The sequence below is a fragment of the Psychrobacter sp. D2 genome (genome assembly GCF_013608135.1).
In the GTDB taxonomy this organism is placed as follows: Bacteria; Pseudomonadota; Gammaproteobacteria; order Pseudomonadales; family Moraxellaceae; genus Psychrobacter; species Psychrobacter cryohalolentis.
Genome location: NZ_JACDXZ010000001.1, coordinates 576,717 through 627,596 on the forward strand (window position 1 = coordinate 576,717; position 50,880 = coordinate 627,596).

The 50,880-nt window shown below is 42.0% G+C and carries 43 protein-coding genes and 4 tRNA genes; 26 read left to right on the forward strand and 21 right to left on the reverse strand.

The genetic code is table 11. From position 1 onward, the window contains the following. Positions 1-41: 41 nt before the first annotated feature. The 7 genes from H0262_RS02465 to tsf all read left to right on the forward strand — a co-directional run bounded on the left by H0262_RS02465 (position 42) and on the right by tsf (position 6,790). Positions 42-914: a transporter substrate-binding domain-containing protein gene (locus H0262_RS02465; protein ID WP_011512753.1), complete on the forward strand. Its 873-nt coding sequence runs from the start codon at positions 42-44 to the stop codon at positions 912-914. Positions 915-926: 12 nt separating this feature from the next. Beyond that, the gene (locus H0262_RS02470; RefSeq protein WP_181209571.1) at positions 927-3,128 is read left to right on the forward strand and encodes an ATP-binding protein; all 2,202 of its coding nucleotides are present in this window, start codon (positions 927-929) and stop codon (positions 3,126-3,128) included. Positions 3,129-3,148: 20 nt separating this feature from the next. Then, positions 3,149-3,511 (forward strand): response regulator, encoded by a 363-nt coding sequence (locus H0262_RS02475; RefSeq protein ID WP_011512755.1) that lies wholly within the window; start codon positions 3,149-3,151, stop codon positions 3,509-3,511. 46 nt (positions 3,512-3,557) lie between these two features. Then, complete coding sequence (locus tag H0262_RS02480) at positions 3,558-4,007, forward strand: chemotaxis protein CheX (RefSeq protein ID WP_020442730.1); 450 nt, start codon at positions 3,558-3,560, stop codon at positions 4,005-4,007. 41 nt (positions 4,008-4,048) lie between these two features. After that, positions 4,049-4,498 (forward strand): chemotaxis protein CheX, encoded by a 450-nt coding sequence (locus H0262_RS02485; protein WP_020442731.1) that lies wholly within the window; start codon positions 4,049-4,051, stop codon positions 4,496-4,498. A gap of 356 nt (positions 4,499-4,854) precedes the next feature. After that, a complete protein-coding gene (gene rpsB, locus H0262_RS02490; RefSeq protein WP_011279657.1) occupies positions 4,855-5,649 on the forward strand; it encodes a 30S ribosomal protein S2 in 795 nt (264 codons plus the stop codon). A gap of 256 nt (positions 5,650-5,905) precedes the next feature. Beyond that, positions 5,906-6,790: a translation elongation factor Ts gene (gene tsf, locus H0262_RS02495; protein WP_011512758.1), complete on the forward strand. Its 885-nt coding sequence runs from the start codon at positions 5,906-5,908 to the stop codon at positions 6,788-6,790. 134 nt (positions 6,791-6,924) lie between these two features. Here tsf and H0262_RS02500 read toward each other — a convergent pair whose 3' ends face one another. The 4 genes from H0262_RS02500 to hflX form a co-directional block, all read right to left on the reverse strand. Next, positions 6,925-7,746: a lytic transglycosylase domain-containing protein gene (locus H0262_RS02500; protein ID WP_181209572.1), complete on the reverse strand. Its 822-nt coding sequence runs from the start codon at positions 7,744-7,746 to the stop codon at positions 6,925-6,927. Positions 7,747-8,338: 592 nt separating this feature from the next. Beyond that, on the reverse strand, positions 8,339-9,028 hold the full coding sequence (locus H0262_RS02505) for an LrgB family protein (protein ID WP_181209573.1): 690 nt from the start codon (positions 9,026-9,028) through the stop codon (positions 8,339-8,341). Between the two features lie 31 nt (positions 9,029-9,059). Then, positions 9,060-9,488 carry a CidA/LrgA family protein gene (locus tag H0262_RS02510; protein ID WP_181209574.1) on the reverse strand — a complete coding sequence of 143 codons (429 nt, stop codon included), beginning with the start codon at positions 9,486-9,488 and terminating at the stop codon, positions 9,060-9,062. 283 nt (positions 9,489-9,771) lie between these two features. Then, positions 9,772-11,241: a ribosome rescue GTPase HflX gene (gene hflX, locus H0262_RS02515; protein ID WP_181209575.1), complete on the reverse strand. Its 1,470-nt coding sequence runs from the start codon at positions 11,239-11,241 to the stop codon at positions 9,772-9,774. A gap of 413 nt (positions 11,242-11,654) precedes the next feature. Here hflX and H0262_RS02520 point away from each other — a divergent pair, with 413 nt between their 5' ends. Next, positions 11,655-12,455: a 1-acyl-sn-glycerol-3-phosphate acyltransferase gene (locus H0262_RS02520; RefSeq protein WP_020442736.1), complete on the forward strand. Its 801-nt coding sequence runs from the start codon at positions 11,655-11,657 to the stop codon at positions 12,453-12,455. Positions 12,456-12,610: 155 nt separating this feature from the next. Here the strand turns inward: H0262_RS02520 and H0262_RS02525 are convergent, their stop codons facing one another. Together H0262_RS02525 and H0262_RS02530 are read right to left on the reverse strand one after the other, a co-directional pair. Continuing rightward, entirely contained in the window at positions 12,611-13,651 is a 1,041-nt protein-coding gene (locus H0262_RS02525; RefSeq protein ID WP_181209576.1) for an aldo/keto reductase, read from the reverse strand. Between the two features lie 41 nt (positions 13,652-13,692). Further along, entirely contained in the window at positions 13,693-14,190 is a 498-nt protein-coding gene (locus H0262_RS02530; protein WP_181209577.1) for a peptidylprolyl isomerase, read from the reverse strand. Positions 14,191-14,334: 144 nt separating this feature from the next. Between H0262_RS02530 and H0262_RS02535 the strand changes: the two genes are divergently transcribed. Then, a complete protein-coding gene (locus H0262_RS02535; protein ID WP_181209578.1) occupies positions 14,335-15,009 on the forward strand; it encodes a DUF1294 domain-containing protein in 675 nt (224 codons plus the stop codon). Positions 15,010-15,105: 96 nt separating this feature from the next. Next, positions 15,106-15,702 (forward strand): hypothetical protein, encoded by a 597-nt coding sequence (locus H0262_RS02540; protein ID WP_220432358.1) that lies wholly within the window; start codon positions 15,106-15,108, stop codon positions 15,700-15,702. Between the two features lie 162 nt (positions 15,703-15,864). Here H0262_RS02540 and lspA read toward each other — a convergent pair whose 3' ends face one another. The 3 genes from lspA to H0262_RS02555 form a co-directional block, all read right to left on the reverse strand. After that, positions 15,865-16,503 (reverse strand): signal peptidase II, encoded by a 639-nt coding sequence (gene lspA, locus H0262_RS02545; protein ID WP_181209579.1) that lies wholly within the window; start codon positions 16,501-16,503, stop codon positions 15,865-15,867. Beyond that, positions 16,496-19,339, reverse strand: a complete 2,844-nt coding sequence (ileS, locus tag H0262_RS02550) for an isoleucine--tRNA ligase (RefSeq protein ID WP_181209580.1) — start codon at positions 19,337-19,339, stop codon at positions 16,496-16,498. Before ileS ends, lspA begins: the two co-directional genes overlap by 8 nt. Before the next feature lie 656 nt (positions 19,340-19,995). Beyond that, positions 19,996-20,712, reverse strand: coding sequence for a GntR family transcriptional regulator (locus H0262_RS02555; RefSeq protein WP_020442742.1), 717 nt, complete (start codon positions 20,710-20,712; stop codon positions 19,996-19,998). A gap of 153 nt (positions 20,713-20,865) precedes the next feature. Here H0262_RS02555 and H0262_RS02560 point away from each other — a divergent pair, with 153 nt between their 5' ends. Both H0262_RS02560 and H0262_RS02565 read left to right on the forward strand, forming a co-directional pair. Continuing rightward, on the forward strand, positions 20,866-21,564 hold the full coding sequence (locus H0262_RS02560) for an aspartate/glutamate racemase family protein (protein WP_181209581.1): 699 nt from the start codon (positions 20,866-20,868) through the stop codon (positions 21,562-21,564). Positions 21,565-21,628: 64 nt separating this feature from the next. After that, on the forward strand, positions 21,629-22,987 hold the full coding sequence (locus H0262_RS02565) for an NCS1 family transporter (protein ID WP_181209582.1): 1,359 nt from the start codon (positions 21,629-21,631) through the stop codon (positions 22,985-22,987). 96 nt (positions 22,988-23,083) lie between these two features. On the opposite strand, the gene H0262_RS02570 is transcribed toward H0262_RS02565, so the two are convergent. Then, on the reverse strand, positions 23,084-23,635 hold the full coding sequence (locus tag H0262_RS02570) for a protein disulfide oxidoreductase (RefSeq protein ID WP_149493180.1): 552 nt from the start codon (positions 23,633-23,635) through the stop codon (positions 23,084-23,086). Positions 23,636-23,747: 112 nt separating this feature from the next. Next, positions 23,748-25,385: a carbon-nitrogen hydrolase family protein gene (locus H0262_RS02575; protein ID WP_011512775.1), complete on the reverse strand. Its 1,638-nt coding sequence runs from the start codon at positions 25,383-25,385 to the stop codon at positions 23,748-23,750. Positions 25,386-25,918: 533 nt separating this feature from the next. Between H0262_RS02575 and H0262_RS02580 the strand changes: the two genes are divergently transcribed. After that, a complete protein-coding gene (locus H0262_RS02580) occupies positions 25,919-26,548 on the forward strand; it encodes a BLUF domain-containing protein (RefSeq protein WP_181209583.1) in 630 nt (209 codons plus the stop codon). Between the two features lie 318 nt (positions 26,549-26,866). On the opposite strand, the gene H0262_RS02585 is transcribed toward H0262_RS02580, so the two are convergent. Further along, positions 26,867-28,309 carry an FAD-binding oxidoreductase gene (locus tag H0262_RS02585; RefSeq protein WP_181209584.1) on the reverse strand — a complete coding sequence of 481 codons (1,443 nt, stop codon included), beginning with the start codon at positions 28,307-28,309 and terminating at the stop codon, positions 26,867-26,869. Between the two features lie 399 nt (positions 28,310-28,708). Between H0262_RS02585 and serA the strand changes: the two genes are divergently transcribed. Beyond that, positions 28,709-29,935, forward strand: coding sequence for a phosphoglycerate dehydrogenase (gene serA / locus H0262_RS02590; RefSeq protein WP_020442747.1), 1,227 nt, complete (start codon positions 28,709-28,711; stop codon positions 29,933-29,935). Positions 29,936-30,345: 410 nt separating this feature from the next. Beyond that, on the forward strand, positions 30,346-30,777 hold the full coding sequence (uraH, locus tag H0262_RS02595) for a hydroxyisourate hydrolase (protein ID WP_220432359.1): 432 nt from the start codon (positions 30,346-30,348) through the stop codon (positions 30,775-30,777). Positions 30,778-30,890: 113 nt separating this feature from the next. Here the strand turns inward: uraH and H0262_RS02600 are convergent, their stop codons facing one another. Beyond that, positions 30,891-31,949 (reverse strand): rhodanese-related sulfurtransferase, encoded by a 1,059-nt coding sequence (locus H0262_RS02600; protein ID WP_181209585.1) that lies wholly within the window; start codon positions 31,947-31,949, stop codon positions 30,891-30,893. 320 nt (positions 31,950-32,269) lie between these two features. Here H0262_RS02600 and H0262_RS02605 point away from each other — a divergent pair, with 320 nt between their 5' ends. Then, complete coding sequence (locus H0262_RS02605; RefSeq protein WP_220432360.1) at positions 32,270-32,497, forward strand: carboxymuconolactone decarboxylase family protein; 228 nt, start codon at positions 32,270-32,272, stop codon at positions 32,495-32,497. Positions 32,498-32,615: 118 nt separating this feature from the next. Here H0262_RS02605 and H0262_RS02610 read toward each other — a convergent pair whose 3' ends face one another. From H0262_RS02610 to H0262_RS02620, 3 genes are all read right to left on the reverse strand, one after another. Then, a complete protein-coding gene (locus H0262_RS02610; protein ID WP_011512780.1) occupies positions 32,616-33,197 on the reverse strand; it encodes a tetratricopeptide repeat protein in 582 nt (193 codons plus the stop codon). 402 nt (positions 33,198-33,599) lie between these two features. After that, on the reverse strand, positions 33,600-34,217 hold the full coding sequence (gene metW / locus H0262_RS02615; RefSeq protein ID WP_011512781.1) for a methionine biosynthesis protein MetW: 618 nt from the start codon (positions 34,215-34,217) through the stop codon (positions 33,600-33,602). Then, a complete protein-coding gene (locus tag H0262_RS02620) occupies positions 34,214-35,536 on the reverse strand; it encodes a homoserine O-acetyltransferase (protein WP_181209609.1) in 1,323 nt (440 codons plus the stop codon). Before H0262_RS02620 ends, metW begins: the two co-directional genes overlap by 4 nt. 512 nt (positions 35,537-36,048) lie before the next feature. Between H0262_RS02620 and hemH the strand changes: the two genes are divergently transcribed. Continuing rightward, a complete protein-coding gene (gene hemH, locus H0262_RS02625) occupies positions 36,049-37,068 on the forward strand; it encodes a ferrochelatase (protein WP_181209586.1) in 1,020 nt (339 codons plus the stop codon). A gap of 86 nt (positions 37,069-37,154) precedes the next feature. Here hemH and H0262_RS02630 read toward each other — a convergent pair whose 3' ends face one another. The 5 genes from H0262_RS02630 to H0262_RS02650 all read right to left on the reverse strand — a co-directional run bounded on the left by H0262_RS02630 (position 37,155) and on the right by H0262_RS02650 (position 42,981). Beyond that, on the reverse strand, positions 37,155-37,511 hold the full coding sequence (locus H0262_RS02630; RefSeq protein ID WP_020442752.1) for a hypothetical protein: 357 nt from the start codon (positions 37,509-37,511) through the stop codon (positions 37,155-37,157). A 219-nt stretch (positions 37,512-37,730) separates the two neighbouring features. Further along, a complete protein-coding gene (locus H0262_RS02635; protein WP_181209587.1) occupies positions 37,731-38,519 on the reverse strand; it encodes an SDR family NAD(P)-dependent oxidoreductase in 789 nt (262 codons plus the stop codon). 118 nt (positions 38,520-38,637) lie between these two features. Beyond that, entirely contained in the window at positions 38,638-39,168 is a 531-nt protein-coding gene (locus H0262_RS02640) for a hypothetical protein (RefSeq protein ID WP_181209588.1), read from the reverse strand. 192 nt (positions 39,169-39,360) lie between these two features. Continuing rightward, a complete protein-coding gene (polA, locus tag H0262_RS02645) occupies positions 39,361-42,327 on the reverse strand; it encodes a DNA polymerase I (protein ID WP_181209589.1) in 2,967 nt (988 codons plus the stop codon). A gap of 240 nt (positions 42,328-42,567) precedes the next feature. Beyond that, a complete protein-coding gene (locus H0262_RS02650) occupies positions 42,568-42,981 on the reverse strand; it encodes an Ohr family peroxiredoxin (protein WP_011512788.1) in 414 nt (137 codons plus the stop codon). 285 nt (positions 42,982-43,266) lie between these two features. Here H0262_RS02650 and H0262_RS02655 point away from each other — a divergent pair, with 285 nt between their 5' ends. From H0262_RS02655 to tuf, 9 genes are all read left to right on the forward strand, one after another. Continuing rightward, complete coding sequence (locus H0262_RS02655; RefSeq protein ID WP_181209590.1) at positions 43,267-44,184, forward strand: hypothetical protein; 918 nt, start codon at positions 43,267-43,269, stop codon at positions 44,182-44,184. A 157-nt stretch (positions 44,185-44,341) separates the two neighbouring features. Then, positions 44,342-45,937, forward strand: a complete 1,596-nt coding sequence (locus H0262_RS02660) for a peptide chain release factor 3 (protein ID WP_181209591.1) — start codon at positions 44,342-44,344, stop codon at positions 45,935-45,937. A 189-nt stretch (positions 45,938-46,126) separates the two neighbouring features. After that, positions 46,127-46,981 carry an RsiV family protein gene (locus H0262_RS02665; protein ID WP_181209592.1) on the forward strand — a complete coding sequence of 285 codons (855 nt, stop codon included), beginning with the start codon at positions 46,127-46,129 and terminating at the stop codon, positions 46,979-46,981. Between the two features lie 83 nt (positions 46,982-47,064). Further along, complete coding sequence (locus tag H0262_RS02670; RefSeq protein WP_181209593.1) at positions 47,065-48,198, forward strand: FHA domain-containing protein; 1,134 nt, start codon at positions 47,065-47,067, stop codon at positions 48,196-48,198. A 491-nt stretch (positions 48,199-48,689) separates the two neighbouring features. After that, positions 48,690-48,765 (forward strand) — tRNA-Thr (locus H0262_RS02675). 67 nt (positions 48,766-48,832) lie between these two features. Next, a tRNA-Tyr gene (locus H0262_RS02680) sits at positions 48,833-48,916 on the forward strand. A gap of 85 nt (positions 48,917-49,001) precedes the next feature. Next, positions 49,002-49,075: transfer RNA gene (locus H0262_RS02685), tRNA-Gly, on the forward strand. 117 nt (positions 49,076-49,192) lie between these two features. After that, positions 49,193-49,267, forward strand: a tRNA-Thr gene (locus tag H0262_RS02690). Positions 49,268-49,750: 483 nt separating this feature from the next. Beyond that, the coding region (gene tuf / locus H0262_RS02695; protein ID WP_181209594.1) for an elongation factor Tu at positions 49,751-50,880 on the forward strand (1,130 nt) is incomplete at its 3' end.

The window sequence follows — 50,880 nt, forward strand, 5'->3', positions numbered from 1 at the left end:
AATTGATTATTTTGAATAAAATTGAGGCTTAAGGATAAGAGATGAAACTATTATATCGAGCATTACCGATTATATTGAGTGTAGGCTTATTTGGGTGTGGAAATTCTTCTACCCAAGACAACGCTAATGCAGCTGGCGCAACAGTAACGGAACATAAAGACAATTTTGTCAGTAAACTTCCTGCTACAGCACCGACATTAAAGGTGGCAATGACTGGTGATTTACCGCCTTTCTCATTTCAAGATGATTATGGCAACATGCAAGGCACTGATGTCGATTCGATTAGAGCCATTGGGGAAGAGCAAGGCTTTAAAGTCGAATTCTACAAAGAGTCATGGCAGGATATGTTCGATAGTGTGGAATCGGGAAAGCGTGATTTAGCTATTTCTGGTATTTCTTATAAAGATGATCGTGCAATTAGATATGGTCTATCAACGCCTTACTTTTTCAATCCAGCTACTATTATGTATTTGGAAGGAAAGTTTGATATCAAAGATTTAAATGATATCAAAGGTCTAAAAACAGGTACTTTAGAGGGTTCTAAAGAAGAAGACACTCTAAAAGAGATGGGCAGCTCAGTTGAGCTGGTTTCAAGATCTACTGCATTTTTGGCTTATCAGGACTTAGTTCAAGGTAATACTGATGTGTTCTTATATGATATGCCAGTTTTGCAATACATTATAAAAGGTTATCCAGAACATAAAGTTAAGATTGTCCCTTATGAAGCAGCGGATGCGCCTTCAGCACAGCAAGTCGTGTTGATGGCAAAAGAAAATACCAAGCTGATCAAGAGTGTAAATGAAGGCATTACCAAGCTAAAAGCAAAAGGCACATTTAAAGAGATTGAAGAGAAATGGCTGGGTGCGACTGAGCCTGCGACCAAAAGTACTTCAAATAATCAGCAATCGAGCTAAGGGACTATAAAGATGGCAACCACACACAATGTCGATAATAAGCGCTATCGCAGTCTGATTATTTCGATTGCACTATTTTTATCTTTGATTGGCGCCTTGCTAGCGTTTACTTTTTATACCTCAAGCTTGCTTGAAAGAAATACAGTTTTGATTGATAAAACCAACCAAGTTGCTAATAGCGCCCAAGCGGTAATTAAAGACTTATTTGACTTGGATAGCAGTTACGGTGAAGACACCAACTCGCCGCATATACAACGAGTATTAGAACGTTTGGAGCAAAATACAGCGCTTATTACTAGCTCTATCACTGCCATTGAACAGGGTGGTGAAATTACCGATGTCGATGGTAAAAGCTATGACTTACCGAAGATTAATAATAACTCTCAAACCAAAGTCGCTGCGGCGAATGAGCAGTGGTTACTTTTAGAGCCTAAGATTCAGACTTACCTTAAAGACGCTGACAACATCATGGTCGATTCATCTGATGAATTGATTCAAGCGGTTGAACAGGCAAAAACATCGAGTCTACTAATTAACGATTCGTTAGACCAGCTCACCGATGAAGTGTTTATCAATGCTGAACGCCAAGCAAGTACTATCCGACTCATTCAGGTATTGGGTGTTGCAGCTATTTTTGCTTACTTCCTAATCTTCGTATTTTTCTTTGTACGTCGTCTGCGTGATACAGATGCTGAAGCGTTGGCCGCTCGTCGTGAAACGCAAGAAATTATGGAAACGGTTAATACCGGCCTGTTCTTGTTGGATAAGGATTTGAATATTGGTCAGCAGCATTCTCGCGCGCTTAACGGCATTATTGGTGAGGATAGGTTGGCAGGAGAAAACTTTGCCGATGTACTGCGTGGCCGTATCTCAGACAAAGATTTGAGAACCACCCGTCAGTTTATCGAGCAGTTATACAACCCACGTGTCAAAGAAAAGCTGGTTGATTCTTTGAATCCTTTGCATAAAGTCATGCTACACAATGCGTCTGGAGAAGAGAGTACCACCAGTCGCTTCTTAGACTTTAAGTTTTCACGCGTCTATGAAGATAAAGACATTGCCCGTATTTTGGTCAACGTCAATGACGTCTCAGATGCAGTATATTTAGAGCAGCGCCTAGAAAAAGAACGCTCGCAAAATGATATGCAGATTGAGATGTTGACGACCATCTTAAACGTGAATCCAAAAATTATTAATGAGTTTATTAGTAATACCAAAGCTCACATCGATAAGATGAACAATATCTTGAAAAATCCTGGTAGCTCGCAATTTGAGCTTGAGGGTAAGCTAAAAGCGATTTATCGTGAAATGCATAGTCTAAAAGGTGAGGCATCTGCGCTTAAACTGCATAGCTTTACCAAAATCGCGTCAGACGCTGAAGATAAGCTTGATGCGCTGCAAAATCAAGGCAAGCTGTCGGGTAATAACTTCTTACCGCTCGCCGTGCATTTAGATGACTTATTGAGCCTATCGAATACCATTGAAACGCTAGGTGAACGTATCAATCAGGCAGCGCCAAAAGCTAACAATAATGCAAAACCTGTAATGCCAGTAAAGACTGCACCACAACCAAGTGTTGTCCAATCTCAAGTAGCAGACGTTGCTACCACTAACATAAATGTCGATGGCGGTAATGAAATCGATTTGAGCGATGAGTCAGATGACGAGCATCTCTCTTATTACCAAGATTTTGCTAAAGACATTGCTGTTAGACAAGGCAAGAAAATACAGCTTAACGGTCATAATTTAGCACATATAAACATCCCTGAACGCCTCAAACAACCGATCAAAGAAATCAGTATTCAGTTGCTACGTAATGCAGTGGTACATGGTATCGAATCACCTGAAGCGCGTCAGTCAGCGGGCAAGTCTGCCATCGGTAGTATCGACTTAGAAATGCAACGTGACAGTCAAAACTTAATCATCGCACTGCAAGATGACGGTCAAGGTATTGATTATGAAGGCATTCGTCATAAGCTGATTGCTGATGGTCGTTTCACGCAAGAAGAGGCAAGTCAGATGACTCATGGTGATCTGCTCAAAACCTTGTTTGCTTCTGGTTTCTCGACCAAAGAACATGCCGATGAAGATGGCGGTCGCGGTGTGGGCTTAGACGTTATCAAGGCGTTGGTCAAAGAGCACAACGGTAAGCTGAATGTAAATACTGAGCTTGGAAAAATGACCCGTTTTGTCATTACCTTGCCTGCTGCGTAATTAAGGACAATAAAAAATCTATGTATAAATTAATGATCGTCGATGATTCAAATATTATTCGAAACCGTATTCAGCGCGCTTATGACTCGGGTCAATTCATGTTGGTTGCTACGGCAACCAGCGGGGTTCAAGCGCTTGAAAAGTTCAATATCCATCGTCCAGATGTGGTGACCATGGATTTGACCATGCCGCAAATGGACGGTCTTGAATGTATTGAAAAAATTATTGCTATCGACCCTGACGTTCGTATCTTGGTGGTCTCAGCCTTGTCTGACAAATCTACTGGCATTGAAGCGTTATCATTGGGCGCGAGTGGGTTCTTGTGCAAGCCTTTTTCAGAAGAAGAGCTGGTAGAGTCTTTGTATGAGTTGGTACAAGACTAATATTGTCCAATAATTTTAATAAATACCTTATTAAAGAACACACATTATGAAAGAGCAAAATTTACAAATTTTTGTGAGTATCATTACCAACTATTTTACTCAGTTTGGTAATGATGAGTTGGTGGTCGATACGCCTTACTTGTTAGAAAACCAACAGCCAAAAGTCCATGATTATACGGGCGTCATCGGTATATCAGGGGTGCAAAAAGGGGTGGTTTATTTTACGGCGACCACAGCGTTATTGAGCAGTATTCTAGACAGTATGGGCGAGATAGATAAAGGTGAGGACAATCTAGTCGATTTAGCAGGCGAGGTTGCCAATACGGTTTCGGGTAATGCCCGTCACGAGTTTGGTCCAGAATTTCATATCTCTGTCCCGTTTGTCTTTAAAGGCTCGCCGCAAAGTATCATTTTGCCTAAAAGTGGCCGTTCTTTTATCATTCCAGTGAGTTGGCGCAGTCAAATCGGAGAGATTGTGGTTTGTTTGCAAGATTGAATACACAACCCCGTGATGATAACTATGGACGATGAACAATTATGGTTAATGTAGAAAAGTTAGGCGTCTTTTTAAGTTCAATCAGTGCATTTTTTGCGCAGATTGATGCTGAGGCAGTGGTCATTGATACGCCTTACCTAAACAGTAATAAAAATGCTGTTGGTTATGATTATAGTGGCATGATTAAAATATCTGGACCGCTTGAAGGCTGTGTCTATGTCAGTGCTCCAAGCAATATGTTGCGTGAAGTTATCAAAGTGATGGGCGAGCCTGACTCCTCTATGACGATGATGAAAGACTTGTTGGGTGAGATGGCAAATACCATCTCTGGCAACGCTCGTACCGAGTTTGGTGCCGATTTTATTATCTCACCGCCCAAGATTATTGAAGGTATACCCAGTATTCCTTATCTACCAAAAGACCGCCAAAGCTATGTCACGCCATTTACGTGGCGAGGCTATAAAGCAGTCATCGGTATCAGTATCGCTTAATCTTATTCCAAATTGATTAAAAAAACGACGTCTCACCGTCGTTTTTTTATGCATTATCATCCACTTAAACCTTATAATAGCGCTAGCAGTCGCTAAGCGTTATATGATAAAATACAGCCCAGCTATTTTTTATCATATAGTATTCTGTACGTTCAAATCGTAGCTCAGTTCTTTAACCAACCCATCAACCAATGACACACACATCATGGCAAAGAATTGCTGGGTGTTTGGCGACTTGATTAATTTGCTTCATGGCTAGGTACTTCATTGATATACCTAACTCATAGCAGATGCGTGTCGCTAGATAGGCAGTTTTTGTGATGTGGAGGCATAACCCAACCAACAGGACATTTAACATGGCTACAAAGAATCCAACCAAAATCGAAATGCGCGACTTATTACAAGCCGGCGCTCACTTTGGTCACCAAACACGTTTTTGGAATCCAAAAATGGGTCCATATATTTTTGGTGCCCGTAACAAGATTCACATCATTAACCTTGAGCACACTGTAAAAGCGTTTAACGAAGCATTGACTTACGTTAACGGCTTAGCTGCTAAGAAAAACAAAGTATTATTTGTTGGTACTAAACGCGCAGCTAGCGGCGTTATCGCTGAGCAAGCAGCACGTGCTGGCATGCCATACGTTGACCATCGCTGGTTAGGTGGTATGTTGACTAACTGGAAAACACTACGCCAGTCAATCAATCGTCTAAAAGAGCTAGAAAAACAAGCTGAAGACGGTACTTTCGCTAAGCTTACTAAGCGTGAAGCGTTAGAGCGTACTCGCGATATGGAAAAACTTGAGCGTTCATTGGGCGGTATCAAAGACATGGGCGGTCTACCTGACGCAATCTTCGTTGTAGACGTAGATCATGAAGCAATCGCTATTAAAGAAGCTAAAAACCTAGGTATCCCAGTTATCGGTATCGTTGATACTAACTCTAACCCTGATAACGTTGATTACATCATCCCAGCAAACGATGATGCTATCCGTGCTGTGACTTTGTACGTAACTTCTATGGCTGATGCAATCATCGCCGGTAAAGAATACGCACAAACTCAAGCTGGTGGTAAAGCTGAGCAAGAAGCACCTGCTACTGAAGAAGCGGCTGATGCTCAAACTGAAGAAGCTGCTACTCCAGCAGAATAAATCGCTGAGTGATATGGTTTGATGTTGTAAGGCTGCCTTGATAGTTTGTCTATTGGTAGTCATATAACATGACTTATAGTATAGACAGCATAAAGACAAACAATAGGCATGATGTAGTATTACTCGTCATGCCTTATTGTTAAAGCGGATTTGTTAAAGTGGCGTTGTTAAGCCACTATACAGAATTCAAGTGCGTTTAGATATTGTGCACTCCCATATATAATAATGCTCACCTACATAATAAAAGGTAACTCTTATGTCAGAAGTAAAAGTATCTGCCAAAATGGTAAAAGAATTGCGTGACCGTACTGGTCTTGGCATGATGGAATGTAAAAAAGCGTTAGAAGAATCAAACGGTGATGTCGAAACTGCCATTGATAACCTACGTAAATCTGGTCAAGCAAAAGCGGCTAAAAAAGCGGGTAACATCGCAGCTGACGGCGCTATCATCATCGCTCAAGGCGACAGCAAAGCATTCTTGTTAGAAGTGAACTGCCAAACTGACTTCGTTGCAAAAGATGAAAACTTCGCTGCATTTGCAGAAACAGTAGCGAACCTTGCATTAGAAAACAATGTGACTGACGTAGCTGCTATTGCTGAATTGCCATATGGCAATGGTCAAACAGTTGAAGAAGCACGTGTATCTCTAGTACAAAAAATCGGTGAGAATATCCAAATCCGCCGTGTTGAAGTACTTGAAGGCGCTAACATTGCTGCATACCGCCATGGTCTACGTATCGGCGTAGTGGTATCTTATGAAGGTGGCAGTGCAGAAACTGGCAAAAACCTTGCTATGCACATCGCTGCATTCAACCCTGTTGCTGTTGCTGATGAAGACGTCGCTGCTGATTTATTAGCACGCGAAAAAGACATCATTGAAGCAAAAGCACGTGAGTCTGGCAAGCCTGACAACATCGTTGAAAAAATGATCGAAGGTGGCCTACGTAAGTACCTAGAAGAAGTTACTTTATTACGTCAGCCATACGTTATGGACAATGAGAAAAAAGTTGGTGACGTACTAAAAGCTGAAGGCGTAAAAGTACTTGGCTTCAAACGTCTAGAAGTCGGTGAAGGCATTGAGAAGAAGCAAGAAGATTTCGCTGCTGAAGTTGCTGCAACTCAAGCATTAGCTAACAAGTAAGTTTTAAAATGCAGTAAGTACTGAGTTTGTTTTTGCTCAGTACTTATAGATTGTTTGATATAAGAAGCAATCGAGCATAAAAAAGCCCGTTATTTATTTAACGGGTTTTTTATGTCTGTGATTTTTATTTTGGATTAACGCAATGCCAAATAAGCAGAGTTGGCATAGCTTGCGCTATTACTGTTGCTACTCGTGCCATAACTAACGTTTTGCATGCCACTGCCATTACTGGTATTGGCAGTATTGCTATTATTAGCATTCATCGTATTACCAGATAGCCCTGAGTCGTTTTTATACAGGCTATGATAGCGGCTCATCACACTTTTGACATAGTTACGCGTTTCTTTAAACGGTGGAATGCCATTATATTTATCGACGTTACCTTCACCTGCATTATAACCCGCGACCGCAAACTCGACGTTGTTGTTAAAGCGGCGCATCAGCCAAGCGATATATTTGGCAGAACCTTCAATATTATCAGCAGGATTCCAAGGGTTACTCACTTTAAATCGACGTGCTGTAGCTGGCATTAGCTGCATCAGACCCTGCGCACCGACTGGTGAGCGAGCATTGGGATTAAAGGCTGATTCAGTATGCATCATGGCTTTCATAAGTCCTGGATCGACACCGTGGCGCTGCGCTGAAGCCAGAATATAGCTATCATAAGAGTTACGAGTACCGCTGCTGCTTGCAGAGCTGTTCCCATAGTCATTGCTATTACTGCTACTACCACCATCATATAGACTAGAATCTTTATAATAAGTGACTTTTACTTTTTTAGTAAATTTATCAAAATTACCACTGGGATTGACGTTGGTGAGAAGTACTTGTCCGCCTTTGTCTTTATAGATATACATATTGCCTGCTTGAGCAGCGATAGGTAGGCTAGATAGGGCAACGGCGGTGAGTAAAACGGGAGACAAGCAGCGGGTTATGAAAGGTGCAACATTTATCATAGGGTTATCACTTTTTATCGAGTAGTAGCAAATTGCCTTGCTTATGGACGCATTGGTTTGCGCAATAAAGCGGTTATCCTGTCTGCAATATTTCATAGTCACTAAGCTTAAGTGCTACAACGCAGAACCACGGTTAACAAAACCAATTGCAATAGATACAAAAAATAATAGTTGCTTACTATAACATATAATAACTTTTTACTACATCTGATTGCCCTGACAAGCTGGCCAAACAAACATTTAAATTGTAAAAATTTTTAATAAAATCAATATGGTATTGCAGTGTACCTTATTAAGTGCGAGGTCAGAAGTAGCCACAGACCATTTACAGTGAAGGCAAAATAGAGGAGGGCTATTATCACTAATATTGGCCAAAAAGCATTGAAATACACGATGCATCTAAATATTCGCAGCCGTACTATAGTGAATTCAGTATTAAAGCGATACAGCAGGACTGGGATGAATTTTACGCAGCCTCTGTCGGCGTAGGCACAGCACGCCAGAAAAATTTATACCAGTACTGCGTTGGGATACAAGGTATCTGTTTTATTTGGAATTGACTATAGAATAGCAGTGCTATATTAAAGGACTATTAAGCAGACAGTGCCGTGACAAATATAGGTACCCAGACAGCAGTGACCAAACCATTCACTGCCAAGCCAAACGCGGCATATCTGCCCGCTGTATGACTGATTTGCCATGCTTCTACGGTGCCAAACGCATGAGCGACTAAGCCAAGCGCTAAGCCTTTGGCACGGTCATCTTCAATGCCAATAAATAAGAAACGCGCTAATGTCCCGCCAATGAGACCTGAAACGATAATAATCAGGTTTGCCATCGCTAGAGGTGCTTTGATTAAATCTGCGATACTTAGACCAATCGGCGTGGTCACTGAACGACTGGCAAATGCTAATATCGTATCGTGACTGAGTGAAAATAGATAGGCTAATGACATCGGTAATAATGCACCAATCAAACTTGCCATCGCCACAATCAAGACAAGTTTCTTGATAGGTAAACCTTTGAAATTCATGGCAGCCAAAGGTATTGCCAATAAGACAGTAACATAACCTAATAGATGGTCAAAAACGGGTTTGGCAACGGCGTAATAATTATTGTAATCCCATTGGAAAATGAATAGAAATATAACGACCAATACTAGTGCGGTAATGACCATCGGTAACCATGAAAGTTTGCGTGCCAATATGCGAGCAATTATATGGGCTGCTAAAGTCAGTAATATCGCCGCAAAGGTTGCCACAAACACATTATCAAAACTCATAAGATTCCTTTATTCATACCGCTCAAGGCTGTCATTTTTGCTCATTAATAGTAGTGTTGCCGTTCATATCATTATTACGGTTCAGCCAACGATTGGATAACACGGCAAATCCCCAAATCGGTATCAGCGTACTAATCAGTATGGTAAGCATAAAGCCCCATAGCTCATCTCCTAAAGCAAATAACAGCAAGCCTGCACCGGCTGAAACTGGCAAAAAAGCAAAGCCACTATCGACAAGTAAAGTATTACTCGCTTGGGTAAGCCAGCCTGGAATACCTTTGATAAATCGCCAAATCATCAGAATAAAAAACATGGTCAGTAAGCCGACGATATTGGCCGCTTTTTCAATACCCGCCAACTGACAGACAAATACTGCCGACTCACGTACAGTAACAACAATGGCGAGCGTCAGTAGTAATGCCATCCATAAGGGCATTTTTGAAGAATGGGTAGACTTCATAAGCAAGTGGACCACGTCAGGGATAGATAAAAGAGTAAAAAGATGAGTGAGAGGAGAATCACGAGTGCAGTATATAAAAGATTATATATAGAGTGTCGCAACTAATAAAGCGTATCGGTCAATAGTGACCATATAGTCTGTAAGTAATAAAATCGATACATCGATATATAGCTGTTGCTAATACGAGTTTCTCTTGTGCGCTATGTTGATTCAGCATTAAAAAGGACACTATTAATAAATAGCGTCCTTTTTAATTTTATTCAAAGTATTTTAAGTAAATGACTTATTTTTGCAAGTCGGATGTTTGAGTATCTTCTATCAGCAAGTCTTCCGCTACTCTCTCAGCTTCAGCATTTAACGCCTCAAATTCAGCAAACGCTTTTTCTTCAGCATCCGTCATCGTTTGTTCTTCTACATCATCAGGCTGCTCAAACTCTTCAAGTATCGGCATCAGCAATGTTGCTTGCGCTAATGGCAATACATCTAGAGGCTCTAAGTTGGCTTGACCAAGTAACTGTCTCAGTCTATCGCTTGGCAAGCGAATCGTTAAGCACTCATGACCACTGTCATCATAGCTTTCTTCTTGAATAACGCCGAGCTCATACAAGGCATTTTTTAACTGCCCTGCGCTATAAGGTAGGGTCAAATCAAAGGTAGTCAGTGTGCCAGTCAGTAATTGCTGCACGGCCAATGACAACTCTTCCATGCCTAAGTTTTCTCTAGAAGAAACATAGACGCGGTTGGGTTGACCTTCGCTAGCATAACCGATACGTGCAGGCTCATCGGTCAAATCAATCTTGTTGTAGACATTAAGCACAGGCACATCATTATCAATTTCAGCCAGTACGTCTTTCACCGCCTGAATTTGCTCATGCATATCTTCGCTCGAAGAATCGATGACATGGAGCAATAGGTCTGCTTCAAGCGTCTCTTCTAAGGTCGCATGGAAAGATTCAACCAATTCATGTGGAAGATGACGGACAAAACCTACTGTGTCGACCAGTACCACACGTCCTACACCTTGCCAATCTAAGCGGCGTAACGTCGGATCGAGTGTCGCAAACAGTTTGTCGGCTGCATAGATGTTTTCATCGACCAAGCGATTAAACAAAGTAGACTTACCAGCATTGGTATAACCCACAAGTGAAATAGTCGGTACATCTGATTTTTGACGGCGAGCTCGACCTTGCGCACGCGTCTGTCTGACTTTTTCGATTCTACTTTTGAGCTGCATGACTCGCACTTGTAGCAAGCGACGATCCGTCTCAAGCTGGGTTTCACCGGGTCCACGTAGACCAATACCCCCTTTTTGACGTTCCAAATGCGTCCAACCACGCACCAAACGTGTCGACAAATGGTTAAGCTGTGCCAGCTCTACTTGTAGCTTACCTTCGTAAGTACGTGCACGCTGCGCGAAAATGTCCAAAATCAGACCCGTGCGATCAAGTACGCGGCATTGTACCAAGGCTTCAATATTACGCTCTTGTGAAGGCGATAAGCTGTGGTTAAAAAGAACGATGTCCGCATCATGCTCGCGCACCAATTCTGCTATCTCTTCTGCTTTGCCGCTACCAACGAAATATCTGGCATCAGGACGGGCACGTGAGCCTGTGACGAGTGCCAAGCGGTCTGCGCCTGCTGAGTCTGCCAATAATTCAAATTCACCTAAATCATCAGGATCTTGAATTTGGCGGATGTCTAAATGTACGATGATGGCGCGCTCGCCACCGGTATGTCTTTCAAAATATTCCAAAGAGTATCACCTATCCATAAAGTAAATAAATCGCAACGCTGGCTATCCTAAATGTGAGTTCTAAATATTTGGGTTTTATTCAACATATTGAGTAAATTACCCAGCTTATCTAAATAGGATAACCATCATAGTTGCGTTCAGATAACCATTTATATGTGGTCTTATCAGTTGATATTAAAGCGTATTCACACAATTAGCGATGATTTTATGTTACAGCGTTCATTAAGTAGGATTTTATCTTGGCAGCGTAATATTCTTTCTAAACTGAATCAGTTAGAGACATTAGCAGCAAATTACTCACAAAACCTATTCATAACTCAGTGAACAAGTCGTCACTGACTGCATAAACTTTGTTATACTCATTGCGTTTGTTTACCATATATAATCATAAGTTTTAATTACGAGGGACACAGATGAGCCAACCCAAGACAGGCTTTTCAATCAAACAGCAATTGGGGCGCGGCAAACAGATTGCTGGTATGACCACCACAATTGCTGGTGGGCTACGCGCCGCCCAACGTATCGGGGCATTTAAACAGCCACCACGCGAAACACTGCCGCGCTACATTCAAGCTTTTTGTCGCAAAATGGCAGGCTCTTTTGGCGTCAAGGTTATCGCCGTTGAGCGCGTAGAGCAACATCACGGGCTATGGGTTTCTAACCATGTATCGTGGATGGACATCCCTGTGGTCGGTACAGTGAGCCCTGCTTTTTTCTTATCCAAAGCCGAGATTGGTGAATGGCCTATCTTTGGTAAGCTGGCACACGCAGCGGGCACAGTATTTATCGAGCGTGGTTCCGGTGATGTCGGCTCAGTTGCGTCGCAAATTGCTAACTTTTTAACCAAAGGCTTCTCGGTTATCTTTTTCCCTGAAGCGACCACCACAGATGGCAAAAAAATCAAACGTATTCATGGCACCTTGCTACAAGCGGCGATAGATGCTGATGTGCCTGTGCGCCCGCTAGTGATTGCGTATGTCAATAAAGACGGTACCTTAAGTGAAGAACTGCCTTATTACGGCAAGCTGACGATGAAAGACAGTTTGAAAAAGGTTTTAGATAGTAAAGATGTCACCGCTTACGTCTTACCACTAGAAGCAATCGATCCTAAAGGTTTGAGCAAAAGTCAGCTGACAGATTTATTACAATTACGTATGCAAGAAGGCTTAGCTGAATTACATTCGCGTGTATTGACCAAAATAGCGAAAGTTTAATTCTATACGCTTTAAATTGGTTATTTAAACGTGTATAAAAAAGGCGCAAATCTTAGTAGTTAATACTAACGACTTGCGCCTTTTTCTTTGCTATGCAAATACCTGAACTTCAGATTGTTGAAAGCTGAACAATATCAATCTATGACCACGCAAAATTATGGTGACGGATTAGGATGTTGAGTATGTACCGCTTCGATAGCGTCTAGTACATCTGAGTCTAAGGTTAAGTTAATGCTATCAATATTAGATTTCAGCTGTTCGATAGTGGTCGCGCCAATGATATTGCTGGTTACAAACGAGCGTGAGTTAACAAAGGCTAATGCCATCTGCGCCATATCTAAACCGGTATCATCTGCGATTTTGGCATATTGGGCGGTGGCTGATAGTGCTTCTTCATTAGTATAACGGGCAAAGCGATCATACATGGTCAAGCGCGCGCCAGTAGGACGTTTACCATCGAGATACTTACCAGATAGCACACCAAAGCCTAGTGGTGAATAAGCAAGTAAACCCACATTTTCACGATGCGCAATCTCTGCCATAGCCACTTCATATAAGCGGTTAAGCAAACTATAAGGGTTTTGCACCGTAATAGGTGCGATCAAACCATTCTTATCCGCTTCCCATAAGTAGCGCATCAATCCCCAAGCAGTATCGTTTGATAATCCATAAGCACGGATACGACCTTTTTTAATCTCGTCATTTAACGCTTGGATGGTTTCTAAAAAAGGCGTCAAATCATCGAGCGGCTGTGCTGCCATTGCTTCGGTATAACCGAGCTGACTGAAATAGTTCGTTTGACGTTCAGGCCAGTGTAGTTGGTAGATATCAATATAATCGGTCTGCAAACGCTCAAGATTGCCATCAATAGCACTGCTGATATGCGCGGCATTAAAACGCGTTCGCCCATCACGTAAAAAATCCATTGGCGATATCTTACTGGCAAGAACGACTTTATCGCGTTGTTTGGTCTTTTGGAACCATGTGCCCATAAAGCGCTCAGTATCGCCTTGCTTATCTTTGTCTGGCGGTGAGGGATACATCTCAGCAGTATCCCAAAAATTTAGGCCTTCACTGAGTGCTAGGTCCATCTGCTCATGTGCATCGCTTTCGCTATTTTGCTGTCCCCACGTCATCGTTCCCAAGCAGATTTTGGAGACTTTTTCATTGAGTTGCGGCAGTGTTTGATATTGCATATGTTCTTCCTTTTTTATTTTATTCTAAAGCAATTTTTATATTATATGAGCTTGATACCTGTGACACCCGGTGGCGTCACTTGAAAGATTTTAATTTTAAACAGCACAGATTGTCCAGCAAGCGGATGGTTAAAGTCTACTTCTACTTCGTCATCAGTGATGACGCTAATCGTACCGGGTAGAGTGTTTTTGCCTTTATCCTCAAATTCAACCAGCATACCAATCTCAGGATTGTCAGCGATAAGCGCAAACTGAGTAGGGCTAAAGCGTTGGATGTTGTCAGGATTCCATTCACCAAATGCTTGCTCTGGCTCAAGGTGTGCCGTACGCGTATCGCCTGCACGCAGATTCATCAGCACTTGCTCAAAGCCAGGTAGTAAGCTCTCATCACCTATAGTTAAAGTAACGGGTGTATCACGGCTAAAGGTTGAATCAATTACAGTACCATTCTCGAGCGATACTTCAAAATGCAGCTTAACGAGGCTGCCAAAAGTGATGCGGATGTCTTCATTTGGTGTGATAAATTGCGAGTCGGTCATGGAAAATTTACCTATTACTGGAGTAGGAAGTTAGGTGGACATCAATATAAGAAATGATAAGTCATCTAGAAAAAGTTGTAAGCGCCAATAGTGTAACGTAAATAGTGTAATATATTTGGCGAATCTAAAAGTGAGCGCAACATTATGGCAAAACCGATAGCAACTAAACAACAAGGTCGAGTCACAAAATGGCAAGACGATAAAGGCTTTGGCTTTATTGAAACCGAAGCGGGCGAGTCGGTGTTTTTTCATGTCAGCGCGTTTAAAGCACAACGTCGTCCTGTTATCGGCGAAGATGTTGTTTTTACGGTTGGCTATGATAATCAAAGACGCTTGCAAGCAAAAGAGGTGCAAGAGCTGAGCTTTGTACAACAAAAGATGGCGCAAAAAAATAAGCAAATTCGCCAGCGTAATCACAAACGTAACGCCCAATCAGAGTTTGAAGCGGGGCAGAAGAAACGCTTGTTTCTTGGTGTTGGATTTTATGGTGTACTGATATTACTGGCGGTCATGAATAAGCTTAGCTGGCTAGTTGTTGGGTGGTATGCTGTATTGGGTATGATAACCTATACCATATATGCTAAAGACAAAGCAGCGGCTCAACATAACGACTGGCGAACACCTGAGATGACATTACATATTTTAAGTGCGCTTGGTGGCTGGGTCGGGGCAATGGTCGCACAAACCTACTTGCGTCATAAGTCACAAAAGCCTGAATTCCGTATTGCGTATTATTTGACTGTCATCATTAACATGGCAGGGTTACTATTTATATTGGCGGGTAGCGGTTTGGATTTTTTACAGAAGAATCTTATTTAATGGAGTGACTTTAGTTCTATCAAATCATCCATTAAAATTTATTTTTTGAGACAGATTTGTTTATAGCTGTTTTGAATGAAAGCATCGGAGAGATAAGTGACTGAAAAATTTACCAGTATAGAGATGGTTAGACGTGAAAACGTCAGAACACTGATGCAAAATTATAAAATAACAAGAATGATGTTATCTCAAGGTACAAACATTAACTATGCGTTATTAGGTCACTATATCGGCAAGAATCCTATTAAAGCCATTGGCGATGAGACAGCAAATAAAATTGAAGTATTTTTTAATAAACCTATCAACTGGTTGGATCATGAACATGATGTCGCTAAAAAGGCAAATAATGGTCTAGGTTTTGGTGAAGAGACATCCGACAATTTAATAAAAGTACCGATATATAAAACCTATTTCTGTCGTGAAGAAATCGAAGAAGAATGTTACTTTCATCCTCAGTTTTTTAAGGAGAAAGGTATAGACCCCCAGTCTTTTAGTTTAATGTATGCGACAGATAGCAGTATGCAACCTTATATCAATATTAAAGATAAAGTGGGAATAGCGATAGATGACAACTGCATAAAAGATGGAAGTACATTGCATAGCTTACATTCAGATTATCCGGATAAGCTGGTGAACGTAGAGGATACAGATAGCCTTGTGATAATAGGTAGGCTAATATATAGGGCTGGATAGGCTATAGTAAAATAATAATACAGGTTTTAAATGCTCAATAAAGGCAGTAGTTTGTGCGACTCTACTCTATTGCGTTTTTAAACAATAAAAAGCCCCGCTATAATCGATATAGCAGGGCTTTTTATTGTTAATAGATTGTACTTTTAATATTATAAAGACGCGTTAAACGTCACGCTTTTTTTCCAAAAACAGCATATCGATGACAATCAATAATACACCGATAGAAATGCCAATATCAGCAATATTAAAAATAGGATAATGCCAAACATCAGCATAATGCACATGTATAAAATCGATGACGTGACCATGTAATAAGCGATCGATCAAATTGCCCACGGCACCGCCTAATACCAATGCCAAACCTAGTGATAAGAGCTTAGCTTGACGGGGGGCTTTAGCTAGATAGCCTATCAAGAATAGCGACATCAATAGCGCCAGCCCTGAAAAAAACCACTTTTGCCAACCGCCTGCATCTGCCAAAAAGCTAAAAGCAGCACCGTAATTGTAAGCGAGAGTCCAGTTTAGAAACGGCTCAATCACAGGCACAGGTTCAAGAAAGGTCAGATTGGTCTCAGCTAACCATTTTGTCCATTGATCAAGGATAATCACGACCAGTGACAACAGATACCAGTTAAGCGCAAGACGACCATTAGCGATCATCTTTGGCGTCTTGTTCAATCGACTCTTCGGCGTCGATGAGCTACCCGTAGTGGCATGAGCCGGTTTAGGTGAACTGTCGACGTCGATAGGCACCTGCTTATCGTCAGGCGAATTTGTTGGATTAGGCGTTGAGTTAGGCATAGTGGCGCACCTCTCCATCACCGCTGACGTTGGTTGCACAGCGCGCACATAATTCTGGATGTGCGCTATCTGTGCCAATGTCATCACGGATATGCCAACAGCGCACGCACTTGGTCCCCGCTGCAGCATTCACTTCGACAACTAAATCTGCCGTTATATTATTGCTATCTGTTTGCTCATCGATGTTTGCTACATTAGCAGGGGCAGCGCTCAAAGGCTTTAAAGTTGCGCTACTGGTAATAAGGACAAAACGCAGCTCTTCGCCAAGCTTAGCTAGGCTTTCATGCATAGCGCCATCAGCATATAGACTGACGTCAGCGGATAAATTGGCATTGATGATTTTCTCGCCACGTGCAGTTTCGATATGCTTATTAACCATATCTTTTGCGAGCATGATACGTTGCCAGTCATCATTGCTAATAGCGCTCAGCTCAAACTCTGGGAAGGTGTACCATTCTTCAGTGAATACATAGCTATCAGTGCCATGCAATACTTCCCATGCTTCTTGCGCCGTAAAGGATAAAATCGGTGTAATCCAGCGAATCAATGCTTCAGCAATATGGTAAATCGCTGTTTGTGCAGAGCGGCGCGGTTGACCATCAGTTTGTGTGGTGTATTGACGGTCTTTGATAATATCCAAATAGAAGCTGCCCAAGTCTTGCGAGCAGAATGCGGTGATATGCTGCGTGACTTGGTGGAAGTCCATCGCATCATAAGCACTGATGATTTGTGCTTGTACCGTTTGCGCACGCTCAATGATAAATTTATCGAGGCTAACCAGCTCATTAATATCAACGCTATTGGTAGCAGGATCAAAATCATCAGTATTGGCAAGCAAGAAGCGTAGGGTATTACGAATGCGGCGATACATATCGATTGCACCCTTAAAGACGGTTTTACCAGCGCTCATCTCATAACGGTAGTCGCTTGATGCAATCCACAAACGCAACATATCCGCGCCCGTTTTATTGATTTCTTCTTGCGGGGTTATGATATTACCCAGTGATTTACTCATCTTGCGACCGTTTTCATCAACCACAAAGCCATGGGTTAAAACTTGTTTAAACGGTGGGCGCTCGTACATGGCTTCCGAGGTCAGCAACGACGTCTGGAACCATCCACGATGTTGGTCGGAGCCTTCTAAGTACATATCAGCAGGGTTGGTCAGCTCGTCCCGTTGATCAAGTACGGCAAAATGTGTCGTGCCAGAGTCAAACCAAACGTCTAAGGTATCAGTCGCTTTATCATAATCAGCAGCTTCCGCGCCCAAGAAATCCTCACAGCTGGCATCAAACCATGCTTCTACGCCACCTTCGTTGATTTTTTGTGCTGCCGTTTCCATCAGTTCAAGTGTATTTGGGTGTAGTTCACCCGTTTCTTTATGGGTAAAGAAAGTAATCGGTACGCCCCACGTACGCTGGCGAGAGATGCACCAATCTGGGCGACCTGTCATCATAGATTCAATACGGTTTTGACCCCACGCTGGTGTCCATTGAACCGCTGGAATATCAGCAAGTGCGCGCTCACGCAAACCTTGTGTTTCCATGCTGATAAACCACTGCGGCGTGGCACGGAAAATGATTGGCGATTTATGACGCCAGCAGTGCGGATAGCTGTGCTCAATTTTGGTATGGCTAACCAGATGACCGTTTTCGTGTAGGGCAGAGATGATTTGTGGATTGGCTTTATATATGTGCTCACCGGCAAATACCGCCGCGCTTTCTAAATAAACGCCCGTACCACTCACTGGATTTTCAACAGGCAAATTATATTTTAGACCAACGATATAATCGTCAAGACCGTGACCTGGTGCCGTGTGTACCAAGCCCGTACCACTGTCAGTCGTTACGTGATCGCCCAAGATTAATGGCACTTGGCGAGCTTCGATAAGCGGATGCTGAGCATGTAGACCTTCAAGCTCACGACCTGATACGGTCGCTAAGACACCTTTATTCTCGAGCTTAAATTCACTTAACGCCGACTCAACCAAATCAGTCGCCAGTAGTAAGTTGCCGTTTTCCGTAGCGACCACACTATAATCATGCTCAGGATGGACTGCAATAGCTTGGTTAGCAGGCAATGTCCAAGGCGTCGTCGTCCAGATAACGGCAGAGATATTGCCGTCTATTTCAGCCAATGCCGCAACTTTGTCACTGTCTACAATATCAAAGCTGACATAAATGGCGTCTGAGACTTTATCTTGATATTCAACTTCGGCTTCAGCCAATGCTGAACTACAATCCAAGCACCAGTTGACCGGCTTCATACCGCGAGTTACGTGACCATTGTCATAAATTTTGGCAAGGGCGCGCACGATATTGGCTTCTTGATGGAAGTTCATAGTTAGATAAGGATTGTCCCAATCACCAAACACACCCAGACGCTTAAAATCCGCCTTTTGCAATTCGATCTGTGTGCTGGCATATTCACGACATAGACCACGGAATTCGGTTGCAGAAACCTTTTGACCGACTTTACCATGTTTGGCTTCGACTTTTTGCTCGATAGGCAGACCGTGACAGTCCCAACCGGGCACATAAGGCGCATCAAAACCAGATAGAGTTTTTGATTTTACGATAATGTCTTTGAGTACTTTATTGACTGCATGACCCAAGTGAATCTGACCGTTGGCGTATGGAGGACCATCATGCAAAATGTATTTGGTTGCCCCAGCACGTGCCGCACGAATTTTACCATAAACATCATCTGCTTCCCAAGCTGCTAGCCAATCTGGCTCACGTTTGGCAAGGTTTGCACGCATCGCAAACGGCGTGTCTGCAAGGTTTAGGGTGTCTTTATAGTCTTGGCTTGGCATATCAGTACTTTTATCAGTCATAGAAGGCGTCTTTTAGAATGGTGATGAAAATGTAAATTGAATTAAAAAGTGCGTGTAAAGCTGGCTACAAAAGCTAAAGTAATAATTTGATTGAAAGTAGATAACACTCGCTATTATATGACAAAAAGAGTGGGGTAAGAAGAGCTGCCGAGTATCGTTTCTATGTCCGTCAAAACCGTCACAAAATTCATTTAACGAGCGATTGGTTGTTACTTTATATCTGCTAGGATAATAAAGGTGATAATAAATTGAGCAATCAATGTCCATGCTGTCTTCATGTGCAAGACAGCATCATATCACTATCGTCAGATAATCCCTACTTTCAGTAGTTGATGGTCGTTATTGATTTAACTGTTTTTATTCATTGATTTCAATCTGCATCACATATCATATCCGATTCAATTCGATTTAAAGAAATGAAACATACACTTACTAATATGGGTTTATTAAGATGTAAATACCACGCAAGCTTATATGACGTATAAAGCCGTAGCAGAAGTGCTAGATTATCAGTATAGAAAAATGGATGCTTTAGTTGGCTAGTTTTTATCGCCGCTGATTATTTTAAATAAAAAACCTGCCAGTCAAATGATTGGCAGGTTTTTTAATGTAAACGGCTTTAAAGGGTGCTAAAAGTGCATTTCTATTACCAATACTCAAGCAGGCACGATAGTCAGCTGCTCGGCTAAGCTAAAGAAAGGTTTTGCTGCGCATTTAAAGTCTAGGCTAGATTCTAAGTGATTCAAGTGTTGATTAATCAGCAATAACAGACCTTCTTCATCCCTGTTTTCAATGGCATTTACCATGCCAAGATGTTCGTCTTCAGCGCAGTTAGATGAGCCAACTTTGTTATATAGCCCAATGATTAGCGTGGTACGTAATGTAAGTTCACTCAAAAACCGCTCTAAAACTGTATTGCCTGAAATCATCGCCAACTGCATATGGAAAGTGCGAGATAGGCGTAGCTCAGCGGGCTTATCACCTTGCGCCCGCGCGTCAGCTTCGGCAGCTATCGTAGCACGCATGTCAGCAATGTCTTGCAGCTTGGCATTTTTGATTACTTTACGGGCGAGTGTACGCTCAATCGTGCGCCGTGCTTCAAACACATCACCTGCTTCTTTCGGTGACGGAGTTGAAACAAAAGCGCCGCGGTTGGGCTGTAATTGCACCACATGCATTGTTGCAAGGGTAGAGAGTGCTCGCCTCACATTGGCTCTATTGCAGTTAAACAAGTCACTCAGCATCTGCTCGCCAAGCTTTGTTCCAGCGGGCAAGCGTTGCTCTGACACCGCAGCGGTGATGGAGTTAATAATAGTTTGCTCGGGTATTTCATCGAGCACAGGAACTGTTTGTTTGGTTTTCTCTATTTTCATAGACGCAATTATAGTGTGCGACTGTTATCGCTACAACAAATATTAAAAAAATAGATTGTTTTGTTAACAATAATAGTTAACAATGATTGTTAACAAATATAACATGCTGCTGATCTGTGAATAATGACGATAACCTATGAATAGCGAGGCTCTATGAAAATTCTAGTGATGAATCCAAACTCGACCACTTCTATGACCGATAAAATCGTTGAAAGCGCGCGTCAAAAAGCCAGTGCAGGTACGACCATTATTGGCGCTTCTGGAACGGATTCGCCTGCATCTATTCAAGGGCATCATGATGAAGCGCTCTCTGTCCCTGGTTTGATTAAACGCTTACAACAAGCGGAACAAGAAGGAATTGATGGTGTGGTCGTCGCCTGCTTTGATGACCCAGGTATTGGTGCTTGCCGCGAAGTGTTTTCAGGTCCAGTTATTGGAATTTGTGAAGCGGCGGTCAAAGCCGCTAGTATGATTTCAACCTCTTTTAGTGTGGTCACCACCTTGCCACGTTCTGTACCCGTGATTGAAGATCTGATTCATGGTTATGGTTTATCTCATCGCTGTAGAAAAGTACGCTCTGCTGCCATACCCGTGCTTGCTCTTGAGGAAGCTGGCTCTGGTGCCCGTGAAAAAGTTCGTGATGAAATTTTACGTGCAGTACATGAAGACAACTGCGAAGCGGTGGTTTTGGGCTGTGCTGGGATGGCAGACCTAACAGAATGGCTGACTGCGGAAACGGGTGTGCCTGTGATTGATGGTGTGACTGTGGCTACTCGTATGATTGAGGCATTGGTTGGCTGTGGTCTAAAAACCAGTAAAATTGGCGCCTATGCAGCACCTATCCAACATTAAATAGAAATGGACGAAACAGCTATTAACCAATAAATATTCAACATTCTCAAGGAAGGAGAAGGTGATGGACAATATTCAAGGAGCCGTTGCTACGGCAGGCGTAAAAACAATAGAGCATAAAGGGGTTGGTGAAGAGAGCCTAGCGCCGCAAACCACACGAATTATGGGCTCTTGGTCTTATTTATTTACTTGGTTAGGTGGGTGTGTCTCTATTGGTACCTTCACCGTTGGGTCAGGTTTGGTTGGTACCCTTAACTTATTACAAGTAGTGCTAGCAATCGCCATTGGTTGTACGGTTATTGGTGCAGCGCTTATGATTAACGGTCGCGCAGGTCATAAATATGGTATCCCATTTATGGTGCAAAGTCGTTCATCTTTTGGTTTCACTGGTAGTCGCATACCAGCACTGGTGCGCTCTGTACCTGCGATTGTCTGGTTTGGCTTCCAAAGTTGGATTGGTGCCGGTGCCTTGAACTTAGTATCTGATGCCTTGTTTGGCTACAGTAATATAGTCGTCTTCTTTGTTGGTTTTCAGTTTTTACAAATTGGTCTGTCCGTTTTGGGTTTTCATGGTATCAAATGGCTCGAAAACATTGGCTCAATTTTTATTATTGGTTCACTGATTTACATGTTTATTAGTGTGATTAATAAATATGGTGATGTGATTTCAACCAATCTTATCAATACAGAAGGGACTTGGGGAGCGCCATTTTGGGGCGCAACCATGCTGTTTTTAGGCGTTTACAGTACGATGATGCTTAACGTCTCCGACTATTCGCGTGAACTAAAAGAAGATGTTGGTCTTTTTCGTCAAGTAGCCATCTATGCCAACTCTATCCTACCTGCAACATTGTTTATGGGTCTAATTGGTGTGATGGTGACCAGTGCGACTGGTGAAGTTGATCCTATCAAGGTATTTTCTAGCGCCGTTGATAACAAACCTTTATTAATCATTACGATGCTTTTCATTGCTTTTGCGCAGGTCACTACCAATATCTTAAACAACGTTGTACCGCCTGCTTATGCATTAATGGATATCTTCAAAATTAAGTATAAAACCGCTGCAGTTATTGTTGGGTTGCTTGCCTTTGGAACATTCCCTTGGGAGTTGGTAAAAGATGAATCTGCTGCAGGATTAAACTTATTTATTCAAACTTATTCAGCGTTTTTGGGTCCTATATTTGCCATCTTAGTCGTTGACTACTATTTCTTACGTAAGCAAAAGCTGGATCTTGACAAGCTATATGATGAGAACGGTCCCTATAAGGGCGTCAACATGGCAGCTGTTATCGCTATGGTAGTGGGGATTGCAGTCGCTCTACTATTCTCAAGTATCTCTTGGTATGCAAGCTTAATTCCAGCAGGCGCTATCTATTGGATCTTGATGTTAAAGATGCCGGCTGCACAGCGTTTTATGTCATAATTTTTTCAAATGTTTAGACAAAAACCCTATAGCAGTGAACTCTGCTATAGGGTTTTTGCGTGAGGTGCTAGACTAAGACTACAGTTAATTTCAGCCCTAAAAAACTGACGACAGCCACAGTCTTAGTTTTAATGACCATAATGGTTGAATGCCTGTAAGCCCTTGGCTCATCTCGCCATTTTTTAATATGACATAAGAGGGCGTGACTTGCCCTTGCCAATCATCAAAGATAGCGCCTTCTTTATCGTTTACAGTATTAAAACTATAATTGTTTTGCTTAAGGTAGCTGTGTAACTCTTGGTCAGAGCCGGACTTGATAGCGACCGTAACAACTGGATAGTTATTTTCTGCAGCCAACGCATTAATATTCGGTGAGGTCACGCTACATATCGGACACCACGTACCCCAAAAATAGACCAGCGTGGGTTTATCCGCACTCATTGCTGCCAAATCAATACTCTGCCCTTGATAATCCATCAATTGCAACTGTGGATTGGCTGGCATGACCGGCTGTCGCCACCAGTTAACAGCAGTATAAATAATGGCAAATACCAAGCCGTAGAGCAGCACAGTTTTAATAAGTGACAGTGCTTTTTGCTTGGGTGTCTTTTTAGGTTTCTCAATCGTCTTGTCGATATCAGTCGTCATATTGGCTGCTTTTTTGCTCGGTGGCTTTTATAAGCCGTTTTTAATAGATAAAAATATACGGCTGAATGGTCAGCCGTATTATTCAATACATTAAGGATTTTAGTCGAGATGATTAAGGTTTTTGGGCGCGGTTTTGTAATGGATCGCCTAAAAGTACGCTACCAGAGTTTTCACGGCGCTCTTCATCACTCAACTTGCTCGCTGGAATTTTGGATTTTCGCTTCCATTTTAAGCTAAATAAGTCATCACGGCGATCAAGCAAATTGTGGACCGAACCTTCGTTACGGACGTGAGTGAGCTTGTCTAAATTCACATCTGAAAAGAAAACCATCTCAGTGTTGGCCGTCGTTTCTGCCATAATCGCGTCATGCGGGAATGCAAAATCTGACGGTGAAAAAATAGACGACTGCGCGTACTGAATGTCTAAGCTCTCAACTTGCGGTAAGTTACCCACTGATCCACAAATCATCACATAACATTCGTTTTCAATGGCTCGCGCTTGAGCACAGTGGCGCACACGTAAGTAGCCGTTTTTGGTATCTGTCCAAAAAGGCACGAACAAAATATCCATATCGTCGAGCGCCAACAAGCGGGCAAGCTCAGGGAATTCAACATCATAACAGACCAAGATACCAATACGACCAGCATCCGTATCAAATACTTTGACCTCATCACCGCCTTCGATAACCCAAGCGCTACGCTCATGAGGGGTAATATGGATTTTTCGTTGCTCTTCTACCGTACCGTCGCGGCGACATAGATAACTGACATTGTACAGCGTGTCGTCTTCATCTAGTAATGGCATGGAGCCCATAATAACGTTAACGTTATAGCTGACCGCTAAATGCGATATTTCGTTTTTAAACCACTCGGTATAACCTGCCAAAAAGCGAATCGCAATGTTTTGATCCGTTGACTCACACAAACCCATCAATGGCGCGTTAAAAAATTCTGGCAAGCAGGCAAAGTCTGAGTTGTAATCAGCCATAACGTCGACAAAGAATTCAACTTGCTGCAACAGCTCTTCTGGCGACTCAACTTCACGCATCTGCCACTGGATACCGCCGATACGCACTTCAGATTTGCGCGTATTGGGCTTATAGTCTTTGGGTTCATAATAAATATTTGCCCACTCAAGTAAGGTCGCAAAGCCTTTAGACTGTTTGTCATCTGGCAAATAAGCGGTCAAAATACGCTTGACGATAAAACCATTCGATAATTGGAAGGAAAGCGCAGAATCATGAATTTCGCGTGAGGCAACCGCATCGATATAGTCACCGGGCGTTAAATCTTGATGGTTATGGTAGTTTGGAATACGACCACCAGCTAAAATAGCTCGGAAGTTCAACTGACGACAAAGCTCTTTACGGGCATCATACAGCCTGCGACCCAAGCGATAACCACGATATTCAGGGTCAATGAGAGCGTCTAAACCATAGATAGCATCGCCTTCAGGATTGTCTCTGATAATCTCTTTATGACCAATCAAGTCATCATAGGTATGTGGATTAGAAAACTTTGCATAATCAACGCGCATAGATAATACGATACCAATCAGCTCGTCATGATCAAATAAAGCAATCTGCCCTTCTGGGAAAGCGTCAATCAAAGTATGAATTGTATTCTTTGACCATGCGCCGCCTAAATTAACATAGACTCGATCCATTAACGCTTTAAGTTGCGGGTAGTCTTTTTTCTTAATCTCAGCAATCGTTAAATGAAAGTCTTCTGGTTTTTCTATCTTACTCATAAAATTCCTGTCTGTTGTTTCTGTATGCGGGTGTTAATAAGTGATATTGATAAATGAAGGTAAGACACATCTTGTGATTAATTTTTATATAAGTGGGATAAATAACGGCAAACTTAAGTCTCAACTTAAGGACAAGGTTTCGGCATAACAATGTTGAGAAAAATATACCAATAGGCTGTGAGAATCGTTACAATCATTTATCTGTGTATTTACAATAAGTTATAAGGATCGTTTCTCATATGATCTATTTTAATGAGGCATTTTTATAAGTTTGCAAGTGGCTCTATCGCACTTCAAGGGTGCTTTGGCTGCCTTTTGACGTACATTGACTGCTGATTATAGTTTTATTGAAGTAAATGCCGACTGGTATGATATCAAGCTCATGAGCTAATGACAGTCAAACGTCGTAAAGATTTGCTAGGTTTTTGTGAGTCTTTCTGCCCCGTATAGACATCATTTGATAAATTTATACTTAATTTTATTTGGTTGTTTTCCCTTGCTCATATTTGATATTAACCCGTTAGGAATTTTTAATGACGCCTGAAATTCATACTGCTTTTAGAACATTAGATGACATTGAAGATACTGCACTGGTGCAATTGGTGTACGTCAGTAGCATAACGCTTAGTTCGCGTTTTAGTACGACGATATTCGAAGAAGTAGAAAGTCATGCGCGTAATTATAATCAGCAGCAGGGTATTACAGGCACGTTATGCTATGGCAATGGGCATTTTTTGCAATGCATTGAGGGTGAAAAGGCCAAAGTACTGACGCTAATTCAGCGTATATATGTCGATACACGTCATAAAAACATTCAAGTGCTATTAGTGCAAGTCATCAAGCAGCGCAGTTTTTCTGATTGGCGTATGCGCTTACTGTTTTTGGAACGTTGGTTATGGTCACCTGCGACCAAAAAACAAGCAGCACAGCTATCACCGTTTTTGCCATTTTCGCCCCACGATTGGAGACCCGATCATACTGAATTATTCTTACAAGTGATCAAAAATTTTGATACGCCGCCTCATATCAATGCAGCGGGCATCACTTACAATGCGCTAGGTAATATGGTGCGCCATGTCGCTGCGCCGCATCAGGCTTTTTTAGTTATTCAGGGTTTTTTGAGTGTGCTGCTCGTCGCAGGTTTAGCGCTGCTGTATGTATAGTTTATGCTACTTTAGAAAGATATAGGCGATTCACTTAAATATATCGTACTAGGGCGTGTCCTCATTTCAAAAATGGTGATAAAAATGAGATAAATTGCAGTCAAACGAGGAAAATAGCGCAGATGATATCGGGATATTAACCAGCTATTTAACGATGTTTGGCAAAATTTAGCCATTTTTAGCCCGTTTAGATATGATCAGTTGAATTGAGGACACGCCCTAGTGTTATTTGAGCATAAAAAAAGACGCTAATCTTATCAATTGCGCGTCTTTCTATTTATCTTTAATAATTAAAGATATATCAGGAGTAAAAACGCCTTACATATCAAAAATCTTACCACGGTTCATAATATTATTGGGATCAAAGACCTTTTTGACTTCGCGTAAATAATCAATCTCAATCTCACTGCGGCTATAATGTAGATACGGCTTTTTAGTCATACCAACGCCATGCTCAGCAGAGACTGAACCGCCATATCTTTGCACTGTTTCAAACACGTGTTTGTTGACGACTTGACACTCGCTGAAGAAATCGTCTTTACTCATGTTTTTAGGCTTTAAGATATTCAGATGCAAGTTACCATCACCGATATGACCGAACCAACAGACTTCAAAGTCAGGGTAGTTGCTACTGACGATATGATCAATCTCAGCGATAAACTCAGGGACATAGCTTATTAGTACCGAGACATCGTTCTTATAAGGGGTAAATACTGAGATGGTCTCAGAGATGTATTCGCGCAGCTTCCATAGCTCTTCCGCTTGCGCTAGACTTTGACTCATCACACCATCAACGACCCAACCTTGCTCCATACAATCTTCAAATATCGCCATGGCTTTATCCATGATAGGCTCGTATGGCGCTTCAAATTCTAATAGCGTATAGAATTTGGTGCGTGATTCAAATGGCTCTTGTACTTGACCGTGTGCCATCAGCTTATCAATCGCTACGTCATCAAAGAATTCAAATGCCGTTAAGTCAATCTGCGCTTGAAAGGCAGATAGCACATTCATAACATCATTAAAGCTGTCCATGCCTAAGACCATGACGTTTAAATCTTGCGGCTGACGCTCAAGTTTGATTTGTGCATGAGTGACAAAGCCTAGCGTACCTTCGCTACCGATAAACAATTGGCGCAAATCATAGCCGGTGGCATTTTTGACCATACCGCGATTGAGTTGCAAGATATCGCCTTTACCAGTCACCACGGTCAGCCCCATGATCCATTGACGGGTCATACCATAGCGTATCACTTTAATACCGCCAGCATTGGTGCCAATATTGCCACCGATTTGACTGGAGCCAGCAGAAGCAAAATCGACAGGGTAGTAGAGGTCTTTCGATTCAGCAAACTGTTGCAACTGCTGCGTGACCACACCGGCTTCAATCTCAACCATACGATCGGCAGGATAAAATTGTCCGATATGGTTCATCTTATCCATACTGACCACAATCTCACCATTGGCAGCGACTGCACCCGCAGACAATCCCGTACGACCGCCACTTGGCGTCAATACCACATCATGCTCATTGGCAAGCAGTACAATCGCTTGCACTTGCTCGGTGGTTTTTGGAAAGACGATGGCAGCAGGTGCGGGTGCAAAGTGCTTGGTCCAGTCTTTACCCCAATGCTCTAAACTTTCACTATCAGTTTTAATTTGGCTGGCATCAAACTGATGGGCGTCAAGCAGAGCGCTGAGGATGGTTTGAACAGCAGCTGCATGGGTTTCAGATAGGGTTTGGCTAGATAAAGAAGTCATGGTCAAATCTCGGTATCAACGTGAGTGCTATGCATAGAGGGGATTATTATGGGAATTATCATATAACCAAATGGCTATAACTGAACGTGTTTAATGGTGTATGTTATTAAGGGAATATTAGCGATATATATTATTGCAATTTAATAGTCGTCGCAATCGTAGAGTGTTATTAGTTTGCCTCTGTATATGCGTACATAGCATAAAGAAGGGGTGCTTTCTCATTTGGATAGCAGGATTCACTATAGCATAAAAAGTTTTCAGGATTGATAACCAATAATTCATCTAATCTGCTAACATCGCCGCCCAATTTTGTGTAAGATATCCAGACTCTTTTCGTTTCATTCATCCAAGCTTATCCCTCAGATGATTTTTATAAGACAATTATAGGACAGTTCTCACATGGCGTTATCACTCCAAAAAGACAAAATCCGGTTTTTATTGCTTGAAGGTCTGCACGACAATGCTTTAAAAGTATTAAAAGATGCTGGTTATCAAAACATTGAAAATATCAGTCATGCATTGGATCAAGATGAGCTGATTGAAAAGATTAAAGATGCTCATTTTATCGGTATTCGCTCGCGCACGCAGCTGACACGTGAAGTGCTTCAGCATGCACATAAGCTTATCGGCATTGGTTGCTTTTGTATTGGTACCAATCAAGTAGATTTAGATGCTGCTCGTGAATTCGGTATTCCGGTCTTCAATGCGCCATTCTCAAACACCCGTTCGGTCGCTGAGTTGGTACTTGCTGAAGCCATCATGCTCTATCGCGGTATCCCTGAAAAGAGTGCCACTGTACATCGCGGTGGTTGGGGTAAGTCTGCGACTAACTCACATGAAGTACGCGGCAAAACCATCGGTATCGTCGGTTACGGCTCTATTGGCTCGCAGCTGTCTGTATTGGCTGAAAGCTTTGGTATGAAAGTTATCTATCATGATGTTTTGACCAAACTGCCACTAGGTAATGCAGTCCAAGTAGCTAGCTTAGAAGAGCTGTTATCTACTGCTGATATCGTGACTTTGCATGTACCTGATCTGCCAAGCACACGCTACATGATGGGCGCGGCGCAGTTTGCGCATATGAAAGACGGCAGCTACTTTATCAATGCTGCGCGTGGTACTTGTGTCGAGATTGATGACCTTGCTGCCGTGCTTGAATCTGGCAAAATCTTGGGTGCAGCAATTGATGTGTTCCCAAAAGAGCCAAAATCTGCTGATGAAGAGTTTGAGTCACCACTGCGTAAGTTCGATAATGTTATCTTGACTCCGCATATCGGTGGCTCAACGCAAGAAGCACAGGCAAATATTGGACTGGAAGTTGCAGATAAGTTTGTGCGATATTCTGACCAAGGCGATACAGCAACGGCGGTCAACTTCCCAGAAGTATCGATTCCGTTTAAAGAAGGCACGCATCGCCTGCTGCATATCCACAGAAACGTACCAGGCGTCCTGTCACAGATTAACCGTCTGTTTGCTGAAGCAAATATCAATATCTTGGCGCAGAGCTTGATGACAGAAGGCGATGTCGGCTATCTCGTTATGGATGTCGATTATAATGACTCAACCGCGGCTTTAGATCAGCTAAAAGACGTTCAAGAGACAATTCGTGTGCGTATTTTGTTTTAAGCATATCTGTATTTAATTAGAATTTATCGTTGTTATATCAATAGCAGGCAATTTAATAAATTGTCTGCTATTTTTTTGACTTAAATCAAGCAATTGCATCGTTCAATCACGGTATTGATGCTTTTTATATATGAGTAAAACAAACTATAGCTAATGTAAGTTTTACATTCACTATACTTATTTTTATATAAGTTAACATTATCTTAATTATGGGGTCTTATTGATAATCTAAACTACACCAGTACATTAAGCCTATAATGATAAATATATTTTTAATGAACAACATGATTAATTATGTTTTCGAGGTAAATCACGGTTATGTTCTGCAGATAAGCATACTTAAAATAGTAAATAGCTTGCTGGAGAATGTAATTCATTTGACACATACAATTGACTGGATAGGATGATTCATGAAAAACAACTTACTCAAAGCAGCTGCACTAGGTAGCGTATTGGCTATGACGGCGACAGCGAGTTATGCAGCAGGCGATCAAGACAAGTATCAGTTATCTAGCCATATTTTAGATATTAGTACTGGTAAGCCTGCGCCAGACGTGAATGTAAGATTGATGATGCAAGAGAAGACTGGCAGTTGGAAATTGGTGAATACGCAAAAGACCGATGCCAATGGTCGTATTGGGACTTTTCTGCCAAATGACGCTGGCGTACAACATGATGGTACTTATAAGCTGATTTTTGAGACCACGCCATATTTTCAGAATCAAGGTTTGAAATCTTTCTATCCGTATGTTGAAGTGAACTTCAATATCGAAGGCGACAATCATTATCATGTGCCAATCACTTTGTCAGCATACGGCTATAGTACCTATCGCGGTAGCTAAAGTTGTGATGTTAAGACCTAAAGATAATTAAATGCGCAAAAAAGAGATGCCCCGTTAAGTGATTAACGGGGCATCTCTTTTTATCATATTTTACATATTTCTAAGGCATAAATTTAGCCAGCTTTAGTTTTATTGGCTGCGTCTGCTTGACGGCGAGCTTCGATCTTAGCTGCTTTGCGCTTCTCAATGACATCAATGACGTCACTACCGATATGGGCTTCACCACGTTTTTGTGCCAATTGCATTTGATGCTCACGCTCACGAAAGCGTGCTTTTTGCTCGTCAGTCGCTTTATCGATACAGTGCGGACATGACTCACCCTTTATGTAGGCAGGGCTTTGCATCTCATCTTGCGTAATCGGCATACGACAGGCAAAACACTGCTCATAGCTACCTTTTTCTAAGTTGTGATTGACTGAGACACGGTTATCAAAGACGAAGCAATCGCCTTCCCACATAGAATCGCTGGCAGGTACTTCTTCTAGATATTTTAAAATGCCGCCCTCTAAATGATAAACCTCTTCAAAACCTTGCTCGCGCATAAATGCCGTTGATTTTTCGCAGCGTATACCACCCGTACAGAACATGGCGACTTTTTTGTGCTTGCTTGGGTCTAGCTCTTTTGCCACGTATTCTGGGAACTCGCGGAAGGTTTCAGTATTAGGATTGACCGCATTTTGGAACGTACCAATTTTTACTTCATAATCATTACGTGTATCGATCAGAATGACATCAGGATCTGAGATTAGGGCATTCCAGTCGCTTGGCTTGACATAGCGCCCTACCGATTGCAATGGATCGATATTCTCTACACCCATGGTAACAATTTCCTTTTTAAGCTTCACCTTAGTACGATAAAAAGGCTGGGCATTGGTATAAGATTCTTTAAAAGTAAAACTACCGATTTCTTTGATACTACGCAGATAGTCTAGGACGTTATCAATACCTTGGCGGCTGCCAGAAATCGTTCCATTAATACCTTCGCTGGCAATTAGCAAGGTGCCTTTGACGTCATTGTCGAGCATGGTATTTAGAATTGGGTCGCGGTACTTTTCAAAGTCAGCAAAGCGCGTAAACTTATAAAGAGCGGCAACGACAATATTATTGGTCACGCTGTCGTATTCGGTCGCATGGGTTGATGCTTTTACGTTATCAGTCTGTGAGGTACTCATGTTTTTCTCCTGCTGGCTAGGTCGCAAACCTAGTGCATTGGGTTTTAGGGATTATGTAAATTCATAACACTAGTATAATTGTGGAATTAACTAAATACTGGCGCAGTTTAACAAATTTTGCAGTGTTTTTAAATGTTTTATAGAAGATCGATTATAGGTGTTTAAAGAAGTTTTAGACTACTCATTATCCATCTATAAGGTTAGACTCATAAGGTGCAAGGATAAAATAACGTTAATGGATACATGCGTAACCTAGCCTAGCAATTAATCAAACTATCAGCCGATATTCTGTACCGACTTTAGATAGCTTACCTCATGATATGGTTGAACGTACTTTAGCTGTTCAGGAAAAAGCCAAATTTATTCCCAATATATTCCTAGCGCTAGCCTATTGCCCAGCAGAGTTTAGAGCTTTTTTTGCTTATTATTATGCCGTCATGGAACAAGAGGGGAGTACGCTAAGTCCTGCTGAAAAGGAGATGATCATTGTCATGAACATGCAGTCTAATGCAGAATTCTATACGATGGGGCGTGAGGTAAGAAATTAGGTAAGTAGTTAAGCCTGTTAATCGTCAGTTAAATAGTTACGTTTCTAAACACAAAAAATCCAGCTCATAGGCTGGATTTTTTATTGACTAAGAGTTTTAAAACTAATTTATTTATAGCTTATTTACTCTGAAACCAAGTATCGGCTTTGCTGCGAGCACTAGCGATATCAGCACTGGATAAGTTTAATGCCAATTGACCAATTTTGCCACGGGCTTTATTACGGACTTTTTCATCGAGCATGCCATCACGAGCAGCCAAGTCGTACCATTTATAAGCATCGACTAGATTTTTTTGCTTTTCATCTAATAAGGCAAGTGTATAGCTAGCACGGTTATCACCACGCATAGCGGCTTTTTCTAACCAACCACGCGCTTGTTGTAGGTTTGGTTGTACACCTTCACCGCGCAAGTACATGATGGCTAAGTTAAGCTGAGCAGGGGCAACGCCTTGCTGAGCCGCTTTGGTATACCACTGAACCGCTTGTTTGGTATTTTGAGCAATGCCTTCGCCTTTTTGCAAACGCTTGGCCAGATAAAATTGAGCATGATCGTTACCTTGAGCCGCGCGATTGGACAGCTCGCTAATAGGCATTAGCTCAAAACGTGACGTATCAAGTGGTACGTTTGATATTAACTCAGCGTTGGCAAAACCTGCACAAGAAAAAATGGCAGTAAACAACGCAGCTTTTAATAATTTCATAGCAGCTCCAAAATTAGGCAGTTAATAAGCAAAAAAAATTGTCCCGCTAAACATTGTCTCGCTAAAGACAGTTAAACGGCGATAACAATTAGGCGACATCTTGCAAGACCAACTTACCTAATTATTAGCAATATAATTAATCGTTATCATGTGCCAATAGATTCCAATAAAGCCGACAAACGGTATTAATCGGGGTGCAGTTGACACTATTTCGCTAGCTTAACACCCAAACTTACGAAACTCAAATACTAATTACACGATTTACTGCCTATCTATACCTCGTTGTCCTCAATAAAATCATAGAGTTACTCAGGTGTAAGAATAGATTAAGACTCTATTAAGGTTAAAATTGTACTTATGGGTGTCAATATTACTTTTAATAAGAGCTAGCAGTAGCAAATATCATTTAGGTTTTTGTTTGGTGACGCGATAAATAGCGACATCTGCCAGTAGGTTTGGCGCTTGTCTTATCAATGCTGTCATCAACGGTGAATGCCCTTTTTCAGAATCACTGACGGCAAAACGGTTGATAATATGAATATCATGCTGCGCGCACAGTTTCTCAAAATCTTTAAAGGTGCATAGATGAATATTTGGGGTGTTGTACCACTCATAAGGCAGCGCTTCTGAGACCGGCATAATACCTTTCAAACCCAAATGTATTCGGTTCTGCCAATGGGCAAAATTAGGAAAAGTAATAACCGCTTCACGAGCGACGCGCAGCATATCAAGCAACAGTATATCGGGCGATTTGACGGCTTGTAGTGCACGTGCCATTACTACAGTATCAAAACTATTATCAGCGAAACGCGCCAAGCCGTCATTCAAGTCTTGCTCAACAATGGATAAACCATTAGCGATGGCTTCATTGATTTTGTCCTCGTCAATCTCAAGTCCATAACCCGTTACGCCGCGATTTTGCTGTAAATGCGCGAGCAGCTCGCCATTACCACAGCCTAGGTCAAGCACATGTGAGTGTGGGGCAATCCAACGCTCAGCCAATTGATGATCCATTCTCATGAGCGCGCTCCTAATGTTTTTTGACTGTTTTGGTCTCGCTTATCAGTCATAAATGGTGCATTTAGGAAGCCTTTGACAGCGCCCATATAACGCGGAATATCAAATAAAAAAGAATCATGCCCGTGCGGTGCATCGACATTGATATAGCTGACCGGTTTACCAGTCGCCATCAGCGCATCGACAATCTCTTGTGAGCGCTCGGGAGCAAAACGCCAATCCGTGGTAAATGACACAATCAGATACTGGCATTCAGTATGGGCAAAGGCGGCTTTCAATGCGGTCAGCTCTTGATGATTGCTTGCACTTATGTTGTCGATATCCGCACTGTCCGCTAAAGTATTTGCCAGCTCTTTTTCGTTACTGTCCGCTTTTACAGATTCAGCCAGGGACGAGGCTAAAGATTCTGGTGACGAATCTATAGCAGACTCTAATGGATAATCCCGTGTCGGGTCAAAGTAATCTAGCGCTTTGGTCATGAGCAAATAGGTATTGGCATCGAAATTTTCGCTAAAACGCTCACCTTGATAGCGCAGATAGCTTTCGACTTGGAACTCGACATCATAGCCATACATAAACTTGCCCGACTTTAAATCACGGCCAAACTTGGCTTTCATTGCATCGTCAGTTAGATAGGTAATGTGTCCTACCATTCGCGCAAGGATAAGCCCTCGGCGAGGGTAAGTGCCTGCTAGCAGATAGCGTCCGTCTTTAAAGTCAGGATCAGATAAAATAGACTGGCGTGCCACCTCATTAAAGGCAATATTTTGCGCAGACAGCTTGGGCGTACTGGCAATGACCACGCAGCGTTTTAAACGGTTTGGGTAATCTACTGACCATTGCAGCGCTTGCATACCGCCCATTGAGCCACCGACGACGGCATGCCAGACGTCAATGCCCAAGCGATCTGAAAGCATGGCTTGGGTCTTGACCCAGTCTTTGATAGTGACCAGAGGAAAGTCAGGTCCATATACTTGTGCTTGACTGCTATCTGGATTTATTGTCGTGGGACCAGTAGAGCCAAAGCAGCTACCGATATTATTAACACAGACCACAAAGAATCGATTGGTATCGATGGACTTATTGGGTCCGATCATATTGTCCCACCAGCCAGCTTTTTGATCTTCATCGCTATGAAAACCTGCTGCGTGATGACTGCCTGATAGGGCATGGCAAATAAGCACAGCGTTTGACTTGTCGATATTAAGCGTACCATAGGTTTCGATAATCAAATCGAATGATGGTAAAGTGCGATTACACTCTAGAGTTAATGGCTCAGCGAAATGAAGAGTTTGGGGCGTGACGACTCCGACTGAGTTCAATAATTCCTCAGTGTTGATTGAGCTTTTAGCATTGCCTTTAGCATTGCTTTTATCTGTGGCGGACTGGTCACTGGTATTATCAGGGCGTGCGTTCAAAGCTACCTCACAAGACAACAATCATCAATAAAATAAGAAGGACACTGTATCGACAACTCGTTTTGCCGATATTTTTAAATGGTTTGCTAAAAGCGTTTTATCTACACTGTTTTTTTGACCATGTGCTTGCCTATTGTAGGGCGATGCGCATATGAGTACAACCTTCAAGCGCAGCCTTTCATACTTAGTTTTTATGTTATTAAGCCAATCGAAAAAAATGCTGGGTCATTGCTACAGGTTTTAGACGCTATCGACGTAGGCGAGTAGTGATAACTGCGTGTCAAATTGTACAAGGACACTTTTGCCATGCGTTATAAAGGGTTAAAATGCTACACTAACGGCGTGCTCATTGAATACTGTCTTAACAATCTTTTGTAGAGCTTCCTTCATCAACTTAACTATAAAACAGTGCTGCTATGAAACCTGACCTGCCTCCCCGTATTGCCGTTTTACTTGTCAACCTTGGTACGCCAGATGAGCCGACCGCGCCAGCTGTCCGTCGTTATCTCAAACAGTTTTTGTCCGATCCGCGCGTGATTGAAATCCCAAAATTCTTATGGGCGATTATCCTCAATCTGTTTGTGCTGCCAAGTCGCCCGAAACGGGTAGCAGAAGCATATGCCAGTATTTGGGATGGCGATTCGCCAATGCGCAATATTCTTAACGCGCAAGTTGAGATGTTAGACAAGCGTTTGGCTGAACGGGCTGCGCCATTTCGCGTGTCTGTTCATGCCGCGATGAGCTACGGTAATCCGGGTTTGCCTGATGTCATGGATCAATTGCGTAGCGAAGGGGTTGACCATTTCGTCATGTTACCCGTGTTTCCGCAGTATTCGGCGACTTCAACAGGTGCGGTTTATGATGCGATTTCTAAGTGGTCGCTGAAGCAGCGTAATTTGCCCAATATAACGATAGTTAAAGATTACTTTGCTCACCCTTTATATATTAAAGCATTAGCAGATAGCATCCGTCGTTTTCAAGCGGTACATGGCAAGCCTGAAAAGCTCATGTTTAGCTTTCACGGTATTCCGCAGCCTTATGCTGATAAAGGCGACCCGTACCCGAAACGCTGTAAATGTACGGCGGCACAAGTGGCTCATGAGCTTGGTCTAAATCCAGATGAATGGATTATCAGTTTCCAGTCACGCTTTGGTAAGCAAGAATGGATTAAGCCCTATACCGATGTGGTACTCAAAGAGTGGGGCAGCTCAGGTGTGCGCTCAGTACAGATTCTTAGCCCTGCGTTTTCAGCAGACTGCTTAGAAACGTTAGAGGAATTGGCTATCGAAAACCGCGAGACTTTCCTGCATGCTGGCGGGCAAGAATACCATTATATTCCAGCGCTCAATGCTGACGAAGCACATATAGACTTGTTAGAGGCAATGAGTGCGCCATTGGTAAAAGGTTGGGCAGGGACTCTGGATGGTTGGGCATAAATGTTTTTAATATCAAATGAATATTCAAAAAAATACCGAACATCACGATCGGTATTTTTTTATCAATAATTTTCTAAAAGTACTATTTAAAAGTCATTGTCATGGCTTAGTTTTGCCGCGTCTTTGTCAGCAATGTCGGCAATACTGGGGTAGTGGCTATCATCTAAATTCTCTTCAACCAGCAACTCATCAATACGTGATTCATCGATATTTTGATGATGGACGGGGGTAAGACCTTGGGTTGCATCACTTCCGACTTGCGAATTATTAAATCCTGCATCATCGTCAAAGTCATCATTGTCGATAACATGCAGCATAGGATTGTCTAAATCGACCTCTTGGCTACCTTGGTTATCTTGACCTTCATCGATATCATTATCAATATTTTCATCACCTTCGATGTGATTCATCTCTTCTGGTAGCGGGGTTTTTGAGTGTTCCATACTGTCTTCCTTAGTTTTTATAGTTAACAAGCCTAGTAGGGTTTAAATGTGGTCGTATAGCTATTTTGTCCGCTTATCATCATTGCCTCTAGTAGTAAGGTGTCACAGGATGTTAAAAATATGTACGAAGGTTGCTTATTTAACCGTAAAAAAACGGCTGCCAAATCTTGGTAGCCGTTTAAATATTGTCATGTTACTTTTGAACTTTATAATCTAAATTTATTTAGTACCGATTTTACTATTGATAAAGCGCATTAATGAGTCAGGTGCGACTTGCGAGGCTGTATGCAGCATTTTAGCGGGAAAGCCAATAGGATAGTGAGTCCGTGACAGCTTGCGATTCGGCTGAGCGCTTAATTTACACAAGGTTTTAGCCACATCGTCAACGGTTAGATTGATGCCCAAACGGTCGATACTGGTGACCTTGATGTCTTTCGTCATGTCGGATTTTACCCACAGTGGCATGACATCAATCACTTTGATGCCTAGCTCAGCGTATTCAATGTTTAGCCCTTCGGTTAAACCGCGGACAAAGAATTTACTGGCAGAATAAGGTGCCACTTCAGATTGACCATATATCGCTGAAGCAGATGAGAGATTGATGATTTTGGCGTTTTTGCTGTCGGCTAAATGCGGCGCTAGCTTATGACAGCCGATGAGCACACCTTTACAATTGATATCAATCAATGACAATTGCTTGTCCAAGTCGGTATTGGGCAATGCGCCACTTACCAATACGCCAGCATTATTAATCAAGACATCAATACCACCAAAATTCTCCAGCATATGATCGATTGCCGTATCCCATGCTTCAGGGTCAATGACATCTAGATGACCATGGACGAGACGATTGCCTTTTAGCGCTTTTTTAAAAGTTTTATCATTAATCGCACGCTCAAGCTCAACCGTGTCAATATCAAAAAGACCGACGCTATGACCTTTTGCGAGCAATCGTTTTGCTGTCGCTAGACCGATACCGCGTGATGCACCCGTAATGAATATATTCATAATGACTCGCTTAATGATTGGTGATAAATGATGCCTGAAAAAATGCGCTAATTTTTAGTATAGCAAACTCTCTATTAAAAGTTAGCGCTAAGACAAATGCTATCATGACCAGTGATTGCTACGCTTGGCATGATGAATAGCGCTTATTAGGTGGCAAGCGTCTTTCAAACATAAGCGGTTCAAAACGCCATATATAGGTCAATGCAATCGCGTAAACGCCAGTTTCTGCCATTTCTTCAACGATCTCTCCCAAACCTTGAGGAATCATAATCGCGTTTTCGCCCATATATTCTAATAATGCCAACCCCACTATCATAAGATATAAATAAACCGGCACCGATTTTAATACTGCCCAGAGATAACGCCAGGTATACGCTAATAAACCCACGATAAGCAGATAAACTATAAGAAGTACAGCATCTTCCCACCAGTCATAGGACTGATTTAACAGTGAAAAATCGCTAGCAATAAACAACTCGGGTAAATAGTTTAACTCGCGACGGATCACCGCAAAAAACGTCAATACTGATGCCAGCCAAAAATAAAGACTTTGCTTACTTTCACTCTGCACTACATATTTCACGCAACGTAATATACAGGCTATCAGTAAGATAATGCCGGGGATTTCGATAATGCCATCTGCAGCCAAAATAAGCGCTCCTGATTTTTAGAATAAAAAAAGTGAGCGCTAAGGCTCACTTTAGACTAAAAAATAATTTGGGAAAAAATAAGATAGGTTTATTATACCGACAATGATGATACGCGACTGTTTTTTTTAGTTTACGCTGCGAGTGTCAAGTATCTTAAATAGCATTAAACCTACTTAAAATCTCCTTAAGAATCAATGCGCCTCATCCCAATTCTGACCACTATCCGTCTCAACCAATAGCGGCACTGCAAAGTTGACGTTCCAGCCTTTTCCAACTGCTGTTGCTGTTAAGACATCTTGCATAGCATTAGTAATCAATTGGCTTATCTCATCGACCTTGTCAGCATCGACTTCGAACACCAGCTCATCATGAACTTGCAGTAGCATTTTTGCCTGCTCTTTAGGTAGTACTTTGTCGACGGCAATCATAGCAAGCTTAATCAAGTCAGCTGCAGAACCTTGTAATGGTGCGTTAATCGCTGCCCGTTCAGCGCCTTGTTTGACCATGCGATTGCTGTGATTGATATCAGGGGTATAAAGCTTACGACCCAATATCGTCTCGATATAGCCATGCTCATAAGCGCTGGCACGAGTATTGATCATATAGTCTTTGACGCCAGGATAGCGCTCAAAATACATGTCAATGTAGTCTTGCGCCTCACTACGGCTCATCTGTAACTGTTTGGCTAGTCCGAAAGCGCTCATGCCATATAGCAGACCAAAGTTAATGGCTTTGGCATTACGGCGCTCGGTTGCTGTAACCTCTGCGACCTCTTTTCCTAGTACTTCGGCGGCAGTAGCGGCATGAATATCTAGCCCTTCATTAAAGGCATGAGTTAGATTTTTATCACCTGAGAAATGCGCCATCAAACGCAGCTCAATTTGCGAATAATCCGCCGCTAATATGACTCGACCTTCTGGCGCAATAAATGCTTGACGAATCAAGCGACCAGTAGCGGTACGAATAGGAATATTTTGTAAATTGGGATCAGTTGAAGATAAGCGCCCAGTACTGGTCAATGCTTGATGATAGCTGGTATGCACACGGTCAGTCTTGGCATCTGCTACATTATCAAGCGCATCGGTATAGGTGCTCTTAAGTTTAGAGAGTCCGCGATACTCTAGGGTGATATCGACCAAAGGATGGTCGATTTTTGATAAGACGGCTTCACCGGTAGAATATTGACCAGTTTTTGTTTTTTTGCCACCCACGACGCCAAGTTTATCGAATAACATCTCGCCAAGCTGCTTAGGAGAGCCAAGATTAAACTCTTCACCGGCGACTTCGTACGCACGTTTTTCTAGGGCAATGATTTCTTCATCAAAGCGTTTAGATAGCTCGTTTAAAAACGGACGCCTAATTAAGATACCGTTTGCTTCCATTTGGCACAGTATTTCCGCTGTTGGGATTTCTAGCTCGTGTAGCAGCTTAGCGTTATTGGTATCATCAGCAAGCTTTTGACTAAACAGCTCAAATAATTGATAAGTAATGTCAGCATCTTCACAAGCATAGTCGCTAGCAATATCAATCGCTACTTGATCGAAACTCACTTGCTTAGCGCCTTTACCAGCGACATCCTCAAAGCTAATGGTCTGCGTTTGCAGGTAATGCCGTGCTAAATCATCCATGCCATGACGGGTAATGGCAGCATTAATCACATAGCTGGCAAGCATGGTATCCATCGCCCAATTGTTGGGCTTGTCATGAATATTACCTAAGAGGTTTATATCATAAAGGCTAAGAATATGGGCATCATACTTTAAATGTTGACCGATTTTACCGATGTTTGGGTTTTCTAAAATAGGCTTTAAACGCGCCAAAACGGTATCGCGGTCGAGCTGTTTTGCTGTTAATTCATCGCCTTCTAGCGCATGAGTCAGCGGAATATAATAAGCTTCGTGTGCTTGCACAGCAAAAGATAAGCCAACCAATTCAGCCTGACGCCAATAGACACTCGTGGTTTCGGTATCGATAACGAAATGCGGCGCAGATGCTAACAATTGAACTAAGTTGTCAAAGGCAGACTCGTCTAAAATAGTATGCCATGCTCTATCATGAATTTTGCTATCGGTAATATCACCGATGGTGCTTGATTGTAGGGATTTAGCGATTTGCGCTTGTGACTCAGCATCAGCCTGACTATGAGCAACACTTTGCGTGCCATGCCCATTAGCGTTGGCTGGATGATTAGGGTGATCAAGTGACGCTAACTCATTTCTAAATTCGAGCTCACTATATAGCTCACGTAGCTCATCGATGTGGGCGCAAGGATCAGTGTTTATTTTTAAATCTTGCCAGTCTTGCCCCACTTCTAAATCAGTAACAATGGTTGCCAGCTGCGCGTTCATCGGAATATCATCGGCATATTCGAGCAAGTTTTTGCCAGCACGTCCTTTGATGTTAGCGACGTTTTTGAGCATATTGTCGATAGTGCCATATTCATTTAACAAGTCTTTGGCGGTCTTTTTACCAATACCGGGCACGCCTTTTATACCGTCAGAGGAATCGCCCATTAAGGTTAAAAAATCAATCATTTGCTCAGGATTGATACCGAATTTTTCAACCACGCCAGCGCTATCAGTCATCTTGCCTGTGAAGCTATCTTCTAGTATTACGCAGTCATTAATCAGCTGCATCATGTCTTTATCGCCAGTTGAGATAACCACGTGATGCCCTTCGGCAACTGCACGATAGGCGAGCGTACCGATAATATCGTCCGCTTCTGCGCCTTCGATACGTAACAGTGGAATCCCAAGCGCGGTGACCAAACGATGAATATAAGGAATCTGCTCGGCAAGCTCAATATCCATTTTTGGACGATTGGCTTTGTACTCTTCTGACATAGCATGACGAAAGGTCGGTGACTTGGTGTCAAAACAAACGGCCATATGGGTTGGATGATAACGGCGCATCAGCTTTAAAAGTGCATTGAGCGTGCCACGTATTGCATTGGTGACTAACCCTTGCGAATTCTGCATGGTTTTTGGCAGCGCATGATAGGTACGAAACAGATAATAAGAGCCATCGACCAAAATAAAAGGTGGCTGGTTTTTGTCCACATGCGTGGTGTCCATTGTCGCCACATTGGGCATCGTTGCAAAATTCGGTAGCGTATTGGGATTAATAGGCGAGTGGGAGTTGTGATCGTTGGCAGTCATAGAAAGTCACTTATCAGGTTTTGGGTCGCAAGTATTGGTCAGTAAATATTTTGCAGTAAGTATGGGGTGAAAAGATACCCTCATTATAACGATAAAAGCGCTGCGTGCCGAATAGATGATGAATGAATAGAATGCATAAACAGTTACGATGTGTACGACCTAAAATGATAATTCATAAAAAAAAGAACCCAAATCAACTGAGTTCTTTTTATCATTGTAACTATTGTAGTTACTAGAAATTTATTTTACTTCTGAGGTTACTTCGCTATCGACATTACCATGGGTCGCTTTAGAATATGGGCAGACCTTATTGGCTTTCTCAACCAATTGCTGAAACTCATCCGCTGATAGCTCTGTATTTTCACCGATAACGTGAATTTTAACAGCCAATTTAAAGTCTAGACCTTCACCTTTCTTTAAATCTACTGATACTTCAGTAGTAGAATCAAACTTTGCTTTTTCTGCCCCTTTAACGGCACCAAGTGCACCATCAAAACAAGCCGCATAGCCCATAGCGAACAGTTGCTCTGGGTTATTACCGTCTTTACCAGAACCAGGTGCAACCATATTGATGGTTAAATCGCTGTCTTGTACGCTAGCTTTACCTGCACGGCCACCAGTGACAGATGCTTTAGTCGAATATAGGGTTTCCATAATGTATCCTTTTATATAAATTGTTTTCCATCATTTCTAGATAGTATTTTTGAGTCTTGTTATAGCTAGTTATAAAATAGCCCATCTAGCATACCAGAGGACAAGGCAAGCTTTATATAGGGGCAGTAAAAGTATGATATGAATTTGTAAGTTTACCTTTTAAGTTTGTGAAACAAAACCTAAGTTTGCTATAACTCATCGTTACAGTAGGGTAAACTAAGCGTATAAATCGGATTTATAACAATCATAATTATTAGTACCAATATTTAAAGAGGACGTTTTAAGATGAATAAATTAGTAATGACACCTATTGCATTATGTTTAATGACATTTAGCCTTGCGGGCTGCGGCGAGGGTGAAGATGCTATTTTTGGTTCAGGCGGTAGTAATGAGTTGATAGTAAGCAGCTTTGAAGGTAACGCTAACAATATTGCCCGTATCAACGAAAAATACCGTACAGGAGAGCACAATAGTGAAGTTATCAATATTATAGGCAACTATAATAGCCAAGGAATTAATACGCTAGATAAAACTGTTTTGCTAAACAGTTTTGAGGGAACGCTAGAAAATAGATATATTGAGGTAAATAATCTTACGGTCAAACGCCCTATTTATCTTAAAAATAGCAATACTGTTATAGATTATAGAATTACTTATAATAAAGTTGATTTATCAGGACGCAAAGCTGATAGCTATAAAGCTGGAAGCAATACAAAAAACAGCTCTGGTATCCGTACTGCCTTAAACACTTACTCAAAAATATCAGCTAACAATGTTAATGCTGCCTTTCCAGAGGGTTCTATTTGTTATATCCCATCAATCACCAGTGAGCGTGAGTTTTTAGCATTTAACGCCAAAAACGAAACCAATTATCGAACACTTAATGACTGGCTTAATGTCGCGAAAAATCGCTTTAACGACAATCGTCCATCGCAAACCAAAGAAGGCTTTGGAGTCGGAATAAGTAATCGTCAAACAGCGTCACAGATTAAGTTTTTTGCCACAAACGACGATCCAGAATATATTTATAGTGCTGTTGTATATTCCTACAATAATAGTAGTAATCGTATATATGAGACTGATTATGTTGCTAGTGGCAAAACTGAAGCGAATTCGGATGAGCGTAATGGTGTAGTTGATTGCAAGTTATATAACGATGTTGCCGCCGACTTTTTAGCCACGCAAATCACAAAATATTATTAAGCTCAAAAAGTCATAAACACTCTCTATTTGCTTGATAGAGAGTGTTTTTTTATACGCTAATTCTGCACCTTGACGCTAAATCCGCTACAATATGCCCATTGTTTACACTATTTATTTAGATTGATTTCTAAATGACACAACGTTGAAGCCAATAATTATGAGCGTAGATCCAAAGAAATTAAATAAAGAAGTGGCCAAGCGCCGCACTTTTGCCATCATCTCGCATCCTGATGCTGGTAAGACTACGATGACCGAAAAGCTGCTGCTATGGGGTAAAGCGATTCAAGTAGTGGGCGAGGTCAAAGGTCGTAAAACCGACCGCCATGCGACATCTGATTGGATGAGTATGGAGCAGGAGCGTGGTATTTCTATTACCACCTCGGTCATGCAGTTCCCTTATAAAGAACATATGGTCAACCTGCTAGATACACCGGGTCACGCTGACTTTAGTGAAGATACCTATCGTACTCTGACCGCTGTAGACAGTGCGCTGATGATGGTCGATGGCGCAAAAGGTGTCGAAGAACGTACCATCAAATTGATGGAGGTTTGCCGAATGCGTGATACGCCCATCATCTCATTCGTCAATAAACTTGACCGCCAGATTCGTGAGCCGCTTGAGCTATTGAGTGAAATCGAAGCGGTATTAAAGATTAAATGTATTCCCGTCACTTGGCCTATCGGTATGGGACAGGATTTCGTTGGTGTCTATCATTTAACCGAAAACAAAACCTATTTTTATGAGAAAGGTCATGGCGGTGATATGACGGTCGCTGAGACGCGCGAAGGCTATGATTATCCTGATATCCGTGAGCGCTTAGGCGCTTTAATGTTCGCCTCGTTTGAAGAGTCATTAGAATTGGTACAAATGGCGCTAGAAGACTTCGATGTTGAAGAGTTTTTAGCCGGTGAGATGACACCCGTATTGTTCGGTACAGCGCTAGGTAACTTTGGCGTCAATATGGTACTTGATACTTTAATCAAATATGCGCCGCCACCAAAAGCGCATCCGACCAATGAACGTGAAGTAGCTGCGACTGAGACAGCGTTTAGTGGTTTTGTCTTTAAGATTCAGGCAAACATGGATCCGCGTCATCGTGATCGCATTGCATTTTTACGTGTCTGCTCAGGCAAGTATGAAAAAGGCATGAAATTGAAGCATGTGCGTTTGGGTAAGGATGTACGTATTGCCGATGCACTGACCTTTTTGGCAGGTGATCGAGAAGCACTAGAAGAAGCCTATCCGGGTGATATTATTGGTTTGCATAATCACGGTACGATTTCTATTGGTGATAGCTTCACTGAAGGCGAAGAGCTGAATTTTACTGGTATCCCACATTTTGCTCCTGAGCTGTTCCGCCGTGTCATTCTAAAAGATCCGCTCAAATCAAAAGCCCTGCAAAAAGGTCTACAGCAGTTGAGTGAAGAGGGTGCAACACAGGTCTTTATGCCGCAGATTAATAATGATTTAATCTTGGGCGCGGTCGGTGTACTACAGTTCGAAGTGGTCGCCCATCGTCTCAAAGAAGAGTACAAAGTACAGTGTATCTTTGAGCCAGTATCGATTGCGACCGTTCGCTGGATACATTGCGATGACGAAGTGGCGTTAGCCAAGTTTAAGCGCAAAGCCCATGACCAACTATCGCTAGATGGCGGTGGTCATCTGACTTATCTTGCGCCATCACGGGTGAACTTGCAGCTGATGCAAGATCGCTATCCAGAAGTGACGTTTAGCAATACGCGTGAGCACTAAAATCCATTATTCCACTTTGCTTAATCTTAAAAGACACGTTATCGTGTCTTTTTTATTAGCTTATCAAACAGCGTATTATTGATTCTAATCCCTATGAATCTAGAAAAAACACGAACAGTGTTCCTACAATATAGGACAAAGGTTACGGTAGAATATCAGTAAATCTTATAGATATATTAAAGAGGCTATATGAAAACTGCTAATCAACGTCCTATTATTGAGTCACAATCAGTCCAGCAATCTTCTACGGATGCAGGTAGGCTGCGTTTATTGTCAATAGTAAGTAGTGGGTTGCTGTTTGGCGCGTTAAGCTTCTCAGCATATGCCGGTAGCCTTTTTAGTAGCACAGAGTATCTCGATTATCAGTTACCCAAAAAACTACAAGAAACCTGCACGGCGCGTGATAACTGTCCGGAGATTGAAGTTAAATATCTTAAAACCAATCACAAATGGATAAACGATATCACCAATCAGCGTATCAATACGCTGGTTGTAAATAGTAAACCCTCTGAATCTGCGCCTATCACTACCAAAGCCACTCCAGCTGCTGTCAAAAACGCGCTTGATGGTTTTGCTGCCTCGCAATTGAATGAGCTACCGAGTGACAGTGCGTTTGCTTACAGCCTAACGGTGACACCTGAATATGTGGGTCATATTAATGATTTTGAGACGTTCGAGATAAGCTCATATGTCTTTACTGGCGGCGCACATGGAATGCCATATAGCGAATATCTAGTGTTTGATCAAAAGACGAAAAAGCAAACAAAACTGGTGGATATGCTGCAAAGCGGTAAAAAGCCACAGTTTAAGGCGCTTGCCTATAATGCTTATAAAGACTGGGTGAAAACGGTCGATAAAGATGTGAAAAACTACGAAAAAAATTGGCCATTTACCTTAAGTGATAACGTCACATTGACGGATAAAGGGATTGATATTCGTTATCAGCATTATGCTATCGCTCCCTATGCCTATGGTATGCCAGTGCTTAGCATTCCTTATAGTAAGCTTAGCGGTATCATACAACCGCGCTTTATCCCTAAATAATATAGCTATAAACGTCAGATACAATAGGATGGATCAGCTAATGACCATCATGAGATATTTAATAATAAATAAGGAGTCATCGCATGACAAACGATATTGATAGTATGAATGCCACAACGACCAATACATGGCAGTTGAATGCCTTGACAGAGGCACTTGGTGATCTGACATTAACAGTCACTGAAAGCCTCTCTGTGGGCCGTGGTAATGATAATGATCTGGTACTAGGTAGCAAGCAAATTTCACGCAATCATGCACAACTGAGTGTCTTAAACGGTCAGCTATACGTAAAAGATCTAGAGTCGTCAAATGGCACTTTTATTAATGATGAGCGTATTGCTGCCAATGAATCGAAGCAGTTAGCAGCAGAGGATACGCTTGGGTTTGCAAGCTTTATTTTTCAGGTAAGTAAGCCAGTGGCTGCTACTGTTATTCATGAACAAGTAGAGATTGATAAACCAACGTTAATGTTGAGTCCTGATACTGAGATAGCACCTATCGTTGAAGCAGAGCCAGTCGTCAAAGAAACGATAATCGAAGAGATATTACCTGTCGAAAATTCTTTAGAAGCAATGCCTATTGCTGCTGTGCAAGCAGAACCGATTGTTAGCGCTGCTCAAACAGATGAGCCAGTGATCAAAGAAACAGGCATCACTGATATCTTAGCCGCCGCAGATAAAGCTGAACCTGTATTGAGCGAAGTAGAATATAGTCCTACTGAAACCTCAAGTGTCCCTAGTGTGGCTGCTGAGGACGAAGTAATAGATTCTATCTCAACCGAAACTACATCAACGCCTTCTGCTCATCAAGAATCACTTGTAGAGCAGCCCGTCTTAGCTGATGAGTCTTTGCTACATAAAGACGCTGTATCCGAAACCCTTTCAGAAACGTCTCCTGTAAGTGAGGCGCCAGTCATTGAAGCAGCTATTGAACCAGAGCATGACAAAACCACCAAGACGGCCTTGCAAGAAGAAGCAGATCCAGATGTACTGCGTGCTAAACAGGCAGCCACTTCACAGTTTTCGGGCACAGCCAATCTAGGTCAATCTCGCGATTTGGGTACTACAGGCAATAATGCGATGGATCAAGCACTGAATAACCCTGCTACTACTGGAGCAGTTGAAAAGAAACCGAGTGGTAGTTGGTTTATATGGGTGTTTGTCGCGATTATTATTATTGGCTTGGCCCTATGGTTGTTTAATACAGGCATGGTATAGCCAATTTTTAACAAGAGAGCTATCTTTGTTTATTTAAATAATAAATTGGCCAACTGGTAAAAGTTGTAGTTGATTTGCTTTAAGATATTTTTGCTTTAAGAGATTAGTACTATGTTAGGATAAATTTTGCATCGCTTTAAATAGTAATTTTATAGCGAACAAGTTTTATCTTAGCATCGTAGGAATCACAAGTTTTAACGGTATCTTTTAAAAATTCTGTCGCTGATAAGTATTAGCGCTTGGCAGGTTTACACAATTATTGAAGGTTTCTAGCAATGAATAACCAATCCAAAGAAGTTAAGTGACTAGGTTTTTTGGCTAAAAGATAGACCGTTGGAATAAGAGCAGTAAAAGTAGCTATTTTCACAAAATAAAAACCCTTTTATAATCAGCTGCTTGAGATTTTTTATTAAAATAAAGTCAAAAATACTAAAAAAGGGCTTGCGCATCTCAAAATATTTGATAGAATAGCCACCACTTTGAGAGAACAAGCCGACTTAGCTCAGTTGGTAGAGCAACTGACTTGTAATCAGTAGGTCGCCAGTTCGATCCCGGCAGTCGGCACCATCTCTCTCAAAGTAGCTTTTTATGAATATGTCTTAAACTAAAGCCATTTTTGTTTAAAGCAACCTAAGGTGGGATTGGGGAGCGGTCAAACCCAACAGACTGTAAATCTGTCGCGAAAGCTTCGAAGGTTCGAATCCTTCTCCCACCACCATATTTTTCTAAGTTCGTCTTAGCGCCAAGCATACTCTATATCAATCCATGATTCTTTATCAGAGTCAACCCAGATAAGAGTAAATGCGGGTGTGGTATAATGGTAACACCTTAGCCTTCCAAGCTAATGACGCGGGTTCGATTCCCGCCACCCGCTCCATATATGTACCATTGCACAAATCATCGATACTCATCACGACAGTCAGTTATTATTGCTGTATCGTGATATTTTTTTTAGTGCAACTTAGTGGTTGGCTACTGTAGTTGTTAGAAGCACGCTCATATAGCTCAGCGGTAGAGCACTCCCTTGGTAAGGGAGAGGTCTTGAGTTCAATTCTCAATATGAGCTCCATTTATTGTTCCATTATTTATATTCGCTTTGCTAATGTTTGTCCATAGCTCAGTATTGGTATCAAAATTATAAAATATCGAAAATTATACATACAGTGTGGCAGAGAATAATTCAAAGGTGACACTGAGGTGTTGCCTTTTTGCGCTGTCAGTTTATTAGTAGGTGTTATCTTTATCTAATAAATGAGCTGTATAAAGAATTAAATGAATAAGAGTTAGATAAAGTAGTGCAATAGCAGTACTGTATATTAACTTGTCATGTTCAACAGATTGAAAAGCACGTATAATGCCTCTATTTATACGCTTAACAGCTAAAATATCGAATACAAAGATAGTATAGCGTTATAGCTAGTATTTTAATAAATATTGGTTTAATAGAAAAAACACAGTGTCAACGGTTTGATGGTCATACATCATAAGCCGTCAAACAGTTATTTACCGATCTTTGATTGATAAATATTCACCAAAAAAAGAGGAAATACCCATGGCAAAGGCCAAGTTTGAACGTCTAAAACCACATGTTAACGTCGGCACCATCGGACACGTTGACCACGGTAAAACCACCCTTACCGCTGCAATCGCAACCGTAGCTGCAATCACTTCAGGTGGCGAAGCCAAAGACTACGCGTCTATTGACTCAGCACCAGAAGAAAAAGCACGTGGCATCACCATCAACACCTCACACGTAGAATATGACACCCCATCACGTCATTACGCTCACGTTGATTGCCCAGGTCACGCCGATTATGTTAAAAACATGATCACTGGTGCGGCTCAGATGGATGGCGCAATCCTAGTTGTATCAGCAACTGACGGCCCTATGCCACAAACCCGTGAGCATATCCTGCTTTCACGTCAGGTTGGCGTACCGTACATCGTTGTATTCATGAACAAATGTGACGTTGTTGATGACGAAGAATTGCTTGAACTCGTAGAAATGGAAGTTCGTGAATTATTAAGCGACTATGACTTCCCAGGTGATGACACCCCAATCATCCATGGTTCTGCAACTGAAGCCCTAAAAGGCTCACAAGAAAAATATGGTCAACCAGCCGTTGTAGAACTATTAAACGTTCTTGACACCTACATCCCAGAGCCAGAGCGTGACATCGACAAAGCATTCCTAATGCCAATCGAAGACGTATTCTCAATCTCAGGTCGTGGTACTGTTGTAACTGGCCGTGTTGAATCTGGTATCGTACGCGTTGGCGACGAAATCGAAATCGTCGGTATCCGTGACACTCAAAAAACCACCTGTACGGGTGTAGAGATGTTCCGTAAACTGCTTGACGAAGGTCGTGCAGGCGAAAACTGTGGCGTACTACTACGTGGTACTAAGCGTGAAGACGTACAACGTGGCCAAGTACTTGCTAAGCCAGGTTCAATCACTCCTCATACCAAGTTTGACGCTGAAGTATATGTGTTGAGCAAAGAAGAGGGTGGTCGTCACACACCATTCCTAAACGGCTATCGTCCACAGTTCTACTTCCGTACCACTGACGTAACTGGCGCAATCCAATTACAAGACGGTACTGAAATGGTTATGCCTGGTGATAACGTTGAGATGGGCGTAGAGCTTATCCACCCAATCGCTATGGACAAAGGTCTTCGCTT

Excerpts from the sequence above, each read along its gene's own strand:
- H0262_RS02465 (WP_011512753.1), top strand. The coding sequence starts at position 42 with ATGAAACTATTATATCGAGCATTACCGATTATATTGAGTGTAGGCTTA.
- H0262_RS02470 (WP_181209571.1), top strand. The coding sequence starts at position 927 with ATGGCAACCACACACAATGTCGATAATAAGCGCTATCGCAGTCTGATT.
- H0262_RS02475 (WP_011512755.1), top strand. The coding sequence starts at position 3,149 with ATGTATAAATTAATGATCGTCGATGATTCAAATATTATTCGAAACCGT.
- H0262_RS02480 (WP_020442730.1), top strand. The coding sequence starts at position 3,558 with ATGAAAGAGCAAAATTTACAAATTTTTGTGAGTATCATTACCAACTAT.
- H0262_RS02485 (WP_020442731.1), top strand. The coding sequence starts at position 4,049 with ATGGTTAATGTAGAAAAGTTAGGCGTCTTTTTAAGTTCAATCAGTGCA.
- rpsB (WP_011279657.1), top strand. The coding sequence starts at position 4,855 with ATGGCTACAAAGAATCCAACCAAAATCGAAATGCGCGACTTATTACAA.
- tsf (WP_011512758.1), top strand. The coding sequence starts at position 5,906 with ATGTCAGAAGTAAAAGTATCTGCCAAAATGGTAAAAGAATTGCGTGAC.
- H0262_RS02500 (WP_181209572.1), bottom strand. The coding sequence starts at position 7,746 with ATGATAAATGTTGCACCTTTCATAACCCGCTGCTTGTCTCCCGTTTTA.
- H0262_RS02505 (WP_181209573.1), bottom strand. The coding sequence starts at position 9,028 with ATGAGTTTTGATAATGTGTTTGTGGCAACCTTTGCGGCGATATTACTG.
- H0262_RS02510 (WP_181209574.1), bottom strand. The coding sequence starts at position 9,488 with ATGAAGTCTACCCATTCTTCAAAAATGCCCTTATGGATGGCATTACTA.
- H0262_RS02520 (WP_020442736.1), top strand. The coding sequence starts at position 11,655 with ATGAGCCAACCCAAGACAGGCTTTTCAATCAAACAGCAATTGGGGCGC.
- H0262_RS02525 (WP_181209576.1), bottom strand. The coding sequence starts at position 13,651 with ATGCAATATCAAACACTGCCGCAACTCAATGAAAAAGTCTCCAAAATC.
- H0262_RS02530 (WP_181209577.1), bottom strand. The coding sequence starts at position 14,190 with ATGACCGACTCGCAATTTATCACACCAAATGAAGACATCCGCATCACT.
- H0262_RS02535 (WP_181209578.1), top strand. The coding sequence starts at position 14,335 with ATGGCAAAACCGATAGCAACTAAACAACAAGGTCGAGTCACAAAATGG.
- lspA (WP_181209579.1), bottom strand. The coding sequence starts at position 16,503 with ATGCCTAACTCAACGCCTAATCCAACAAATTCGCCTGACGATAAGCAG.
- ileS (WP_181209580.1), bottom strand. The coding sequence starts at position 19,339 with ATGACTGATAAAAGTACTGATATGCCAAGCCAAGACTATAAAGACACC.
- H0262_RS02555 (WP_020442742.1), bottom strand. The coding sequence starts at position 20,712 with ATGAAAATAGAGAAAACCAAACAAACAGTTCCTGTGCTCGATGAAATA.
- H0262_RS02560 (WP_181209581.1), top strand. The coding sequence starts at position 20,866 with ATGAAAATTCTAGTGATGAATCCAAACTCGACCACTTCTATGACCGAT.
- H0262_RS02565 (WP_181209582.1), top strand. The coding sequence starts at position 21,629 with ATGGACAATATTCAAGGAGCCGTTGCTACGGCAGGCGTAAAAACAATA.
- H0262_RS02570 (WP_149493180.1), bottom strand. The coding sequence starts at position 23,635 with ATGACGACTGATATCGACAAGACGATTGAGAAACCTAAAAAGACACCC.
- H0262_RS02575 (WP_011512775.1), bottom strand. The coding sequence starts at position 25,385 with ATGAGTAAGATAGAAAAACCAGAAGACTTTCATTTAACGATTGCTGAG.
- H0262_RS02580 (WP_181209583.1), top strand. The coding sequence starts at position 25,919 with ATGACGCCTGAAATTCATACTGCTTTTAGAACATTAGATGACATTGAA.
- H0262_RS02585 (WP_181209584.1), bottom strand. The coding sequence starts at position 28,309 with ATGACTTCTTTATCTAGCCAAACCCTATCTGAAACCCATGCAGCTGCT.
- serA (WP_020442747.1), top strand. The coding sequence starts at position 28,709 with ATGGCGTTATCACTCCAAAAAGACAAAATCCGGTTTTTATTGCTTGAA.
- uraH (WP_220432359.1), top strand. The coding sequence starts at position 30,346 with ATGAAAAACAACTTACTCAAAGCAGCTGCACTAGGTAGCGTATTGGCT.
- H0262_RS02600 (WP_181209585.1), bottom strand. The coding sequence starts at position 31,949 with ATGAGTACCTCACAGACTGATAACGTAAAAGCATCAACCCATGCGACC.
- H0262_RS02605 (WP_220432360.1), top strand. The coding sequence starts at position 32,270 with ATGGTTGAACGTACTTTAGCTGTTCAGGAAAAAGCCAAATTTATTCCC.
- H0262_RS02610 (WP_011512780.1), bottom strand. The coding sequence starts at position 33,197 with ATGAAATTATTAAAAGCTGCGTTGTTTACTGCCATTTTTTCTTGTGCA.
- metW (WP_011512781.1), bottom strand. The coding sequence starts at position 34,217 with ATGAGAATGGATCATCAATTGGCTGAGCGTTGGATTGCCCCACACTCA.
- hemH (WP_181209586.1), top strand. The coding sequence starts at position 36,049 with ATGAAACCTGACCTGCCTCCCCGTATTGCCGTTTTACTTGTCAACCTT.
- H0262_RS02630 (WP_020442752.1), bottom strand. The coding sequence starts at position 37,511 with ATGGAACACTCAAAAACCCCGCTACCAGAAGAGATGAATCACATCGAA.
- H0262_RS02635 (WP_181209587.1), bottom strand. The coding sequence starts at position 38,519 with ATGAATATATTCATTACGGGTGCATCACGCGGTATCGGTCTAGCGACA.
- polA (WP_181209589.1), bottom strand. The coding sequence starts at position 42,327 with ATGACTGCCAACGATCACAACTCCCACTCGCCTATTAATCCCAATACG.
- H0262_RS02650 (WP_011512788.1), bottom strand. The coding sequence starts at position 42,981 with ATGGAAACCCTATATTCGACTAAAGCATCTGTCACTGGTGGCCGTGCA.
- H0262_RS02655 (WP_181209590.1), top strand. The coding sequence starts at position 43,267 with ATGAATAAATTAGTAATGACACCTATTGCATTATGTTTAATGACATTT.
- H0262_RS02660 (WP_181209591.1), top strand. The coding sequence starts at position 44,342 with ATGAGCGTAGATCCAAAGAAATTAAATAAAGAAGTGGCCAAGCGCCGC.
- H0262_RS02665 (WP_181209592.1), top strand. The coding sequence starts at position 46,127 with ATGAAAACTGCTAATCAACGTCCTATTATTGAGTCACAATCAGTCCAG.
- H0262_RS02670 (WP_181209593.1), top strand. The coding sequence starts at position 47,065 with ATGACAAACGATATTGATAGTATGAATGCCACAACGACCAATACATGG.